We start from the raw sequence: 55,707 nt of genomic DNA, 5'->3' as shown, positions 1-55,707 counted from the left end.
CGAACCCGGAAGCTAAGCCTTACAGCGCCGATGGTACTGCAGGGGGGACCCTGTGGGAGAGTAGGACGCCGCCGAACAATCTTTGGAAAGGACCCTTGGTCCCCAGCGTTCAGCTGGGGACCAAGGGTCCTTTCGTTTTTCCAGAGCGCATCGGGTACCCGGTTGCGCGAGAATGACTTGCAGTACCGAAGACAGGAGTCACCGATGCCCACCAACTCTCCCGACGACCGACCGGAGCGCGACCAGCGGCGACGGGACAGTGGTGACCGCGGCGACCGAAGCGGTCAGCGCGGGGACCGTGGCGGGTTCCGTCGCGACAACGACCGTGGTGAGCGCGGTGGCTTCCGTCGTGACGACCGACGGGATGACCGTCGTGACGACCGTGACCGTGGACCGCGTCGTGACGATCGTGACCGCGGCGGGGATCGCGGGTTCCGCCGTGATGACCGTGGTGGCGACCGCCCCTCCTTCCGGCGTGACGACCGCGGTGACCGTGGTGGCGACCGCCCGCCGTTCCGGCGCGATGACCGCCGTGGCGATCGGCGCGATGACCGGGGTGGCGACCGCCCGCCGTTCCGGCGTGACGACCGTGGTGACCGTGGTGGCGACCGTCCCCCGTTCCGGCGTGACGACCGTGGCGACCGTCCCCCGTTCCGGCGTGACGACCGTGGCGACCGTGGTGGCGATCGCCCGCCGTTCCGGCGCGATGACCGCCGTGACGATCGGCGCGATGACCGTGGTGGCGACCGCCCTCCCTTCCGACGTGACGACAACCGCGGCGAGCGCGGCGGCTTCGGTCGGCGTGAGGACAGCCGCGGGGGCGACCGTGGCGGTTTCCGCGGCCGGGACGACCGCGGTGGACGTGGTGGGCCCCGGCGCGACGACCGAGGCGGGCGTCCCGGTGGGTTCCGTGGACGTGATGACCGGCACGGCGGCGGAGGCCGTTTCCGCGAGGAGCGGGACCGTGACCGCGAGCCGATCAAGCGCCTGCCGATCCCGGAGGAGGTCACGGGCGACGAGATCGACAAGGACGTACGGCAGGAGCTGCAGAGCCTGCCCAAGACGCTCGCGGAGGACGTCGCCAGGAACCTGGTGATGGTCGCCCGGCTCCTCGACGAGGACCCGGAGGCGGCGTACGCCTACTCCAAGATCGCTCTGCGTCTGGCGTCCCGTGTCGCCGCCGTACGGGAGGCGGGCGGGTTCGCCGCGTACGCCAACCAGAAGTACAGCGAGGCGCTGGCCGAGTTCCGGGCCGCGCGGCGGATGACCGGGTCCGTCGAGCTGTGGCCGGTCATGGCCGACTGCGAGCGCGGCCTCGGCAGGCCGGAGAAGGCGCTGGACATGGCCGGCGCCCCCGAGGTGCACAAGCTGGACAAGGCCGGCCAGGTCGAGATGCGGCTCGTGGCGGCCGGTGCCCGGCGTGACATGGGGCAGCTGGACGCGGCCATCGTGACGCTGCAGAGCCCCGAGCTGGCCTCCAGTTCCGTACAGCCGTGGACCGCACGTCTGCGGTACGCCTACGCGGACGCCCTGCTGGCCGCCGGCCGGGAAGCGGAAGCACGGGAGTGGTTCGCGAAGGCCGTGGAGTCCGACCGGGACGGCAGCACGGACGCCTCCGACCGGCTCGCCGAGCTGGACGGCGTGGAGTTCACGGACGCCCTCGACGAGCGCGAGGACGAGGGCGGCGCGGTGACTCCCGCCGTCGAGGACGAGCGCGGCGAGCAGGACTGACGCGTCCAGGGCAGGACGACGAAGGGGCGGGACCGGCGCACGGTCCCGCCCCTTCGTCGTGCCGTGTCACAGGTCCAGCGCGCGCAGCACCAGGCCCGAGGCCGGCTTCGGGCCGAAGGACGTCGACTTGCGGGGCATAGTGACGCCCTGCCGGGCCAGGTCGCGGACGACCTCCTCGCGGACCGGGTGCATCAGTACCGCTGTACCGCCGTCGCGTTCCGCCTTCTCGACGGTGGCCGCGGTGTCGTGGATGTAGGAGATGTGGGCCGCGGTGTCGTCGGGGATGTGCCAGACGTGGGCGAGGAGCGTGGCGTGCAGGACGGTGGCGTCCAGAGTGCGCCAGGCCTCGGGGCGGTCGGTGGGGACCGTACGGGCCAGCAGGCCGGGATCCGGTCGGTCGACGAGATGAAAGGCGCCGTCGCCGGCGAGCACGAAGGCGTTTCCCGACGCTGCCGCCTCGGCGAGGGCGTCCAGGGACTCCGCCAGCGGTACGTCGAGGCGGCGGACGCGGAAGTGGCCCTCCAGGGCGGCCACGGCGTCGCGCACCGGGAGGTCGTGCAGCAGGCGGTGGATGGCGCGGACCCGGAGCGGGTAGCGGGCCGTGTCGACCAGGAGGACGAGGCCGTGGTCCCACGGGCTGGGGGAGGGGTGTTCCGCGCGGAGCGTGCGGTAGGTCGCCCAGCGGTGGTGGCCGTCGGCGATGAGGGCCTGGTGCCGGGCCAGTTCGGACCGGACGCGGGTCAGGTCGTCGGGGTCGGTGACCGACCACAGGCGGTGGCGGAAGCCGTCCTCCGTGGTCGTCGCGAGAAGCGGGGGCTGTTCGGCGGTGCGTTCCACCACGGTGGTCGTGGCCGCCGTGGCGCCGTTGCCGCGGTAGGTGAGGAGCAGGGGCTCGAGGTTGGCCCAGGTGGCCCGCATGAGGGCCGCGCGGTCGGCGACGACGTGCGGCATGACGTCCTCGTGCGGCAGGACGACCTGTTCCGAGGGGTCCGACACGCGGAGGGCGCCGATGATGCCGCGTTGCAGCATGCCGTCGCCGTCGCTTTGTTCGTAGACGTACAGGCCAGGCTCGGAGTCGGCGGTCAGTACGCCCTCCGCCAGCCAACGCCGCAGGGTGTCGGCGGCCTGTTCGTTGCGGGCCTCGGGCGTGGCGGCCTGGGGGAGGATCAGGCGGACGATGTTGTGCGGGTCGGCCGACTCGAGGTGGAGCAGGCCGTCGGGGCGGACCACGACGTCGTAGGGCGGGGACGTCACGGCGGCCAGGCTGCCGACCCGGTCGGGGTCGTAGCGGAGGCCTCGGAACGGAGTGAGTTCCAGGCCCCGGCGCGCCGTTGCTTCCGGGGGACCTGCAGAGTTCATCCCGGCATCGTACGTGTGTCAGTGGTATGGGGGATGATCGGGGGAAAGCCGTCGAACGAGGAGCGATACCAGATGAGCCGGAGCGTCAGGACGAGGCCCGAGGGCAGTGGGCGGGGCCTGAGCGAGGCGTACGACACGGCGCTGCTCGACCTGGACGGCGTGGTGTACGCCGGGGGGAACGCGATCGACCACGCGGTCGACTCGCTCGCCACGGCCCGCGCGGGCGGCATGCGTCTGGCGTACGTCACGAACAACGCGCTCCGGACCCCCGACGCGGTGGCCGCGCACCTGACCGAGCTGGGCATACCGACGGGCGCCGACGACGTCATCACGTCGGCGCAGGCGGTGGCCCGGCTGATCGCCGAGCAGGTGCCGTCGGGCGCCAGAGTGCTGGTGATCGGCGGCGAGGGGCTGCGGGTGGCACTGCGTGAGCGCGGCCTGGAGCCGGTGGAGTCGGCGGAGGACGATCCGGCGGCGGTCGTGCAGGGATTCGGCGGGCCCGAGCTGCCGTGGGGGCGGTTCGCCGAGGCCTGCTACGCGATCGCGCGCGGCGTGCCGTGGTACGCCTCCAACACCGACCTGACGATCCCGGGCGCCCGGGGCATCGCACCGGGCAACGGCGCGGCGGTGGAGGTCGTACGGATCGCCACCGGAGCCGATCCGCAGGTCGCGGGGAAGCCGTTGCCTCCCATGCACCGCGAGACCATCCTGCGGACCGGCGCGCAGCGGCCGTTGGTGGTGGGCGACCGGCTGGACACGGACATCGAGGGCGCGTTCAACGGGGAGGTCGACTCGCTGCTCGTTCTCACCGGAGTGACCGACGGCGCCCAACTGCTGGCGGCGCCGCCCCAGCACCGGCCGACGTACGTCGACGCCGATCTGCGCGGGCTGCTCACCGGGCAGCCGGAGGTCACGGGCGACGGAGACGGGGGCGCCGGGTTCCGCTGCGGCGGCTGGACCGCCACGGCCGGCGAGGAGCGGCTGCGGCTGGAGGGCGAGGGCGCGGCACTGGACGGCTTGCGTGCGCTGTGCGCGGCGGCCTGGACCGCGGGCGGGGAAGCAGGGTGCGAGCTCGATCCGGGAAAGGCGTTGGCACGACTGGGGTTGTGAGCCGTCGTACGGGGAAGGAGCCGGGGCCGGGCCTCGGGGGTGCGGGGGATGATCCTCGGGATCGTGATCGGTTGGCAGGGTAGGCTAACCTAACTGCGTGTTGGTCGACAGTCCCCCCGAACAGCGCGCGGAGACCGCCCCCGCGCCGCCCCCGAAGCGCCGTGTCCTGCGTGCCGTCGGGCTGCCCGTCTCCGCAGCGGTCCTGGTGCTCGTCGCGTTGGCGAGCATCGCGATCGGCGCGAAGGACCTGTCGCTGGCACAGGTCTGGCACGGCCTGTTCCACGACTCGGGCACGTACGGCGACGTCGTGGTCGGCGAGCGGCTGTCGCGGACCGTGCTCGGTCTGCTCGCCGGCGCCGCGCTCGGCCTCGCGGGAGCCGTACTGCAGGCGCTCACCCGCAACCCGCTGGCCGATCCCGGCCTGCTCGGTATCAACGCGGGTGCCTCCGCGGCGGTCGTCACGGCCATCACCTTCTTCGGCGTCACCTCCCTGACCGGGTATGTGTGGTTCGCCTTCGCCGGTGCGGCGGGGGTCGGCGCGCTGGTCTGGTTCCTGGGCGGCAGCCGGGGGGCCACGCCGGTGCGGCTGGTGCTGGCCGGCACCGCGATCAGCGCCGCGCTCTTCGGCTACCTCCAAGCCGTGATGATCATGGACGACGCGGCGCTGGGCAGGATGCGCTTCTGGACGGTCGGTTCGCTCTCCTCGGCGACGAACGGCACCATCAAGGAGGTGCTGCCGTTCTTCGTGGCGGGCACGGTCCTCGCCCTCGCGCTCTCCCGGCCGCTCAACGCCATGGAGATGGGCGACGACACGGCCAGGGCCCTCGGCGCCAACCTCAACCGCACCCGGGCGCTGTCCATGCTCGCGGCGACCGTGCTGTGCGGGGCCGCGACCGCCGCCTGCGGACCGATCGTGTTCGTCGGACTGATGGTCCCGCACATCGTCCGCTCCTTCACCGGGCCCGACATGCGCTGGATCCTGCCGTACGCCGCGATCCTGTCGCCCGTGCTGCTGCTGGGCGCGGACGTCCTCGGCCGGATCGTCGCCCGGCCCTCGGAGCTCCAGGTCGGCATCGTCACCGCCGTCCTGGGCGGGCCGGTCTTCATCTATCTCGTACGACGGCGGAGGACGGCCCAGCTGTGAAGACCGTGAAGACCGCGAGGACCGTGAAGACCGCGAAGACCGCGAGGACCGTGAAGACCACCCGAGCCGTGCGAAGCCCGGGCGGGCTCTCGTTCCGCCTCGACGTCCGGACCGTGCTCGTCGTCGTCCTGCTGCTGGTCGTCGCGCTCGCCGCGAGCGTCGTGCTGATCGGCACCGGCGACTTCCCGATACCGGTCGGCGACGTGCTGAGGACCCTGGTCGGCGAGGGCGACGCCGGCCAGGAGTTCATCGTCAACGAACTGCGGCTGCCGCGGGTCCTGGTCGGACTGCTGGTCGGCGCCGCGCTCGGGCTGGGCGGCGCGCTGTTCCAGGCCATCTCGCGCAACCCGCTCGGCAGCCCGGACGTGCTCGGCCTCGGGCAGGGGGCGACGGCCGGCGCCCTCACCATGATCGTCCTGTTCTCCGGCGGCTCGACCCAGGTCACCGTCGGCGCGCTCGTGGGCGGCCTGGTGACCGGCCTCGCCATCTACCTGCTCGCCTGGAAGCGGGGCGTGCACGGTTACCGGCTCGTCCTGGTCGGTATCGGCATGTCCGCGATCGTCACGGCGGTCAACGGCTACCTGCTCACCCGGGCCGACATCGTCGACGCCTCCCGAGCCGTCGTCTGGATGACCGGATCCCTCGACGGCCGCGACTGGAGTCAGGTCTGGCCCCTGCTCGGGCTGTGCGCCGTGCTCGTCCCGCTCGTCCTCACCAACGGGCGGGCGCTGCGGATGATGGAGATGGGCGACGACATCTCGTACGCCCTCGGAGTGCGCGTCGAGCGTGTGCGGGCGCTGCTGATGGTGGCCGCCGTGCTGCTCACCGCCGCGGCCACCGCCGCCGCGGGCCCGGTCGGCTTCGTCGCGCTCACCGCGCCGCAGCTCGCCCGCCGCCTGACCCGTTCGCCGGGCCCCAACCTGCTGCCGTCCCTGTGCATGGGCGCCGCCCTGCTGGTCAGCGCCGACTTCGTCTCGCAGCGCGCCTTCGGCGCCGACCAGCTGCCCGTCGGCGTGGTTACCGGCGTGCTCGGTGGCGTCTACCTGCTGTGGCTGCTGGTCACCGAGCGCAAGGCGGGCCGGATATGAGCGCCGGCGCCGGCAAGCGCAGCGGGCTGAACAACCAAAGGAGCAACGTGAACCGCCTGACCGCCGAGAACGTCACCCTCGCCTACGACCAGCGGGTCATCGCGGAGAAACTGTCGGTGGAGATACCCGACAACTCCTTCACCGTGATCGTCGGCCCGAACGCCTGCGGCAAGTCCACCCTGCTGCGCGCCCTGTCACGGATGCTCAAGCCCACCCAGGGCCGCGTGCTCCTCGACGGGTCGGTGATCCAGTCGATGCCCGCCAAGCAGGTCGCGCGGACCCTCGGCCTGCTGCCGCAGTCGTCCATCGCGCCCGACGGCATCACCGTCGGCGACCTCGTCGGCCGCGGCCGCTACCCGCACCAGGGCATCCTGCGCCAGTGGTCGACGGAGGACGAACGGGTCGTCCAGGAGTCGATGGCCCAGACCGGCATCTCCGAACTCGCCGACCGCTACGTCGACGAGCTCTCCGGCGGCCAGCGCCAGCGTGTGTGGATCGCCATGGCGCTCGCCCAGCAGACCCCGCTGCTGCTGCTCGACGAGCCGACGACGTACCTGGACATCCAGCACCAGATCGACGTCCTCGACCTGTGCGCGGAACTCCACGAGGAGCAGGGCCGCACGCTCGTGGCCGTCCTGCACGACCTCAACCACGCCGCCCGGTACGCCACCCACCTCATCGCGCTGCGCGGCGGGGAGGTCATCGCGGAGGGCGCGCCGAAGGACATCGTCACGGCCGAGCTCGTCGAGCGCGTCTTCGGGCTGGGCTGCCAGGTCATCGACGACCCGGAGACGGGTACGCCACTGGTGGTGCCGGCCGCGCGCAAGGCGCGCGGCGGAGGCGGCGCCCAGCGCGAGAAGGTGGCGGTTACAGAAGCTTCCTGAGGCGGAACAGGTCCCGCAGGCCCGCCTCCAGCTTCACCCGGCCCGAGCCCCAGGCCTTGGCGAAGTTCAGCTCGCCGTCGACCAGGGCCACCAGGTCGTCGCCGGTCATCGCCAGCCTGATCTCGGCCTTCTCGCGCGGCGGCCCGTCCAGGGTCTCGCGCACGTCGATCCGGCCGTCCGCCATGCGTCCGGCGAAGGTGACGTCCAGGTCGGTGATGTGACAGCTCACCGAGCGGTCCAGCTCGGTGGCCGACCGCACGTCCCCTTCGGCGCCCCGCATGTTGTCCGAGAGCTTTTCGAGTGCGGCGCGGCACTCCTCTGTCGTCGCCATCGGGACCGACCGTACCTCAGCGGTACGCGGTAGCGTCGGGGCATGAGCGACGCAGTACCGGAGCCCCGGGAGCCGGAGGACGCACGCCCCGCGTACGAGCCCGCCGCGCCCGCCCCCCTGGACGTCCCCCGCGCCCCCACCGGGAACGCCGAGGTGGACGCCCGGCTGGCACGGCTGGCGGACGCCGACCACCTGGCCACGGACGGACACGTCGAGGTGTACGAGGATGTGCACCGGGGGTTGCGCGACGCGCTGACCGCGCTCGACGCCCGCCCGGGGCCTCCGGCTCCCGACCGTCACCCGACCACCACCCCCCGACGTGGCCCTTTCGGCCACGAGACCCATTCGTCGTACGAACACAGGAGCTGAACCGAACGTGGCAGGAGTCGCACGCCGCCGTCTCGACGCGGAGCTGGTCCGCCGCAAGCTGGCGCGCTCGCGCGAGCACGCGAGCCAGCTGATCGCCGCCGGGCGGGTCACCGTCGGCAAGATCGCCGCGACCAAGCCCGCCACGCAGGTGGAGACCGCTGCCGCGATCGTGGTGAGCGCCGACGACAGCGACCCGGACTACGTCTCGCGCGGCGGCCACAAGCTGGCCGGTGCCCTGTCGGTGTTCGTCCCGCAGGGGCTCGTCGTCGAGGGGCGGCGGGCGCTGGACGCCGGCGCGTCCACCGGAGGCTTCACCGACGTACTGCTGCGGGCGGGCGTCGCGCACGTCGTCGCCGTCGACGTCGGATACGGACAACTCGCCTGGACTCTTCAGCAGGATGAACGCGTCACCGTCAAGGACCGTACGAACGTGCGCGAGTTGACGCCGGACGCGATCGACGGGGAGCCCGTGGACCTCGTCGTGGGGGACCTGTCCTTCATCCCGCTCGGACTGGTGCTGCCCGCGCTGGTGCGCTGCACACGGCCGGGCGCCGACCTCGTGATGATGGTGAAGCCGCAGTTCGAGGTGGGCAAGGAGCGGCTGGGCAGCGGCGGAGTGGTACGCAGCGCGCAGCTGCGGGCCGAGGCCGTACGGGGAGTCGCCCGGACGGCCTGGGAGCTGGGACTCGGAGTGAAGGGGGTCACCGCCAGTCCGCTGCCCGGTCCCTCCGGGAACGTCGAGTATTTTCTGTGGCTGCGGGCCGGGGCCGACGAACTGGACCCGGCCGACGTTGACCGTGCAGTGGCGGAGGGGCCGAGTTGACACAGAACCGAGCGCGTACTGTTTTCCTGCTCGCCCACACCGGGCGTCCCGCCGCCATCCGCAGCGCGGAGCTCGTGGTCAAGGGGCTGCTGCACGCCGGGCTCGGCGTGCGCGTCCTGGAGGCCGAGGCGCGCGACCTGCCGCTGCCGGACGAGGTGGAGCTGGTCGGGGAGGCCACCCCGCAGTGCCTCGACGGGTGCGAGCTGCTCATCGTGCTGGGCGGTGACGGGACGCTGCTGCGCGGCGCCGAGTTCGCCCGCGCGTCCGGAGTGCCGATGCTCGGCGTCAACCTCGGCCGGGTCGGCTTCCTCGCGGAGGCCGAGCGCGACGACCTCGACAAGGTCGTCGACCGGGTGGTGAGCCGGGCGTACGAGGTCGAGGAGCGGATGACCGTCGACGTCGTCGTGCACCGCAACGGCGACATCGTGCACACCGACTGGGCGCTGAACGAGGCGGCCGTGCAGAAGGCCGGTGCCGAGAAGCTGCTGGAAGTCGTGCTGGAGATCGACGGCCGGCCGGTGACCGGGTTCGGCTGCGACGGCATCGTGCTGTCGACGCCGACCGGGTCGACCGCGTACGCCTTCTCGGCCGGGGGGCCGGTGGTGTGGCCCGAGGTCGAGGCGCTGCTGATGGTGCCGATCAGCGCGCACGCGCTGTTCGCGAAGCCGCTGGTGACCTCGCCGGACTCGGTGCTCGTGGTGGAGGTGCTGCCGCACATCCCGCCGGGGGTCCTGTGGTGCGACGGGCGGCGGACGGTGGAGTTGCCGCCGGGGGCGCGGGTGGAGGTGCGGCGGGGCGCGGTGCCGGTCCGGCTGGCCCGGTTGCACCACGCTTCGTTCACGGACCGGCTGGTGGCGAAGTTCGCGTTGCCGGTGTCCGGGTGGCGCGGGGCGCCGCACTAGGGGTGTCGTTTGGATCTTGCCGGGGTCGCGGGGTCCGGCACGCACATCTGCGGCGTTGTCGTCGGTTGCCAGGGCTCCGCCCTGTCGCCCTCCTCCGCCTTGCAGCCGCACGCACCAGACCCCGCTCGACTCCGATTGCAAGGCGCCGTTGCCTGGAGCCGACCTGATCCAGACGACACCCCCTAGCGGACTCGATGGAGTGGTTCTGCCGAGCCCCGGCCGCGGGCCGTCCGCGGCCGGGGCTCGGCGGCTCAGCCGCCGTCAGCACGGTTCCGCGCCCCTGAGCGGCACCCGGTCCCCGGGGTGACACGGGCGGCCTGTGTGCGCGCCCCGCCCTCGACCTCGTATGGTCGTGTCCGTGCTTGAGGAGATGCGGATACGGTCGCTCGGAGTCATCGACGACGCCGTTGTCGAGCTGTCGCCCGGGTTCACCGCTGTCACCGGTGAGACGGGTGCCGGCAAGACCATGGTGGTCACCAGCCTGGGGCTGCTGCTGGGCGGACGCGCGGACGCGGCGCTCGTGCGGATCGGGGCGAAGAACGCGGTCGTCGAGGGGCGGATCGCCGTGCCCGGGGACGCCGCGGTCGCCGTCCGGGCCGAGGAGGCCGGGGCCGAGCTGGACGACGGGGCGTTGCTGATCAGCCGTACCGTGTCCGCCGAGGGGCGGTCGCGCGCGCATCTCGGCGGGCGGTCCGTGCCCGTGGGGGTGCTCGCCGAGCTGGCCGACGAACTGGTGGCCGTGCACGGGCAGACCGACCAGCAGGGGCTGCTCAAACTGTCCCGGCAGCGGCAGGCGCTGGACCGGTACGCGGGCGACGCGGTCGCCGGACCGCTCGCCAAGTACGCCGGGGCCTACCGGCGGCTGCGGGCCGTCGTCACGGAGCTGGAGGAGATCACCACGCGCGCGCGGGAGCGCGCCCAGGAGGCCGATCTGCTGCGCTACGGCCTCGACGAGGTGTCGGCGGTCGAGCCGCGCGCCGGTGAGGACGTGGAGCTGGCCCAGGAGGCGGAGCGGCTGGGCCACGCCGAGGCGCTCGCGTCGGCGGCCACGGTCGCCCACGCCGCCCTGGCGGGCAATCCCGAGGACCCCGAGGGTGTGGACGCGGCGACGCTCGTCGCGGGCGCACAGCGGGCCCTGGACGCCGTACGGTCGCACGACCCGGCGCTGGCCTCGCTCGCCGAGCGGATCGGCGAGGTCGGGATCCTGCTGCGTGACGTGGCCGGGGAGCTCGCCGGGTACGCCGACGACCTGGACGCCGACCCGCTGCGGCTGGCGGCGGTCGAGGAACGGCGGGCCGCGCTCACCGCGCTGACGCGTAAGTACGGCGACGACGTCGCCGCCGTGCTGGCCTGGGCCGAGCAGAGCGCCGCCCGGCTGACCGAGCTGGACGGCGACGACGAGCGGATCGGCGAGCTGACCGCCGAGCGGGACGCGCTCCGGGCGGAGCTGGGCGGGCTGGCGCAGGCCCTGACCGACGCGCGGACGGAGGCGGCCGAGCGGTTCGCCGCCGCGGTGACGGCCGAGCTGGCCTCGCTCGCCATGCCGCACGCGCGCGTGTCGTTCGAGATCCGCCAGACCGAGGACCCCCAGGGCGTGGAGGTCGGCGGGCGCACGGTCGCGTACGGGCCGTCGGGCGCCGACGAGGTCGAGCTGCTGCTCGCCCCGCATCCGGGGGCGCCGCCGCGGCCGATCGCCAAGGGCGCGTCCGGCGGTGAGCTGTCGCGCGTGATGCTGGCCGTGGAGGTCGTGTTCGCGGGTACGGACCCGGTGCCGACGTACCTCTTCGACGAGGTCGACGCCGGGGTCGGAGGCAAGGCGGCGGTGGAGATCGGGCGGCGCCTGGCGCGGCTGGCGAAGAGCGCCCAGGTCGTGGTCGTCACGCATCTGCCGCAGGTGGCGGCGTTCGCCGACCGGCAGCTGCTGGTGGAGAAGACGAACGACGGGTCGGTGACCCGGTCCGGTGTGAAGGTGCTGGAGGGCGAGGAACGGATCCGGGAGCTGTCCCGGATGCTGGCCGGCCAGGAGGACTCGGAGACGGCCCGGGCACACGCGGAGGAACTGCTCGCGACGGCCAGGGCGGACGCGTAGAGGCACGGTCGCGGCGCCCGTAGGGTGGCCGGATGGCCAACCGCAGTCGCCCGATCGGCTCCTCCTTCGCCCTCGCCGCCGCCCTCGCGCGGACCGGCCTGACCGTGCTGCGCGCCACGGCCCCCGGCGGCCGGGAACGCTGGGAGCGCGGGAACCACGCCGGACGGGCCGTGGATCTCCACGCCGGACCCGCGTGCGCCGTGGCCGCGGCGGTGGGGACGGCGCGGGTGCGGCCCGCCGCGGGGTTCGCCGTGCTCGCCGCCGGGGCCCGCGGGGCCTACGACGACGCGGTGGGCGCCGGGGATCCCCGGCGCGGGTTCCGGGCGCGTCTGTCGGCCCTGCGGCACGGCGAGGTCACCAGCGGGGCGGTGAAGCTGTCCGGGCTCGCCGCGGGCGCGGTGCTGAAGGAACGGCCCCTGGACAAGGTGCTCGCGGGTGTCGTCGCCGGGGCCGCGCACTTCGTCAACCTGGTGGACGTACGCCCGGGGCCGGCCGGCGCGTCGGTCCTCGCGCTCGGGGCGCCGGGGCTGCCGCGCAAGGGCCCCGGAGCGGAGGCGGCCGCCGCCGTGGGGGCCGCCGCGGCCGTGCTGCCCGACGACCTAGCCGAGCGCACGATGCTCGGTGACACGGGAGCGCACGCACTGGGCGCGGCCCTGGGTGTCGCGGTGGTGGCCGGGAACGGACGGGCGGCGCACGCCGCGGCACTCGTCGCCGCGGCGTCGTGCGGGGAGAGGGCGAGCGAGGCAGCACACTCACTCGTGTGAGTGAACTGGCCCTGTCCCGTTGCCCCGACGGTCCCCTTTCGCGAGGGCCGTCGTTCCCGGAACACCCGTACGGCCTGGCATCCTTGACGGAGTGACGCGCAGGATCCGCGCGGCGCGTCCCCTCCGCACCGTCCTTCTGTACGTTCTTCGTGACCGTTCCCCGCCGAACCAGGAGTTCCCGGCCACGTGACCCCTGTGAGCAGCCACTCACCGCACGGCCGGTCGCCGCTGCGCACCGTGCAGGTGCTGGGCGGTGGCAACGCCGGCAGCAGCGCACACGTGCGCTCCCTGGCCGCGGGGCTCGTCGCACGGGGCGTGAAAGTGACGGTGTGCGCCCCCTCCGAGGCGGAACGCACCTACGACTTCACGGGCGCCGGAGCCGGCCACGTGCATGTGCCGCGCAGCAGCGATCCCGTCTCCGTGGCCGCCCTGCGGGCGGTGTGCTCGGACGCCGACCTGGTGCACGCGCACGGGCTGCACGCCTCGTTCCGTGCCGCGCTGGCCCTCGGCGGGCGGCGGATCCGTACCCCGCTCGTCGTCACCTGGCACGACCGGGTTCCTGCCGAGGGGGCGCGCGCCCAACTGCTGCGCGTGCTGGAACGACGGGTGATGAAGGCCGCCACCGTGGTGCTCGGCGCCACCTCGGAGCTGGTCGACCGGGCGCGGCGGACGGGCGCGCGGGACGCCCGGCTCGGCCCCGTCGCGCTCCCCGCGCGGCCCTGCCGGGCGGCCGAGTCCGACGACCCCGACCGACGGCCCCCGAAGGTCCGGGCGGAACTCGGCGCCGTCGGCCGCCCGTTGCTGATCGCGGTCGGTTCCCTGGAGCGGCACCGCGGGTACGACGTCCTGCTCGACGCGGCGCGCGCGTGGCGCCGCCTCGATCCGGTGCCGCTGGTCGTCGTCGCCGGGGAGGGCCCGCTGCGCGGGGAGTTGCAGCGGCGGATCGAGGACGAGGAGCTGCCGGTGGTGCTCATCGGCAGCCGCGACGACATCACCGACCTGCTGGGGGCGGCCGATCTCGCCCTGCTGCCGAGCCGTCGGGAGGCGCGCTCCGTCCTCGCCCAGGAGGCCCTCCACGCGCGCGTGCCGCTCGTCGCGAGCGACGTGGGCGGCATCCCCGAACTCGTCGGCGACGCCGCCGAACTCGTCCCGGCCGGGGACGCGGAGGCCCTCGCGGACGCCGTCGTCCGGCTGCTCGCCGAACCCGGGCGGTGCGAGGAGCTGAAGGACAGGGGCGTACGGCAGGCGGCCACCTGGCCGACCGAGGACGAGACCGTCGCCCAGGTCCTCAGTGTCTACGACGAGTTGACGCAGCCCGGGCCGCTGCTCTAGGCAGGCTCCGTCAGGGCAGGTGGCGGCGCGCCCGCAGGGCGAGGCTCAACGCCAGGACGGTCTGCGGGTCGTCGAGGTCCGTGCCGAGCAACTCCCCGATCCTCGCCAGCCGGTTGTACAGCGTCTGCCGGTTGAGGTGGAGTTCGCGCGCCGTCTCCGCCTTGCGTCCCGCGTGCGCCAGGTACGTCTGGAGGGTGGGCAGCAGGGGCGGCTTGGAACGGTTGTCGTGGTCGCGCAGGGGGCCGATCGCCCGGTCCACGAAGGCCGCGAGGTCCGGATGGTCGCGCAGCCGCCACAGCAGCAGGTCGATGTCGAGGCGCCGGGCGTCGTACCAGGGCCGTTCGGTGAGGCCCTGGGCCGCGGTCGCCGTCTCCGCCGCGTGCCGCAGGCCCGCCGACGCCGCCGCCCAGCCGCCGGCCACGCCGACGACCACGACGGGCGGCCGCGCCCCCGGCTGCCGCATCCCGGCCCGTTCCACGCCCGCCCGCAGCGCCGCCGCGACCCGGTCCGCGACCGCCGCCCGCTCCGGCTCCGCGCGCAGGCCCAGCAGGAGCGGCACCCGCCCCTCCACCGGCCGTACGCCCAGCAGGGCCGGCACCCCGACCGAGGCCAGCTCCTCGGCGACCGCGCGCGCCAGCACCGCCCAGCCGCCGCCGGCCGGGGACAGGGCGTCACCGAGCCGCATCACCACGGGGAGCAGCGGGCCGGCGCCCGGTTTGAAGCCCAGGACGCGGGCCTGCGCAGGGGCGTCCTCCGCGGTGATCCGGCCCTCGGCGAGGTCGGTGAGGAAGTCGCCGCGCCCGCGCGCCGCCAGTTCCTCCTCCTGCCGCGCCTGCATCAGCACCACGGCGAGGATGCCGGCCGCCCGCTCCGCCGCCATCCGGTGCACCGGCGCGAGCGGGGACCGTACGGGCAGCAGGACGAGCCGGGCGCGTACCGGTCCGGCGCCGGGGCCGCCGCCGGGCACGTCCACCAGGACCGAGCCCGCCGGGGGCGGGGCGTCCTTGTGGGGGCCGCGCAGTCCCTCCCAGACCTGGAGCGGGTCGGCGCCCTCGGGCCCGGAGCCGGCGGCGTACAGCAGACGGCCGTCGGTGGTCTCCAGGAAGACCGGATTGCCGCCGAAGCCGGCCAGGATGCCGAGCACCTGAGGAACTCCACCGCCGCCGAGGAGCGCCTCCGTGCAGCGGCGGTGCACCTCCTCGGCACGCTGGAGCAGCGCGTAGTGGCCGTTGACGATCTCGGTGTGGATCTCCTCGGTGACCGTCACGAACGGCACCTCGCGGTGCAGCTGGACGAGCGGGAGGCCGGCCGTGCGGGCGGTGTCCACGAGGGCCGCGGGGAGTTTCGCGAAGCGCGGGCCGAGCTCCACGACCAGGGCGGCGATGCCGCGCTCGGCGAGGGTGCGGACGAACGCGCGCTGCTCGGCGGGGCGGGTGCCGAGGCCGTAGCCCGTGGTCAGGAGGAGCTCGCCGCCCTTGAGGAGGGAGGCGATGTTGGGTACCTCGCCGGCGTGGACCCAGCGCACGGTGCGGTGCAGGCGGTCGGCACCGGCGAGGATCTCCGGCAGGCCGCTGCGGAGGCCGGGGAGCTCCAGGGCGCGCTGCACGGTGATCCCCGAGGGCGGGGGTGCGCTGGGGGTGTTCATGCAGCGGACGGTACCCGGGGGTGGGGGCGGTGGGTCGAGTCGCCCGGCGCTTGCCGGCTGCCCGGCGTGGGCGTGAGCCGGCGTGGGCGTGAGCCGGGGTGGGGCGTGCGCGGCCCGGCGCTACGGGGACGCCGCCGCACCCACCCTCCCCCCACTCTCGGCTTCGCTCGAGCGGGGGTACCCCCATCGCCCCAGAGGCACGGGTGCCCGCAGCGGCGGCCGTCTCAGCCCCCGTACGCCCCGCTCGCCGTGAGACGGAGTGCCGTGTCGATCAGGGGCACGTGGCTGAAGGCCTGCGGGAAGTTGCCGACCTGGCGCTGCAGGCGCGGGTCCCACTCCTCGGCGAGCAGGCCCAGGTCGTTGCGCAGGGCCAGGAGCTTCTCGAAGAGCTTCCTGGCCTCGTCCACCCGGCCGATCATCGCCAGGTCGTCGGCCATCCAGAACGAGCAGGCGAGGAAGGCGCCCTCGTCGCCGGGCAGGCCGTCAACGCCCTCGTCGCCGCCCTCCGTCGGGTAGCGCAGGATGAAGCCGTCCGACGTGGACAGCTCGCGCTGGATGGCCTCGATGGTGCCGATGACCCGCTTGTCGTCCGGCGGCAGGAAGCCCATCTGGGGGATCAGCAGCAGTGAGGCGTCCAGTTCCTGGGAGCCGTAGGACTGCGTGAAGGTGTTGCGTTCCTTGTCGTAGCCCTTCTCGCACACGTCGCGGTGGATGTCGTCGCGCAGCTGCTTCCAGCGCTCCAGCGGGCCGTCCGCGTCGCCGGACTCGATGAGCTTGATGGTGCGGTCGACGGCGACCCAGGCCATCACCTTGGAGTGCACGAAGTGGCGGCGCGGGCCGCGCACCTCCCAGATGCCCTCGTCCGGCTCCTGCCAGTGGTCCTCCAGGTAGCGGATCAGCTTGAGCTGGAGCACCGAGGCGTAGTCGTTGCGGGCCAGGCCCGTCATGTGGCCCAGGTGAAGTGCCTCGGTGACCTCGCCGTAGACGTCGAGCTGGAGCTGGTGCGCCGCGCCGTTGCCGACCCGGACCGGGGTGGAGCCCTCGTAGCCGGGCAGCCAGTCCAGCTCCGCCTCGCCCAGCTCGCGCTCGCCGGCGATGCCGTACATGATCTGCAGGTTCTCCGGGTCACCGGCGACCGCGCGCAGCAGCCACTCGCGCCAGGCGCGGGCCTCCTCGCGGTAGCCGGTGCGCAGCAGCGAGGAGAGGGTGATCGCCGCGTCGCGCAGCCAGGTGTAGCGGTAGTCCCAGTTGCGGACGCCGCCGATGTCCTCCGGCAGGGAAGTGGTGGGCGCGGCGACGATGCCGCCGGTGGGGGCGTACGTCAGGGCCTTCAGCGTGATCAGGGAGCGGACCACGGCCTCCCGGTAGGGACCGTGGTACGTACAGTGCTCGACCCAGTCGCGCCAGAAGTCCTCCGTCGCCTCCAGCGACTGCTCCGGCTCCGGCAGCGGCGGCGGCTCCTTGTGCGAGGGCTCCCACGAGATGGTGAACGCGATCCGGTCACCCGGAGCGACCGTGAAGTCCGCGTACGTGGTGAGCGCCTTGCCGTAGGTCTCGGCCTCCGTGTCGAACCACACGGAGTCGGGGCCCGCGACGGCCACCGTGCGGCCCTCGTGCTTGTGCACCCAGGGGACGACGCGGCCGTAGCTGAACCGCATCCGCAGCTCCGAGCGCATCGGCACCCGGCCGGAGACGCCCTCCACGATCCGGATCAGCTGCGGCGCGCCGTCGCGCGGCGGCATGAAATCGGTCACCCGGACGGTGCCGCGCGGGGTGTCCCACTCGGACTCCAGGATCAGCGAGTCGCCGCGATAGGTCCGCCGGGACGCGGTGGGCGGCTCGGCGCCGGGGGCGTAGGCGGGGCCCATCCGCCAGAAGCCGTGCTCCCCGGTGCCCAGCAGACCGGCGAAGATGGCATGCGAGTCGAAGCGGGGCAGACACAGCCAGTCGACTGTGCCGTCCCGGCAGACCAGGGCAGCGGTCTGCATGTCTCCGATGAGTGCGTAGTCTTCGATGCGCCCGGCCACGTGCAACTCCAGTCGAACGGCCACGTCACCCCGCATGGGGGCGGTCGCTGGTGCGGTCAAGGGGGTGTGTCTTGCGTCGTTGAGTCATGAAGCAAAGCAGCCGTCCGGCCGGGAAGCCAAACGCTGCGCCGCACACGACGATTGTCGCCAACGCGGTGCCGCGAGCGACAATTGTCGCTCAACGAACTGACGAGCTCTCGTTGTTCCGGTGCTGACGGGCGAGGGGTGGTGCCATGTCGCCGGGCGGGCTCGGCAGCGAACGTCCGAGCAGGATACGACGCACGTAGATGATCTGTGTGCCGCTCCGGACAACCCGGGTCCGCCGAAAGGGTGACCACCGGGTGAGGAAACGGTGAGCCGCGCGTCTGAGTGCCGGAGCGTGCGCGGAGGGTGGCCGGAAGCCGCCGCCCCGAGGCGCTGATACGCTGGTAGCCCGTGGACCGGTGGGAGAAAAACCCCGGAACCGCAGCGACGGCGCCGCCGACGGCAACCCGGTACGACCGGGCCGGACGACGAGCGCACAGCACCCCAGACCGCGACCACGGGAGCCCCCCTTTGGCCATGCCGCCCAAATCCTCGACGACCAAGCACATCTTCGTCACCGGGGGTGTCGCCTCCTCGCTCGGCAAGGGGCTGACCGCCTCCAGCCTCGGCATGCTGCTCAAGGCACGGGGTCTGCGCGTCGTGATGCAGAAGCTCGACCCGTACCTCAATGTCGACCCTGGCACGATGAACCCCTTCCAGCACGGTGAGGTGTTCGTCACCAACGACGGTGCCGAGACCGACCTGGACATCGGCCACTACGAGCGTTTCCTCGACCGCGACCTCGACGGCTCCGCCAACGTCACCACCGGCCAGGTCTACAACACGGTGATCGCCAAGGAGCGGCGCGGCGAGTACCTGGGCGACACGGTCCAGGTCATCCCGCACATCACCAACGAGATCAAGCACCGCATCCGCCGCATGGCGACGGACGAGGTGGACGTCGTGATCACCGAGGTCGGCGGCACGGTCGGCGACATCGAGTCGCTGCCGTTCCTGGAGACCGTCCGCCAGGTGCGGCACGAGGTCGGCCGCGACAACGTCTTCGTCGTCCACATCTCGCTCCTGCCGTACATCGGCCCCTCGGGTGAGCTGAAGACGAAGCCGACCCAGCACTCGGTCGCGGCGCTGCGCAACATCGGTATCCAGCCGGACGCGATCGTGCTGCGCTGCGACCGCGAGGTGCCGACCGCGATCAAGCGCAAGATCTCCCTGATGTGCGACGTCGACGAGGCCGCCGTGGTGGCCTGCCCCGACGCCCGCTCGATCTACGACATCCCCAAGGTCGTCCACACCGAGGGCCTGGACGCCTACGTGGTCCGCAAGCTGGACCTGCCGTTCCGCGACGTGGACTGGACGACCTGGGACGACCTGCTCGACCGCGTCCACAACCCCGACCACGAGATCACCATGGCCCTGGTCGGCAAGTACATCGACCTGCCCGACGCCTACCTGTCGGTCACCGAGGCGCTGCGCGCGGGCGGCTTCGCCAACAAGGCCCGCGTGAAGATCAAGTGGGTCACGTCCGACGACTGCAAGACCCCGGCCGGCGCCAAGGCGCAGCTCGGTGACGTCGACGCCATCTGCATCCCGGGCGGCTTCGGCGACCGCGGAGTGCTGGGCAAGGTCGGCGCGATCAAGTACGCCCGCGAGAACAGGATCCCGCTCCTCGGCCTCTGCCTGGGCCTGCAGTGCATCGTGGTCGAGGCCGCGCGCAACCTGGCCGGCATCACGGACGCCAACTCCACCGAGTTCGACCCGGCCACCGGTCACCCGGTCATCTCCACGATGGCCGAGCAGCTGGACATCGTGGCCGGTGAGGGCGACATGGGCGGCACGATGCGACTCGGCATGTACCCGGCCAAGCTGGCCGAGGGCTCCATCGTGCGCGAGGTGTACGACGGCAAGGAGTACGTCGAGGAGCGGCACCGCCACCGCTACGAGGTGAACAACACCTACCGCGCGGAGCTGGAGAAGAAGACGGGCATCGTCTTCTCGGGCACCTCCCCGGACGGCAAGCTCGTCGAGTACGTCGAGTACCCGCGCGACGTCCACCCCTACCTGGTCGCCACGCAGGCCCACCCGGAGCTGCGCTCCCGCCCGACCCGCCCGCACCCGCTCTTCGCCGGGCTGGTCAAGGCCGCGGTCGAGCGGAAGACGGCGAAGTCGAAGTAACACACCGGTTGTACGGTGGCCGGGGCGCGCGCATTCGACGGCGCGGGCCCCGGCTTTTCGCGTACGTCTGGAAGGGCAGGTCAGGTATGACGGGCAGCACGATCAAGGACATCCCCGAGGAGTGGGAGGTCCGGGGCACCGAGACGCCCTTCCGCGGCAAGAAGACCTCCGTCCGCACGGACGACGTGGTCATGCCCGACGGCTCCGTGGTGACCCGCGACTACCAGGTCCACCCCGGTTCGGTGGCCGTCCTCGCCCTGGACGACGAGGGGCGGGTGCTGGTCATCCGGCAGTACCGGCACCCCGTGCGCGAGAAGCTGTGGGAGATCCCGGCCGGTCTGCTCGACGTCCCGGGTGAGAACCCGCTGCACGCCGCGCAGCGCGAGCTGTACGAGGAGGCTCACGTCAAGGCCGAGGACTGGCGGGTGCTGACCGACGTCTACACCACCCCCGGCGGCTGCGACGAGGCCGTACGGATCTTCCTCGCCCGCAACCTGTCCGAGGCCGACGGCGAGCGCTTCGAGGTCGAGGACGAAGAAGCCGACATGGAGCTGACGCGGGTGCCCGTCGCGGAGCTGGTGCGGGGCGTGCTCGCGGGTGAGCTGCACAACAACTGCCTGGTCGTGGGCGTGCTGTCGCTGGTCGCGGCGGAGCAGGGCGACGGACTCGACACCCTCCGCCCGGCGCAGGCGCCGTGGCCGGCGCGTCCGTTCGAGGCCTGAGGAACACCCCGTCCGGCCTTGGTATGACCATCGGTTGATCCGATCGGGGGATGTGCCCGCCGCGCTCCGCCGGGAACGTAGCAGAGCGTGAACTAGGCTCTGGAAACGCCCGAACCGGGGTTCCGGCGGGCGCCGGCGTGCGGTGGGATCGGGAGTGTGGCCCGTGACGGATCAGGCGGTGGACACGGACGGCGTACGGCTGTCGGAGGACCCTGCTGAGGAGAATCGGTTCCTGGGCCGCATCCGGGAGTTGAAGGAGCTGCGCGCCGACATCGAGCGCGCGGGACTGGACACCCTCTCCGGCCGCAAGGCCCCCCGCGCGCGCGTGCTGCTCATCGCGGGCCGGCCCGGCTCCGGCCGCACCGCGCTCGCCGAGGAACTGGTCGCCCAGGTCGCCGACGCCTACCCCGACGGCGTGCTGCGCGCCCGGCTGAGCGAACCGGACGGCACCCGCGTGCCCGTCGGGCGGCTCGCCCGGGAACTCCTCACCGAGCTGGACCGTCCCGCCCCGCCCGGCGCCGGCGAGGACGACCTCACCGAGGCCCTCCGCACCGCCCTCGCCGACCGCAGGGTGCTGCTCCTGCTCGACGACGCGGCCGACGCCGAGCAGGTCGACGCCCTGTTGCCGGACACCCCCGACTGCCTGGCCGTCGCCGTCTCCGAGGGCCCGCTGACCGGCATCGCGGACGTCCGTCCGTGCACGCTGGGGGGCCTCGACACCAAGTCGGCCGTGGAACTGCTCTCCCGGCACACCGGCTCGGTCCGCATCACCGTCGACCCCCGCGCCGCCGAGCAGCTGGCCGAGGTCTGCCAGGCCCAGCCCGCCGCGCTGACCCTGGCCGGCGGCTGGCTCGCCGCCCGTCCCCAGGCGGCCGTCGCCGACCTCGCCAAGCACATGCACACGGAGGGTGACGAAGGCACCCCGCTCAGCCGCGTCTTCCGCCTCGCCTACGCGTCGCTGCCCGGCCCCGCCGCCCGGATACTGCGGTTGCTCTCCCTCGCTCCGGCCGGTCTGGTCGACCCGCACACCGCCTCCGCGCTCGCCGGCTGCTCGGTGAACGGCGCCCGCACCACCCTGGACGACTTCGTCGCCCTCGGCGTGCTGCGCGCGGTCGACTCCCCGCTGCCCGAGTACGAGGTCCCCGGGTGCCTGCACGGCCGGCTGAGGGCCCTCACCGAGACCCACGACCGCCCCGCCGAGATCCAGCTCGCCCGCGCCCGCATGCTGGAGCGGACGGTACGGCTGCTCCAGTCCTGCCGGGCGGTCACCGAGACCGACAGCCCGCAGGCCCGTGAGAAGCTCCTCGCCACACCACGAGACCTCCGTTTCCCCACCCCGAGGGCCGCCGCCGACTGGCTGCGCGTCCGCCGGCCCGCCCTGCTCGCCGCGGCCCGGCTCGCGGTCGCCGACGGGGAACTGGACACCCTCGCCCGGAGACTGCTGTCCCAGCTGGTGCGGGCCATGGTCGCCCACTTCGGCACCCGGGCGGCGGCAGCCGACCTGTACGGCGTCCACCGCCTCGTCCTCGACGTGGCCGAGCGCCGCGAGCTGCCCCGGGAGAAGGCCGCGGCCCTGCTGAACCTGGCCGACCTGGACGCCCGCACCGGCCGCACCGCCGAGGCCCTGGTGCGCTACCGCGCCGCGCTGGACGCCGGACGCGAGGCGAACGACCCGTACGCGACCGGCCGCGCGATGGAATCCGTAGGCGGCGCCCACCTGGAGCTCGGCGACTACGACCGGGCCGCCGACTGGTTCGGCCGGGCCCTCGCCCAGCGGCTCGCCCGGCACGAGCGCGCCGACGCCGCCCGGATCTACGGCCGCACCGCCACCGCCCACACCTACGCGGGCCGGTACGGCGAGGCGCTGCGGTGCTGGCGCGCCGCGGTCGCCGGGTACCGCAAGGTGGGCGATGTGGCCGCGCACGCGCGCGCGTTGAGCGAACTGGCCCGGGTCCAGGAGTACGCCGGACGTCCCGAGGAGTCGTTGCGTACCTGCCAGGAGGCCGTCGACTGGGCGCGCAGGGCCGAGGACGTCCGGCTCCAGGCCGCGCTGCACCTGCGGCTGGCCGACACGCTCGACCGTCTCGGCGATCCCACGGCGGCCGGCATGCAGCGGAGCGTGGCCGAGCGCATGCTGAGGGAAGACACCGCCGAAGCCTGCGAAATCCGCAGCTCAGGGTCTGAAGATTGATGCTTTGAAAGGCTGGACACACGGAACACCTTCATTAGACTGGCTCTGCCGCACGTTCTTGCGGTCTCTCCCGTTGTGCGTACGTGTGCGCGGGTATGTGTAGCAATAGCCCAACCCTCTGAGCCAAGGACCGTGATCGACGTGAAGGTCGGTATCCCCCGCGAGGTCAAGAACAACGAGTTCCGGGTGGCCATCACCCCCGCCGGCGTGCACGAGCTGGTGCGCCACGGTCACCAGGTCGTCGTCGAGCGCGAGGCCGGCGTCGGATCCTCGATCCCGGACGCCGAGTACGTCGCGGCCGGCGCGCGGATACTCGACACCGCCGACGAGGTCTGGGCCGCCGCCGACCTGGTGCTGAAGGTCAAGGAGCCCGTCGCGGAGGAGTACCACCGCCTCCGCAAGGACCAGACGCTCTTCACCTACCTGCACCTGGCCGCCTCCAAGGAGTGCACGGACGCGCTCGTCGAGGCCGGCACCACCGCCATCGCCTACGAGACGGTCGAGCTGCCGAACCGGGCGCTGCCGCTGCTGGCCCCCATGTCCGAGGTCGCGGGCCGGCTGGCCCCCCAGGTCGGCGCGTACCACCTGATGGCCGCGAACGGCGGCCGCGGTGTGCTGCCGGGCGGCGTCCCCGGCGTGCTGGCCGGCCGGGCCGTCGTCATCGGCGGCGGCGTCTCCGGCTGGAACGCGGCGCAGATCGCCATCGGCATGGGCTTCCACGTGACCCTGCTCGACAAGGACATCACCAAGCTCAAGGAAGCCGACAAGATCTTCGGTACGAAGATCCAGACCGTCGTCTCCAACGCCTTCGAGCTGGAGAAGGCCTGCCTGGAGGCCGACCTCGTGATCGGCGCCGTCCTGATCCCGGGCGCCAAGGCCCCGAAGCTGGTCAGCAACGAGCTGGTCTCCCGGATGAAGCCCGGAAGTGTCCTTGTCGACATCGCGATCGACCAGGGCGGCTGCTTCGAGGACTCCCACCCGACCACGCACGCCGAGCCGACCTTCCCGGTCCACAACTCGGTCTTCTACTGCGTCGCCAACATGCCCGGCGCGGTGCCGAACACCTCCACCTACGCGCTGACCAACGCCACGCTGCCGTACATCGTGGAGCTGGCGAACCGCGGCTGGGCCGAGGCGCTGCGCCGTGACCCCGCGTTGGCCAAGGGCCTCAACACGCATGACGGCAAGGTCGTTTACAAGGAGGTCGCCGAGGCGCACGGCCTGGAGCACGTGGACCCGGCCGCCCTGCTCGCCTGACGCCCGCACGAGCCGTCGGCCGCCGTCGGCCGCCGTCGGCGGCTGTCGTCGGCCGGTAAATCGGCTAAGTCATCAACCGGGAAAGGCGATACGTCAACAGTCGCCGTCAACCCCGCACACCCGGCCGGACCTTGCCCGACAAGGTCCGGCCGGGTGTGTGTATGGTCACTTTGCGATTCTCGGTCAACTCGCCTCGAACGTAACGCTTCAACCGATTCGCGCACCGGTGAAACCTGCTGTGCGACGGCCGTACGCCCTTGACAGAGGGTTGTTTCATTGCCGACACATCCGGCCGGGTCCGGCGGATTGTGTTGCTGCGGACGGCCGACACGCCATAGAGTCGCCGAACGTCGGCATGGTGCCACGCTGACCTGTCTAGAAGTTTCCTGGTCACCAAGGAGGTAAGACGACTTGTGAATGAGTCGACATTTACTCCCGGGGGTGGTCAACCAGGAATGCCTGCACGGGCCCACAGCCCCAGGCGTCTCGAGGCTGTCGGCTCCGTCGCTGTACACACCTTCGCAGCCCACCAGAGTCCGCAGGCAACTCAGACAGCACACATGAGTATGGATGGCCAACACGTGAACGCCATGGCCGGCAACGGAAGTGGCGCGTCCCGCAACCACTTCGCCGACTACGACGAACTGCCCGAGGGGCACTTCTACGACCCGGACGCGGAGTACGAGCCCGATCCCGAGTACGCCGCCACGCTCGCGCCCGACGCGGCCCGCCAGCGCCGTGAGCGCATCGGACCGACCGGACGCCCGCTGCCCTACTTCCCGATCCCGGGGCCGCTGACCGAGCACGGCCCCGCGAAGATCATCGCGATGTGCAACCAGAAGGGCGGCGTGGGCAAGACCACGTCGACCATCAACCTGGGCGCCGCGCTCGCCGAGTACGGGCGCCGGGTGCTGCTCGTCGACTTCGACCCGCAGGGCGCGCTGTCGGTCGGTCTCGGCGTCAACCCGATGGAGCTCGACCTCACCGTCTACAACCTGCTCATGGAGCGGGGCATGGCGGCCGACGAGGTGCTGCTGAAGACCGCGGTCCCCAACATGGACCTGCTGCCCAGCAACATCGACCTGTCGGCGGCCGAGGTGCAGCTGGTGAGCGAGGTCGCGCGCGAGTCCACGCTGCAGCGGGCGCTGAAGCCGCTGATGGACGACTACGACTACATCGTCATCGACTGCCAGCCCTCGCTCGGCCTGCTCACGGTCAACGCGCTGACCGCCGCGGACAAGGTGATCGTGCCGCTGGAGTGCGAGTTCTTCGCACTGCGCGGTGTGGCGCTGCTGACCGAGACGATCGAGAAGGTCCAGGAGCGCCTCAACCCCGACCTGGAGCTCGACGGCATCCTCGCCACGATGTACGACTCGCGCACGGTGCACAGCCGTGAGGTGCTCGCGCGTGTGGTCGAGGCGTTCGACGACCACGTCTACCACACGGTCATCGGGCGCACGGTCCGCTTCCCGGAGACCACGGTCGCCGGTGAGCCGATCACCACGTACGCCTCCAACTCCGTCGGTGCCGCCGCCTACCGCCAGCTCGCCAGGGAGGTGCTCGCCCGGTGTCACGCCGAGTGAGTCTGCCGGGGGCCGACGAACTCTTCCGCACGACAGGGGGAACGGCGCTCCAGGCGTCCTCCCCGCGGCGACCGGCCGGTGGCGACGCCCGGGTGCCGGCGCCGGCGGGGGAGAGCGACCAGGCCGCCGCCGAGGACGCGCCGCAGTCGGTGCCCGCGCAGGGCGGTGACGGCGAGGGCGCGGAGCACGCCGCGGCGGACGCGGAACCCGGCTCCGGGGGCGAGCCGCGCAGCCGCGGCGCGGAACGCTCCGCGCGGGGCTCGGGCCCGGGCGCGCAGGAAGGTTCTGCCACCGCCCAGCCGCGCAAGCGCGGGCGGTCACCCTCGCGCCGTCCCAGCGGTCGCGAGCGCCACGACGAGAAGATCACCGTGTACGTCTCCGCCGAGGAGCTCATGGACCTGGAGCACGCCCGGCTGGTGCTCCGCGGCGAGCACGGGCTGGCCGTCGACCGCGGCCGCATCGTCCGCGAGGCGGTCGCCGTGGTCCTCGCCGACCTGGAGACCCGGGGGGACGCCAGCATCCTCGTACGACGGCTGCGCGGGCGGTAGCGGTAGCCTGCGGGGGCCATGACCTCGAACGACGCCCCCCGCCCCGGTGCCCGCGCCGGCCGTCGGCGTGCGCTGGGGAGAGGACCGGGAGAGCCGCGGGTGGCTCCGCCGGCCCCGCCGGTCACCGAGACGCCCGAGGCGCCCGTGGAGGCGCCGTCCGGCACCGAGCCCCGCGAGGCCGCGGTCGCACGGCCGGCATCCGAGGCGCCACCGGCGAGCACGGCTCCGCAGGCCTCCTCGCCGAGTGACGCGACCTCTGCGCAGGCCTCTCCCCAGGTCCTTTCCCAGGCCTCTCCGCAGGCTTCCCTCGCGGTGACCGAGCCGGAGGCGGAGCGCCCCCGCCGGGAGGCCGGGTCACGGGGCGAGTCGGAGGCCCCGGCGCCCCCTCGGCCGGAGTCCGCGCCGCAGCCGCCCGCCGCCGCTCCGGACACGGCGGCGCGGGCTTCCACCGCGGGGCCGGGGTCCGGGGAGCGGACGTCCGCCGTGGCTTCGGAGTCCGCGCCGCAGGCGTCCGCCGTCGCCCCGGAGGGCTCCGGGACGGCCCACGGCCCCGCAGGCCGCGAGAGCGCGCCGCAGGGCGCTCCGGGGCCCGACGGGGCGGCGGCCGCCCCCGTGGCGTCGCAGGCCCCGACTCGGGACGGGTCAGAGGACCCGGCGGAGGGCGCGCCCGGCGACGGTGGCGACGGGGTCTTCAAGGTGCGGCTCGCCAACTTCGAGGGGCCGTTCGATCTGCTCCTCCAGTTGATCTCCAAGCACAAGTTGGATGTCACCGAGGTCGCGCTCTCCAGGGTGACCGACGAGTTCATGGCGCACATCCGGGCGCGGGGGCCGGACTGGGACCTCGACGAGACGACCGAGTTCCTGGTGGTCGCGGCCACACTGCTCGACCTGAAGGCGGCCCGGCTGCTGCCCGCCGCCGAGGTGGAGGACGAGGCCGACCTGGCGCTGCTGGAGGCCCGCGACCTGCTCTTCGCGCGGCTGCTCCAGTACCGCGCGTACAAACAGATCGCGGAGATCTTCAACGACCGGCTGGAGGCCGAGGCCCGCCGCCACCCCCGTACCGTCGGCCTGGAACCCCACCACGCCGAGCTGCTGCCCGAGGTCGTCATCAGCATCGGGCCGGAGGGCTTCGCCAGGCTCGCCGTCAAGGCGATGCAGCCCAGGCCCAAGCCGCAGGTCTACGTCGAGCACATCCACGCACCCCTGGTCAGCGTGCAGGAGCAGGCCGGGATCGTCGTCGCCCGGCTGAGGGAGCTGGGCGAGGCCAGCTTCCGGACCCTGGTCGAGGACACCGAGGACACACTGACCGTCGTCGCCCGCTTCCTCGCCCTGCTGGAGCTGTACCGGGAGAAGGCCGTCGAGCTGGACCAGGAGACCGCGCTCGGTGACCTGCTGGTGCGCTGGGCGGGAGGGGACGGCGACGCCGGGCCGGTGGTGACGGACGAGTTCGACCGGCCGCCCGAGAAGACCGAGGAGGAGCGGAAGGCGTGAGTGACGAGACCACGGAGGTCGTGGGCGGGCCGGGCACCGTCGCCGGCCTGGAACTCAAACCCGCCCTCGAAGCCGTCCTCATGGTCGTGGACGAGCCGGCGACCGAGGAGCACCTCGCCCGGATACTCCAGCGGCCGCGGCGGCAGATCGCGGACGCGCTGCGCGAGCTCGCCGACGAGTACACCGTCCAGCGCCGCGGCTTCGAGCTGCGCCTGATCGCGGGCGGCTGGCGCTTCTACAGCCGCCCCGAGTACGCGGCGGCCGTCGAGGGCTTCGTCCTGGACGGCCAGCACGCCCGCCTCACCCAGGCCGCGCTGGAGACACTCGCCGTGGTCGCCTACCGCCAGCCGGTCAGCCGCAGCCGCGTCTCCGCGGTACGCGGCGTGAACTGCGACGGCGTGATGCGCACCCTCCTGCAACGGGGTCTGGTCGAGGAGGCGGGCACGGAACCCGAAACAGGTGCGATCCTGTACGTGACGACGAACTACTTCCTGGAGCGGATGGGCCTGCGCGGCCTGGACGAGCTCCCGGAGCTCGCGCCCTTCCTCCCCGAGGCGGCGGCGATCGAGGCCGAGACACTGGAAGGGGTCCCGTCGTTCGATCCGGACGCCCCGGATTCCGAGGACGCAGACGACAAGACGGAACTTTGATGCGAAGCAGCAGCGGCAGGAACAGCAGCGGAAACAACGGCGGGAGCCGTGGTGGCAACAGCGGCGGCCGCGGCGGGAGCAGCGGTGGCCGCGGTAACCCCCGCGGCGGGAGCAGTGGTGGGCGCGGTAACCCCCGCGGCGCCGGTGGCAACCGCGACGACAGGCAGGGCGGCCGTCCCAAGAACCCGCGCCCGGAGGAGCGGCGCTACGACGTGGGCCCCGGCGCCACCCATGAGGGCCCGAAGTCGGGCCGCGGCCCCGCGGCCCGCGGCGGCGCCAAGGGCGGGCCGAAGAAGCCCCTGCAGCGGGGCCGCTCGGTCCCGGCCACGTCGCGTGAGTACGAGGCGCGGGCCGAGGAGCGCAACCGGGAGCGGTACGCCGGCAAGAAGGACGTCAAGCTGCCCAAGACCTTCCCGGGCGCCGAGCAGGAGGGCGAGCGGCTGCAGAAGGTCCTCGCGCGCGCGGGCTACGGCTCCCGGCGTGCCTGCGAGGAGCTGATCGAGCAGGCGCGCGTCGAGATCAACGGCGAGATCGTGCTGGAGCAGGGCAGGCGGGTCGACCCGGAGAAGGACGAGGTCAAGGTCGACGGCCTGACCGTCGCCACGCAGTCGTACCAGTTCTTCTCGCTCAACAAGCCCGCCGGCGTCGTCTCCACCATGGAGGACCCGGACGGCCGGCAGTGCCTCGGTGACTACGTCACCAACCGCGAGACCCGGCTCTTCCACGTCGGCCGGCTCGACACCGAGACCGAGGGTGTCATCCTGCTGACCAACCACGGTGAGCTGGCGCACCGCCTGACCCACCCCCGGTACGGCGTGAAGAAGACCTACCTCGCGCACATCGTGGGCCCCATCCCGCGCGACCTCGGCAAGCGCCTCAAGGACGGCATCCAGCTGGAGGACGGGTACGCGCGCGCCGACCACTTCCGGGTCGTCGAGCAGACCGGCAAGAACTACCTGGTCGAGGTCACCCTCCACGAGGGCCGCAAGCACATCGTCCGCCGGATGCTGGCCGAGGCGGGCTTCCCCGTCGACAAGCTGGTGCGCACCGCCTTCGGCCCGATCACCCTGGGCGACCAGAAGTCGGGCTGGCTGCGCCGGCTGTCCAACACGGAGGTCGGGATGCTGATGCAGGAGGTCGAACTCTAAGCACCGCGAAGGTTGTGACGGGCCACCCACCCCCTTTATAGTCTGAGTGACTATTAAGGGGGTGGCCGCCTGTGCACGGCTACGACAAGTACGCCTTCGAGCCCTTCGCCGTCACCGTCGATCTCGCCGTCCTCACGATCCGCGCGGGCGCGCTGCACGTGCTGCTCGTCGAGCGGGGGCAGGAGCCGTACGCCGGCCGCTGGGCGCTGCCCGGCGGCTTTCTGCTGCCGGACGAGTCGGCGGAGACGGCGGCCCGGCGCGAGCTGGCCGAGGAGACCGGCCTGTCCGACGTGAGCGGACTGCACCTGGAGCAGCTGCGCACCTACAGCGAGCCCGGCCGCGACCCCCGGATGCGGGTCGTGTCGGTCGCGTTCGCCGCCCTGCTGCCCGGCCCTCCCGAACCGCACGCGGGCACCGACGCGGCCGAGGCCCGCTGGGTGCCGTACGACGCGGCCCTGAACCTCGCCTTCGATCACGACCGGATCCTGGCCGACGCCCGGGAACGCGTCGGCGCCAAGCTGGAGTACACCTGCCTGGCCACCGCCTTCTGCCCGGCCGAGTTCACGCTCGGCGAGCTGCAGCAGGTCTACGAGACCGTGTGGGGGACGGCTCTGGACCGGCCGAACTTCCGCCGCAAGGTGCTCGCCACACCGGGTTTCGTCGAGGCGGTCCCCGGCGCCGCCCGCCTCACCGGCGGCCGCGGCAAACCGGCCGCGCTCTACCGCTCCGGCCCTGCCACCACCCTGCACCCGCCCCTGCTCCGCACCCCTCGGGAAGGACGCCCCGCATGACCACGACGCCCCGCACGACCACGACCACCGTCACCAAGCGCGCCGCCACCGGGGCGCTCACCGGACTCGCCCTCGGCGACGCGCTGGGCTTCCCCACCGAGTTCAACGACGTCCCGTCGATCCTCGCCAAGTGCGGCCCCTGGCGGGAGATGGAACTGCCCCGGCCCGCGATCGTCACCGACGACACCCAGATGACGCTGGCGCTCGGGAAGGGGCTGCGGACGGCCATGGGCCTCGCGGTCCTGACGCCCGAGGGCATGGCCGAGCCCGTGCGGCAGGAGTTCATCGCCTGGAACCGGTCGCCGGAGAACAACCGGGCCCCGGGCAACACCTGCCTCACGGCCTGCGGCCTCCTGGAGCGTCCGGACCGCCCCTGGCAGGACGCCTCCCAGCTCCACTCCAAGGGCTGCGGCGCCAACATGCGCGTCGCGCCCATCGGCCTCGTCCCCGGCCTCAGCGACGAACAGCGCGCGGGCGCCGCCCAGTTGCAGTCCGCGCTCACCCACGGCCACCCCACCGCGCTCGCCGCCTCCGACCTCACCGCCCACGCCGTACGGCTGCTCGCCGAGGGAGCCGAGCCGACCGGACTGGTCGGGCTGCTGCGGTCGTACGCCTACGACAACCGCACCCGCTACCACGAGCGCTGGCTCGGCGACCTGTGGACCCGCGCCCAGGACCCGACCCCCGAGCACTTCATCGCCCGCGGCTGGGACGAGTGCCTGGCGATACTCGACCGCCTCCAGCACGCCGTGCGCACCGTCTCGCCGGAGACCGACCCCTGCCTCGCGGTGGGCGAGGGCTGGATCGCCGAAGAGGCCATGGCGGCCGGGCTGCTCTGCTTCCTGCTCTTCGTCGACGAGCCGCTGACCGCCCTGCGCCGTGGCGCCTGCACCTCCGGCGACTCCGACTCCATCGCCTGCCTCGCGGGCGCCTTCGCCGGCGCGTACCTGGGCGCCGACGCCTGGCCCGCCGCATGGGCCGACCGCATCGAGTACCGGACCGACCTGCTGGCCCTCGGAGCGCTCTGGGACGCTTGAGCACATGACCGACCAGGTGGGGCGCGAGCACGGGGATGCCGGCGTCGGCCACACGCGCGTGCGCGCCGACGTGGAGCGGCTGCACGGCGTACTCGACGAGGCGCGGGCGGCGTCAGTCCTGCCCGACGCCCCCACCGCGTACGACGCCCCGCACGACTTCGTCGTACGGTTCCGTCTGGCCGGCCCGGAGGGCTGAGGCGCGGCGGACGCGGACGAGGAAGTCCTCGACGCGGCGCCGGTCCGGCTCGGCGGGCAGCGGGCTGCGGCGGGCCGCCTCCTCGCCCTCCTCCACCAGGAGGCCCATCCGGGACTCGACCTCGGGCCAGGGCACCTCGCCGCGCTTCACGGCGAGCAGCGACTCCCGCCGGTCGCCGACGTCGATCGTCAGGACGCCCGTGCGGAGCAGGTCGCGGGCGCTCGTCAGCAGCCGCAGCAGGTGCATCGCGTGCTTCCAGCGCGGGGCGCCGTGCGCGCGCACATCGGCGTCCAGCTTGCGGCGCTGGCCGTGCGCGTACCGGCTGAACGTCTCGTGGACCCGGCGCGAGAGGAACGCCTCGCGCAGGGCGAGCAGTTCGCGGCCCGTGTCGTCCACGGACTCGACGAGCGGGGAGTGCAGGCACTCCAGGACGTTCGGGTTCGCGCGCAGCGCCAGCTCGCAGAAGCGCTCCAACTCCCAGCTGAACTGCTCCTCGGCGGGCCCCTCCACATGCGTCGGCGGCTTCTCGAAGCGCCAGAACAGGGGCGTCGGCGCGAGGAACACACCCCGGCGGTCCGTGTCGCTGCCCTCCGTCGCCAGACCGAAGGCGCGCGAACCCATGACACAGGCGTAGATCGTGTGGTCGCGCACCAGGGTCCCGGGCTCCATGCCCGGAGCGTACGCGGGCGGCTCACGCTAGGCGGACCGAATTCCCGTCCACCGCGATCCGCTTCTCGGGCAGCGGCCTGGTCGCCGGACCCCGCTCCACCGCGCCGTCGGCGACGCTGAACCCGCTGCCGTGGCAGGCGCAGTCGATGGTGCCGTCCCGCACGTCCGACACCAGGCAGTTCTGGTGGGTGCAGACCGCCGAGAACGCCTTGAACTCGCCCCGCGTCGGCTGGGTCACCACGATCTTCTCGTCCGCGAAGACCTTGCCACCGCCGACCGGGATGTCGCTCGTCGGCGCCAGCTCCTGTCCCGGCGAGGCGGCCGAGGAACCGCCGTCTCCGCCTCCGCAGCCGGTGATGAGCGCCGCCGCCCCCGTGCAGAGGAGGACCGTACGGCGGGTCGGGATGTCGGTCATGTCGCAGCTCCGGGGGGAGGGGGGCGGGCCGGGGGCCAGCGTCTCAGGAGACGGGCGCCCCGGACCGGTACGCGGCGGGCTGACTACGCTGGACGGACCAAGAACCGATACGCACGTCAGCAAGGAGCATCGCCGTGGCGGTACGAGCGGTCCGGGGCGCCGTCCAACTGGAGCGGGACGAGGCCGGGCACATGGACGAGCAGGTCGCGGCACTGCTGACCGCCGTCCTGGAGCGCAACGGCCTGACCGGCGACAACCTGATCAGCATCTGGTTCACGGCCACGCCCGACCTGCACAGCGACTTCCCGGCGGCCGCCGCCCGCAAGCTCGGCATCACCGACGTCCCGCTGATCTGCGCCCAGGAACTGGACATCGAGGGCGCCATGCCCCGCGTCGTCCGGATCCTCGCCCACATCGAGTCCGACCGGCCCCGCGCCGAGATCTCCCACGTCTACCTCGGCGCCGCCGCGGCCCTGCGCAAGGACATCGCCCAGTGAGAACCGCACTCGTCATCGGCACCGGCCTCATCGGCACCTCCGCCGCCCTGGCCCTGACCCAGCGCGGGGTCACCGTCCACCTCGTCGACCACCACCCCGAGCAGGCCCGTACGGCCGCCGCGCTCGGCGCCGGCACCGACCAGGCCCCGGACGGGCCGGTCGACCTCGCGATCGTCGCCGCCCCGCCGGCCCTGGTGGCCGACGTGCTCGCCGACGCGATGGCGCGCGGCGCCGCCCGCGGCTACATCGACGTGGCCAGCGTCAAGGGCGGCCCCCGGCGCGACCTGGAGGCACGGGGGCTCGACCTCTCCGCCTACATCGGCACGCACCCCATGTCCGGCCGCGAGAAGTCCGGCCCGCTCGCCGCCACCGGCGACCTCTTCGAGGGCCGCCCCTGGGTGCTGACCCCGACCCGGGACACCGACACCGAGGTGCTGAACCTCGCCCTGGAGCTGGTCTCGCACTGCCGTGCGGTGCCGGTGGTGATGGACGCGGACGCCCACGACCGCGCCGTGGCCCTCGTCTCCCACATGCCCCACCTGGTCTCCAGCATGGTCGCCGCCCGCCTCGAACACGCCGAGGAGACCGCCGTACGGCTGTGCGGACAGGGCATCCGCGACGTGACCCGGATCGCAGCCTCCGACCCCCGGATGTGGATCGACATCCTCTCCGCCAACCCCGGGCCGGTCGCCGACCTGCTCACCGACGTCGCCGGCGACCTGGAGGAGACGGTACGGGCCCTGCGCGCCCTGCAGTCCTCCGACGAGGACAAGCGCCGCGAGGGCGGCACGGGCATCGCGGAGGTCCTGCGGCGCGGCAACGCCGGACAGGTGCGGGTCCCGGGCAAGCACGGCAGCGCACCGCGGGTCTACGAGACCGTGGCCGTCCTCATCGACGACCAGCCCGGCCAGCTGGCCCGGATCTTCGCGGACGCGGGACGGGCCGGGGTCAACATCGAGGACGTACGGATCGAGCACGCGACCGGGCAGCAGGCCGGTCTGGTGCAGCTGATGGTCGAGCCGAAGGCCGCGTCCGTGCTGACGGCGGCCCTCAAGGAGCGGGGCTGGGCGATCCGGCAGTGATCTTTCGGATCCCGGCGGTGGTCCCGGGGTGCCGGGCGACTGTCGGAGGGGTCCCGGAGAGCCAGTAACCTTGTGCGGGACGCCTTCGCGTCCCGCACACCACCCACCGCACCGCACCAGGAAGGTGTCCCCTCGTGGAAAACGGCGCCGCCCCGACCGTCCCGGCCGTGATTGTCGCCATCGACGGCCCCTCCGGCACGGGCAAGTCGAGCACGTCGAAGGCCGTCGCCGAGCAGCTCGGCCTCAGCTACCTGGACACCGGCGCCCAGTACCGGGCGATCACGTGGTGGATGGTCACCAACGGCATCGACACCGACGACCCGCACGCGATCGCCGCCGCGGCCGGCAAGCCCGAGATCGTCTCCGGCACCGACCCGGCGGGCCCCACCATCACGGTCGACGGCGTGGACGTGGCCGGCCCGATCCGCACCCAGGAGGTCACCTCCAAGGTCAGCGCGGTCAGCGCCGTCCCCGAGGTGCGGACCCGGATCACCGAGCTGCAGCGCACCATCGCCGCCGCCGCCCCGCTCGGCATCGTCGTCGAGGGCCGCGACATCGGGACGACGGTGCTGCCGGACGCCGACCTGAAGATCTTCCTCACCGCCTCGGCGGAGGCCCGCGCCGCCCGCCGCAGCAGCGAGCTCAAGGGCGCCGACGTCAACGTCACCCGCGAGGCCCTGATCAAGCGGGACGCGGCGGACTCCAGCCGCAAGACCTCGCCGCTGGCCAAGGCCGACGACGCCGTCGAGGTGGACACCACCGACCTCACCCTCCCGCAGGTCATCGAGTGCGTCGTCACCCTCGTCGAGGAGAAGCGGGCGGGGAAGTGACCGAGGTCCCATCGGCGCGGAGCGCCGAGGTCGGGCGGCGCATCGGCGTCGGCCTGATGTACGGGCTGTTCCGGCCGCGTGTGCTGGGCGCCTGGCGGGTGCCCGCGACCGGCCCGGTGATCTTCGCCGTCAACCACTCGCACAACGTGGACGGCCCGATGGTCATGGGCGTGGCGCCCCGGCCGACGCACTTCCTGATCAAGAAGGAAGCGTTCATCGGTCCGCTGGACCCCTTCCTGCTCGGCATCGGCCAGCTGAAGGTGGACCGCTCGACCGCCGACCGCACCGCCATCACCCAGGCGCTGGGCGTCCTGGACAACGGCGGCGTGCTGGGCATCTTCCCGGAGGGCACCCGGGGCGAGGGCGACTTCGCCGCGCTGCGGGCCGGCCTCGCCTACTTCGCGGTCCGCAGCGGCGCACCGATCGTCCCGGTCGCGGTGCTGGGAAGTTCCGACCGGCCCGGACGGTTGATAAAGGCGCTGCCTCCGCTGCGCTCGCGCGTCGACGTCGTCTTCGGCGACCCCTTCGACGCGGGCGACGGCAGCGGGCGGCGGACCCGCAAGGCGCTGGACGAGGCGACCGAACGCATCCAGAAGCAGCTCACCGCACACCTGGAGAACGCCAGGCGGCTCACCGGCCGCCGGGCCACACTTTGAGTAGTGGATCACCCGGTACAGGGGGTGCACCACCGATCACCACGATGAACGAGGTACGGACTTCATGAACGACCACATCCACTCCGAGGGCTCGGGCGAGGAGCACGACCACGGGGCGCTCGGTGACGCCGAGTACGCGCAGTTCATGGAGCTCGCCGCCGAAGAGGGCTTCGACATCGAGGAGGTCGAGGGCGCGATCGAGGAGGCCGGGCACGGCCCGCTGCCCGTCCTCGCCGTCGTCGGCCGTCCCAACGTCGGCAAGTCGACCCTGGTGAACCGGATCATCGGCCGCCGCGAGGCCGTCGTCGAGGACAAGCCCGGCGTCACCCGCGACCGCGTCAGCTACGAGGCCGAATGGGCCGGCCGCCGCTTCAAGGTCGTCGACACCGGCGGCTGGGAGCAGGACGTCCTCGGCATCGACGCCTCCGTGGCCGCGCAGGCCGAGTACGCGATCGAGGCCGCCGACGCGGTCGTCTTCGTCGTGGACGCCAAGGTCGGCGCGACCGACACCGACGAGGCCGTCGTACGGCTGCTGCGCAAGGCCGGCAAGCCCGTCGTGCTGTGCGCCAACAAGGTGGACGGCCAGAGCGGCGAGGCCGACGCCTCCTACCTGTGGTCGCTGGGACTGGGAGAGCCGCACCCGGTCTCCGCGCTGCACGGCCGAGGCACCGGCGACATGCTGGACAAGGTCCTGGAGGCCCTGCCCGAGGCCCCGGCCCAGACCTTCGGTACCGCCGTCGGCGGCCCGCGCCGCATCGCCCTGATCGGCCGGCCCAACGTCGGCAAGTCCTCGCTGCTGAACAAGGTGGCGGGCGAGGAGCGCGTCGTCGTCAACGAGCTGGCCGGCACCACCCGCGACCCGGTCGACGAGCTGATCGAGCTGGGCGGCGTGACCTGGAAGTTCGTCGACACGGCGGGCATCCGCAAGCGCGTCCACCTCCAGCAGGGCGCCGACTACTACGCCTCGCTGCGCACCGCCGCCGCCGTCGAGAAGGCGGAGGTCGCCGTCATCCTCGTCGACGCCTCCGAGCCGATCTCGGTCCAGGACCAGCGGATCGTCACCATGGCCGTCGAGGCGGGCCGCGCGATCGTCGTCGCCTACAACAAGTGGGACACCCTCGACGAGGAGCGCCGCTACTACCTGGAGCGGGAGATCGAGACCGAGCTCGGCCAGGTGGCGTGGGCGCCCCGGGTCAACGTCTCGGCGCAGACCGGCCGGCACATGGAGAAGCTGGTCCCCGCGATCGAGACGGCCCTGGCCGGCTGGGAGACCCGCGTCCCGACGGGCCGGCTGAACGCCTTCCTCGGTGAGCTGGCCGCCGCCCACCCGCACCCGGTGCGGGGCGGCAAGCAGCCGCGCATCCTGTTCGGCACGCAGGCCGGCACCAAGCCCCCGCGGTTCGTGCTCTTCGCCTCCGGATTCATCGAGGCCGGCTACCGGCGCTTCATCGAGCGCCGGCTGCGCGAGGAGTTCGGCTTCGACGGTACGCCGATCCACCTCTCGGTGCGGGTGCGCGAGAAGCGCGGCGCGAAGAAGAAGTAGCGGCAGCCGCGACGGCGAAGAGAACGACGAGAGAGGGCGACCCCGGCAAGGGGTCGCCCTCTCTCGTCACTCGGGTGGCTGTCAGGCGCCTCTGCGCGGGCCCGGTGGCAGCGCGGCCGGGACATGGTGCGTGCCGACGCGCTGCCACATCGGCTGCTGGTGGCCGACGCGGGCGCTGTGGGCCCCCGCACTGTAGGCGCTGTACGCGCCTCTGCTGCGCGGGATGCTCCGGAAGGCCGTGAATCCCAGCTCCTCCTCACCGCTGCGATCGCCCGGCAGTGATCGGAAGGACCGGACGTACTCGGCGTAGAGCGCGTCGTAGATCGGCGTGGCCGAGGGGCCGCCCTGGCGGTGAAAGGCGTCGTATGCGTACACGTATGTCCAAACGACACCGCGCTGGAAGAGATGCGGCCCAGGCGGTGGCCGTCCGCCGGCCGCACGGACCGCGCTCAGGTTCCGGCCAGCGGCAGCGCCGCCGCGACCAGCTGCCCGTTCGCCGCCGCCCTGTCCAGCGCTTCCCGCAGCAGGTCCTCGCGCGGCTGCCGTCCGATCGACCCGACGGGCGCCGCGAACATCAGCACCTGCTGGTGCTTGTTGGCCGCCGTGCGCCAGCCCTCGGTGACCTGGAGGGGCTGGTGCGCCTGCCACCAGGCCACCGGCCGGCCGCCGTTCGTCCCCGGCTGGAGCACCGCGTGCAACTGGCCCATCGCGAGCAGTACCGACCAGCCGTGCAGCACCGCCGGCGCGGTGGACAGCTCGGTGACCGGCATGAAGCCCTGTTCGATGAGCAGCGGCAGGAAGTCGTCGCCGGCACCGACGGTGCCGGGCCGGGCGATGGGGGCGGTCGGCTCCACCACGAGGGCCGGGTGGAGTTCGTCGGCGATCAGGATCAGTCCGCTGGTGACACCGAGCACGGCCTGCTCGGGTGCGGCCTGCTCGGGCACGGCCTGTTCCGGCCCGGGGCGGGCGTTGTCGGAGCTGATGGACTTCACGGCCCCCTGGAGCTGCTCCTCGGTGACCTTGACCACCTGCGAGGGCAGGCACCCGGCGTGGGCGAAGGCGAGTACGGCGGTCTCGTCCCCGATGAAGAGAACGGTGCTGGTGCGCTCCTGCGCGCAGTCGCCCGGGGTGCGGCAGGACGTGCAGTCGTAGCTGCCCGGGGCGGATTCCCCGGCGAGCAGGCGGTCGGCTTCTTCGTCGCCGATCTCGGCGCGTACGTCGTCGCTGACGTCGAGCATGCGCGGCACGGGTGGCTCCCTCGGGATGCGGTACGTGGCCGGACCGGGTGGCTCCCGGGCCGTGGTCCGGGCGGTCCCCGGCTCATGCAGAAGACAACGGGGGATCTGTGGCGGGAGTCACGCCCCACGCCCGACGGAATCGAACCATCCGGCGCACACGGTCATCTGTCGGCCGGAACCGCTCACTCACCGTCAACTGGTTTGAACCGCAAGGCCGTTGATGCGGTGAGGTGGGTCACAGATCACCATGCCGGTTGGTCGACAAATCAGGAAATCAGCGAATGAAGTGGGTGTCCGGAAATGGCTGATACCCGAGGTAATGGCGGACTGGCCTGGAATGACGGGCCATTGGTTGATCCCGGCCGGACGGGCTCCCTAGATTGCTCCGCCGTGTGCAACGAGCACCGCTCGGGAACGTCCGCCGACCGCATCACCGGCTCGCACCACGGCCATCGGCGGACGGGGCGGAGCGCGACGACCGCGTGCTGTGCGCGGCGAGCGTGCCCCGTCCTGGGGGAGCCCGGGTTGCGTGGAGAGGGAAACACATGTCCGGAAGTGCCGATACCACTCGCGGCAACGTTCGCAGGAACCGTACGGCGGCGGTCCTCGCCGGGGCGGCCCTGCTCGCGCCCCTCGGACTGCTGGTCACGACCGGCAGCGCCGCGGCGGCGGACCGCGGAGTGTGGGACCGCATCGCCCAGTGCGAGAGCGGCGGCAACTGGCACATCAACACCGGCAACGGCTACTACGGCGGACTGCAGTTCTCCGCCTCCACCTGGCGCGCGTACGGCGGCACCGCCTACGCGCCGACCGCCGACAGGGCGACGAAGTCCCAGCAGATCGCCGTGGCGACCAAGGTCCAGCGCGCCCAGGGCTGGGGCGCGTGGCCGACCTGCTCCTCCCGGGCCGGGGCCCGGGGCGGCGCACCGGCCGCCGCCACCCCGCCCGAGGCGGCCCCGGCCGCCCCCGCCGAACCCGCGAAGTCCACCGCCGGGCCGTCGAAGGCGCCGACCCGGAAGAGCGGCCACACCGGCCGCAGCGCGTCCCGTGGCGACTACACCGTCCGCCAGGGCGACACCCTCAGCGCCATCGCCGGCCGGTACGGCACCAGCTGGCAGCGCCTGCACGCCGCCAACAAGGCCGTCATCGGCGCCGACCCCGACGTGATCGTGCCCGGCCAGCGCCTCGAACTCTGAGCCGCCCGCCCCGCCGCGCGGCACAGCCTCCCTGGGCGAACCCGCGGCGGGGCCTCGGACCCGCCTTCGGCCGTGATCACATCGCAATCGGACACAGGCAACCAGAAGGCGGGGTTCTGGGTCTAACCGGACGACGAGAAGCCCAGGGAGGATCCGCACCGCATGACGCCGCCGACCCCATCGGCCGCTCCGCTGCGCGCCGACTGCATCGGCGACTCGGCGGGCGGTCTGACCTTCGACGTCGCCGCGCACGAGGGCACCGGGGCGGCCCTCCTCATCCTGCGCCGCCGCGCCGCCGACGGAGCCGACGACACCGTCAGCCTGCCGCTGGCCCCCGCGGCCGAGGGCAGGCTGCGCGCCGCGCTGCCCAGCAGCGTGGCCCTCCCCGAGGGCCGCTGGGACGCCTACGCGCGCGTGTCCGACGGCGAGCCGCGGCGCCTGGTGCCCGGCGTCACAGACCTGCGCTCCCTCGCCGACCGCACCCCCGGGGGCCTGCTCGGCCACGTCGCCGTCCGCATCCCGTACGCCACCCGGCAGGGCAACCTCACCGTCCGCAGCTGGCTGCGCGCCCCGCACGCGGAGACGGGAGAGCTGCGCGCCGCGGAGGGCGGGCTGACGGTACGCGGACGGGTGTACGGCACGCAGCTGGCCCCCGGCGCCCACGCCGAGCTGCGGGTCCGCTCCGGCACCGGCGAGGGCGGTGTGCGCCGGCTGGACGTCGCGGCCGACCGGGCGGAGTTCGGCTTCACCGTGCCCTACGGCACCCTGGCGCCGGGCGAGTGGGACCTGTGGCTGCGGCCCGCCGGGGAACCCGGCCCGGCCGTGCGCCTCGCGCGGCTGCTGGACGACATCGCCGACAAGCACCCCGTCCTCACGTATCCACGCGCGCGCGTGCGGACGCCGCACGGCCTCGTGCGGGCCGGGCCGTACTACACCCGGGACAACGACCTGTCGCTGTCGGTCACCCCGCTGGAGACCTGACGACGCGGACAGTACCTGTCCGCAACCGCTGGCAGACTCGGCGCCATGCTCGAGACCTCGGCACGACTACTGCGCCTGCTCTCCCTCCTCCAGGCCCACCGGGACTGGTCCGGCACCGACCTCGCCGACCGCCTCGGCGTCTCCCCCCGCACCGTGCGCCGGGACGTGGACCGGCTGCGCGAGCTGGGCTACCCGGTCAACGCCAGCCCCGGCACCGGCGGCGGATACCAGCTGGGCGCGGGCGCCGAGCTGCCGCCGCTGCTGCTGGACGACGACGAGGCGGTCGCCGTGGCCGTGGGGCTGCGCACGGCCGCGGGGCAGGGCATCGAGGGGATCGGCGAGACCTCCGTCCGTGCGCTCGCCAAGCTGGAGCAGGTGCTGCCCGACCGGCTGCGGCGCCGCGTGGGCGCCCTGAACGCCTTCACCGTGCCGATGCTGCGCGGCCCCGGGGCCTCCGCCGTGGACCCGGGCGTCCTGGCCGAGCTGGCCCACCTGTGCCGGGACGGCGAGCGGCTGCGCTTCGCGTACCGGGGCCACGACGGCACCGACAGCCGCCGCACCGTCGAGCCCCACCGGCTGGTGTGCTCCGAGCGCCGCTGGTACCTGGTCGCCTTCGACCTCGACCGCGCGGACTGGCGCACGTTCCGGGTGGACCGCGTCACGCCCAAGCCGCCGCACGGCCCCCGCTTCGTCCCGCGCGAGCCGCCCGCCGAGGACCTGGCCGCCTACGTCTCCGCGGGCGTCTCCACGCGCGCGTACGCCACGCACGCGGTCGTACGGCTGCTGGTGCCCCTGGAGGAGGCCGTCGAGCGGATCTCGCCCACCGCCGGGGTGCTGGAGGCGGAGGGCCCGGACAGCTGCCTCCTGCGCACCGGCGCCGGGAGCCTGGAGGTCATGGTGGTGCACCTGATGCTGCTGGGCTTCGACTTCGAGGTGCTGGAGCCGGACGGGCTGACGGAGACGATCCGGGCGGCACGCGACCGGCTCACCCGCGCCCTGTCCCGGTCCGGGCGGCCCGAGGGGAATCTGTGAGCAGCTGATGTGTTTCCTGTGTCGATGTCCGGTCCCCGCACGCCGTACGCGACGTCGTACGTGAGTTCGTTCGAGTGGGTTCGGATGTGTTCGGGCGCGGAATGCGGGGAAGCCTCCGCGGCCCTTCGAAGTCTTTTCCGTCCACTTATTCGAGAGGGTGACGCGACACGCGGAAATTCACCTCACGGGTCTGCCGTAAGGCGTACAAAACCGTCCGTCCGTGTGACGGATTCATGCCGAAACGCGGGCCGTGATCTTGTGACAGAAGTGTGACCCCAGGTGCGTCTGCACCCCGCGTTACGGGCCTGGACTTCCCCGGTTGTGGAGCAGGGCATAGCGTGGCGGCATGGCACCGATTCCGACACCCCCGGCCGAACCCCAGGACAGTCCGGACACGTACGTGGGCCTCGATTCCGGCGCGGCCGAACGGCTCGCCCGGGAGCGGGGCTGGTCGACGGTGCGCGCACTGGCGCCGGGGACGGTCATCACCATGGAGTACCGCGTGGGCCGCCTCAACTTCGAGGTGAAGGACGGCCGAGTGGCCCGGGCCTGGAAGGGCTGACCCGCGGGGGAGGGGCTGTGCGTACCGGTCCCCGCGGCGTGGTGTGAGCGGTCAGCCGCCCGACAGGGGGCGCCCGGCCGGGGCCGCGCCTCGCGGGTGGCGGTCGGCGTGCCCCGGCCGGCGGCTGCCCGCCGGGGGCGCCGGCGTGCGGTCCGAGCGGGCCGTGTGGGGGCCGGGGGCCAGGTACGCCGGGGCCCGGTTGCGCGGCGCGGCGACCGGCTCGCGGACCGGTGCCTCCTCCCGGTCGGGGGCGTGCGGCGTGAGGACCTCGGGTGTGCTGACCGGCTGCTTCGTCGCCGCCGCGCGGCGGCGACGGGCGAACCAGCCGTCGCGCAGGCCGAGGATCCGGGCTTCGGTCCGGGTGATCAGCGGCTCGAACCACGGCAGCGCCAGCAGGATCAGCAGTCCCGCCGCCCAGCCGAGGAGCACGTCGCTGAGCCAGTGCGTGCCGATGTAGACGGTGGACAGTCCCACGCCGAGCGAGGTGACCGCCGACAGTGCCGACAGCCAGCGCCGTGCCCTCGGCGTCGAGGCCAGATAGGCCAGGATGCCCCAGGTCACGACGGCGTTCGCGGTGTGACCGCTCGGAAATATATCGCCGCCGAGCCACATCTCGTTCGCGCCGATCGTGGTCGCGTAGTGCGGCCCGAGCCGGCCCATGCCGTACTTGGCGGCACCGACGGTGACGTTCAGCAGGAGCAGGGAGACGCCGAGCGCGAGCAGGGGGCGCAGGGTGTGCTGCCGCCAGGAGCGCCAGCCGAGCCAGGCCGCGACCATCACCGCGGTGGGGCCGCGCTGGCCGAGCACCACGTAGTAGTCGACGAACGCGTGGAGCTCCGGCCACTGCTGGTAGGGCCGGAAGAACATGACCTGCCAGTCGAGCCGGACCAGCCACGAGGTGATCAGCACGGCCCACACGATCGCGATGTAGAACGCGAGGGTCCCGGCGAACAGCGCAACCCTGTGCCGGCTCATCTCCGGCACATCTAGGTGGGCCGGTCGTTCCGGCTCCCGGTCCAGTCTCGCGAACACCCGGTCCAGACGGGTGAGGTTCCGTTCGGTACGCACCCAATCGACGTTACAGCGAGTGAGGAGTGATCCCGGCCGAATCAACGGCTTTGTGATGACGATGTGATGTGGGATTCCTCTCAGGCGGTGGTTTATTTCCGAGGAATCCGCAACCCCGTCCTATTGCGGACTTCAATTCCTTTGATCGGCCCGGTCGACGGCTTATCGTGCTTATGAATTCGTTCACCGAATGCTGGTGCGGAATTCTCCCGGCGGTCATCGGGGCGCCCCGGCCCGGTCAGGGCGGGCCGGAGCCGTTCAGCCAGAACGCCCCGTACACCGCCGACGCCACCGCGACACCGCCGACGACCAGCGCCGACCTGGAGGTTCGCAGCCGGGCCAGGGGCAGGGCGAGGGGCAGCAGCAGCGGGAACGCGGGCAGCAGCAGCCGCGGCTTCGAGCCGAAGTAGCTCGACGTGCACAGGGCGAGGACGGTGACGATCCCCGCGTACACCAGCAGCGGGAGCGGCTGGCGCTGCCGTACGCAGACGACGTACAGCCGGACGAGCAGGGCGATCCCCACGACCAGGGCGACGCCCGCCAGTGCCGACGGGAACGACGTGAACTTGCCGGCGACGAAACGGGCGAAGGCCACGCCTCCGTCGAAGCCGTTGCGCCAGCCTGCCTGGACGTCGAGATAGCCGAGCGGGCCCCGGCCGGTGCGGTGCCCGACCCAGAGCACGTACCCGGCGGCGCCCAGGGGCGCGAGGAGCATGCCGAGCGCACGCCGCGCGCCGTCACCGGGGGCGCGCGCCGGGTCGCGGGCGCCGTCCGTGCCGGCGTCGCTCCGGCTTCGCACGAATGCCGTAATCGCGGCGACCCACACGGCCGCCGCCACCGCGAGCCCCACCGGGCGGGTCAGCCCGGCCAGCGCGGCCAGCGCCCCCGCCGTCACCCAGCGCCCGGTCAGCACCGCGTACAGAGACCAGGCCGCGAGCGCCGTGAACAGGGACTCGCTGTACGCCATGGACTGCACGATCCCGACCGGCAGCACGGCCCACAGCAGCACCGCGCACACCCCGGCCCGGCGGCCGTACACATGCTCCGCGACCGCGAAGATCCCCCAGGCCGCGGCGAGCGAGGCGAGCAGCGACACGACGAACCCGGCGTCCGCGGGCGACCAAGGCCCCGCCGCCGCGCCCAGCCGCTCCAGCCAGGGCAGCAGCGGGAAGAAGGCCAGGTTGGAGTGCACGTCGCCGTTCGGCAGGCGCACCTCGTAGCCGTAGCCCAGTTCGGCGACCCTCGTGTACCAGAGGGAGTCCCAGCGGGCCGTCAGCAGCGTGTACGCGCTCTTGTCGCGCGCGGCGCTCCACAGGGCCAGGGCGAGCAGGCCCAGGGCGCGTACGGCCGCGTAGCCGAGGAGCGCCGGGGCGGCCCGGCGCAGGGCGCCCGGGCGGCCCGTCGTGCGCGTTTCAAGATCGGTCACGGGCTCGATTATCTGCCGTGGGCGGGAGCGGCCGGCCGGCCGGGGCGGGCGGGGCCGTGGCCGCGGTGGCGCATGCCACACAGGTGACGCGGGTTGTGTGAGGTCCGCCACGTGTGCCGTGCGAGGTCTCGCGTACTCTGGCGAGCCACTCGCGTTCCGTTGCACGGCCCGGAGCCCCCGCTCCTCTCCGGCCGAGCCGCCGGGGAGTCCCCACCCCGCGGCCCGCCGGACGCGAGGGAACATCTTGGAGGTACGTACATGTCCGGGACGACCACGGCTGCCGCCGCGCCGCGCCGTCGGGCGACCGGGGGCGGTGCCAACCGCTGGGTGGTTCTGATCGTCCTCTGCGTCAGCCTGCTGCTCGTCGCCGTCGACGCGACCGTGCTGCACGTGGCGGTCCCCGCCGTCACCGAGGACCTGCGGCCCGGCGCGATCGAGCTGCTCTGGATCGTCGACGTCTACCCGCTCGTCTGCGCCTCGCTGCTGATCCTGTTCGGCACGCTGGGCGACCGGGTGGGCCGCAGACGCGTCCTGCTGCTCGGCTACGCGCTCTTCGGCGTCGCCTCCGCGCTGGCGGCCCTCGCCGACAGCGCCCAGGTCCTGATCATGGCGCGCGCGCTGCTCGGCGTCGGCGGCGCGATGATCATGCCGGCGACGCTGTCGATCCTCCGGCAGGTCTTCCCCGACCGCCGGGAGAGGGCGCTGGCCATCGGCGTCTGGAGCGCCGTGGCCGCGGTCGGCGCGGCGGTCGGGCCACTGCTCGGCGGCTTCCTGCTGGAGCACTTCTGGTGGGGCTCGGTCTTCCTCGTCAACATCCCGCTGATGCTGGTCAGCCTGCCGCTGGGGCGGCTGCTGCTGCCCGAGTCGAAGGGTGACGGCCGAGGACCCTGGGACGTGGTCGGCGCGTTGATGGCGGCCGGCGGCCTGTTCGGGGTGGTCCTGGGCGTGAAGCGGCTGGGCGGCGGGGAGCCGGTGGCGAGCGTGCTCACCGTGGTGCCGCTGGTGGTGGGCGCGGCCCTGCTGGCCGCGTTCGTACGGCGGCAGCGGCGGCGTACGCATCCGCTGGTGGACCTGGAGATGTTCCGGCGGCCGGCGTTCAGTACGTCGGTGGGGTGCATCGTGCTGGCGATGCTGGCGCTGGTGGGTCTGGAGCTGATCGCGGCGCAGTATCTGCAGCTGGTGCTCGGGCTGTCCCCGCTCCAGACCGGGCTGCGACTGCTGCCGCTGACCTTCGCGGCGATGGCCGCCGGGCTGGCGGGCGCGCGGATGCTGCGGCGGTTCGGGCCGCGCCGGATGGTGTGCGCCGGGTTCTGCCTGACGGCCTTCGCGGTGCTGCTGCTGACGGCGATGGGCCGGGCCGACAACTGCGCGCTGCTGCTGTCCGGGTTCGTGCTGCTCGGCTTCGGTCTGGAGACGACGCTCTTCGGCGCGTACGAGTCGATGCTGAGCGAGGCGCCGCAGGAGCAGGCCGGCGGGGCGGCGGCGATCGGGGAGACGTCGTACCAGCTGGGTGCCGGGATCGGGATCGCCCTGCTGGGCAGCGTGATGAACGCGGCGTACACGCCCGGAGTGGCGGGCGGTGTGCCCGGGGTGCCGGCTTCGGCGTCGGTGGCGGCGGGGCATTCGCTGGGGGAGGCGTACGAGGTCGCCGCGCAGCTCGGGGGGCCCGCGGGGGCCGCTCTGCGGCGGGCGGCCGCCGACGCGTTCGTGCATGGGCTGCACGTGACGCTGGTGGTGAGCGCGGGGTTGTTGCTGCTGGGGGCGGTGATGGCGCTGCGGTTGCCGCGGGGGATGCAGTGCGAGGGGGTCTCCGTGCCCGCGCCTCGGGACGCGGTGGAGTCACGCGTCTCGGTGTGAGCGATTCCGGCCTCCGCGTCCGCGCACCACCCGTTCGCCGTCCGTCACCCGGTGGACGTCGTCCGCGGGGGTGTGCCGCCGTCGGCGCGGTGGGGCACGGGCGAGCGGGGCTGCGTGAGGGGGAGGCGCATGGTGGACGCGCGAAGCGCCGCGTCGTAACGTCGGCACGAGAACCGTAACTAGCAGCGCTAGTTTCACGTCCCGGAGGGTGTCCCATGGCCTCGTCCCCCAAGTTGCCCGCGTTCGATCCCGCCGACCCGCTCGGCATCGACGACCTCCTGGAGCCGGAGGACCTGGCGGTCCGGGACACCGTGCGGAACTGGGCGGCGGACCGCGTGCTGCCGTACGTCGCGGACTGGTACGAGAAGGGCGAGCTGCCCGGCATCCGGGAGCTGGCCCGCGAGCTCGGCGGCATCGGCGCGCTGGGCATGTCGCTCCAGGGCCACGGCTGCGCCGGCGCGAGTGCCGTGCAGTACGGACTGGCCTGCCTGGAGCTGGAGGCGGCCGACTCCGGGATCCGGTCCCTGGTCTCCGTGCAGGGCTCCCTCGCCATGTACGCCATCCACCGCTTCGGCAGTGAGGACCAGAAGCAGGCCTGGCTGCCGCGCATGGCCGCCGGTGAGGTCATCGGCTGCTTCGGGCTGACCGAGCCCGACCACGGCTCCGACCCCGCCCACATGCGCACCCGTGCCAAGCGCGACGGCGGGGACTGGGTGCTCGACGGGCGCAAGATGTGGATCACCAACGGGTCGGTGGCCGGTGTCGCCGTCGTCTGGGCGCAGACCGAGGACGGGATCCGCGGCTTCGTCGTGCCCACCGACAGTCCCGGTTTCTCCGCGCCCGAGATCAGGCACAAGTGGTCGCTGCGGGCCAGCGTCACCAGCGAGCTCGTCCTCGACGGCGTACGGCTGCCCGCCGACGCCGTACTGCCGGAGGCCGCCGGCCTGCGCGGACCGCTCAGCTGCCTCTCCCACGCCCGCTACGGCATCGTCTGGGGCGCGATGGGCGCGGCCCGCAGCTCCTTCGAGGCGGCCGTGGAGTACGCGAAGACGCGGGAGCAGTTCGGGCGGCCCATCGGCGGGTTCCAGCTGACCCAGGCCAAGCTCGCCGACATGGCGGTCGAACTGCACAAGGGGATCCTGCTCGCCCACCACCTCGGGCGGCGCATGGACGCCGGCCGCCTGCGTCCCGAGCAGGTCAGCTTCGGCAAGCTCAACAACGTACGCGAGGCCATCGGCATCTGCCGTACGGCCCGCACGATCCTCGGCGCCAACGGGATCTCCCTCGAGTACCCCGTGATGCGGCACGCGACGAACCTGGAATCGGTGCTCACCTACGAGGGCACCGTCGAGATGCACCAGCTGGTGCTGGGCAAGGCCCTCACCGGACTCGACGCCTTCCGGTAGGACTCCGGCGGCGGACCCGGGGGGCCGGCGGGGGGCGGGGCCGTGGTGTGCGGCCCCGCCTCAGCTCTGGTTGAAGAAACCGTCGGAACGGTGCGCGGCCGACTCGCCGCTGATGACCTGGGTGTCGGCCGGGCTCAGCAGGAACACCCGGGTGGACACCCGCTCGATGGAACCGCGCAGGCCGAAGATCAGCCCGGCCGCGAAGTCGACCACGCGCTTGGCGTCGGTGCCCTCCATGGCCGTCAGGTTCACGATGACCGGGACGCCGTCCCGGAACAGCTCGCCGATGGCACGGGCGTCCCGGAAGCTGTCCGGGGTGACCGTGGCGATGCGGCGGCCCTTCTCCTCGGCCACGTCCGTGGCCACCTTCACCCGCGGGTCCGTGACCCAGGCGTCCCCGGATTCGGTGCCCTCGGAGTAGTCGTCGTCGTAGTAGCGCTCGTCATCGTTGTCGTCGACGAGGCCGAGCCACGCACTCGCCTTGCGTACCGATCCCATGGACGCCTCCTCTCTCAGCGGTCTTTCGTGTTTCCGCATCCCTATGGTCATCCATGATGCGGACGTCGCGCCAAGTGGATAGACGCCGCCCGGGGGGTTTGTGACGGTACTGGTGCACAGCGAATCCGTCGAGAGTCCTTGTGTCCCAAGGGTCGTTCCCCAAACGGATGCTGACTGTGAGTGAAATATGATTCTTCCCGGCGGACGGGTGAGGGAGGGTGCGTACGGGTGAACGCGCCCGTCGGTACGATGCCGCAGCTCAGCATCGTACGAGGCACGGGGGAATGTCGTGTTCGGAATCGTCAGGCCTTGCAGGCATCGGCTCGGGGAGAGCCTCACGAGTCAGTGGATGGCGCATCTGTGCGGATTGTGCCTCGCACTGCGCAAGGACCACGGGCAGTTCGCGCGGATCGTGACGAACTATGACGGGCTGCTCATCTCGGTCCTGACGGAGGCTCAGGCGGGCCGCGGCGGCACCGGCGCCGGGCGGCGCAAGGCCGGGCCGTGTCCGCTGCGCGGAATGCGCACCGCGTCCGTCGCCCACGGTGAGGGCGCCCGGCTCGCGGCGGCCGTCTCCCTGGTGCTGGCCTCGGCCAAGGTGCGCGACCACGTCGCCGACGGGGACGGGGTGCTGGCCCGCCGGCCGGTGGCCCTCGCCGCCCGCCGGGTCGCCAGCGGCTGGGACGCCGCCGGCGCCCGCAGCGGTGGCGCGGTCGGGTTCGACACCGCCGTACTGGTCGACGCCGTGGACCGGCAGGGCGGCATCGAGGCGCTCGCCGGGCCCGGCACCCCCCTGCTCACCGTCACCGAGCCGACCGAGACCGCCACCGCCGCCGCGTTCGCGCACACCGCGCGCCTCGCCGGGCGGCCGCACAACGCCGAGCCGCTCGCCGAGGCCGGGCGCCTCTTCGGCAGGCTCGCCCACCTCCTCGACGCCGTGGAGGACAAGGAGGCTGACGCCGCGTCGGGCGCCTGGAACCCGCTGACCGCCACGGGGACCTCGCTCACGGAGGCCCGGCGGCTGGCCGACGACGCCGTGCGCGGGGTGCGCCTCGCGCTGCGGGACGCCGAGTTCGGCGACGGCCGGCTGGTGCACCGACTGCTCGTGCACGAGCTGGGGAACTCCGTCGACCGCGCCTTCGGCACCGTCTCCTGCGCCCACGGCAGCCACCCGTACGCCCCTCCCGGCACCCCGGCGGGACCCGGCGCGCCGGTGCCCCCGGAGCCGCCGCGCCGGGACCGGCGCGGGCTGCTCGCGGGGTGCGCCGTGTGGCTGGGACTGGCCTGTACGTGCCAGATGTGCTGCGGCACGTACCACGACCCCTGGAGCGGGGAGCGCAAGCAGTCGCCGTGCACCAACGGCGACTGCAGCGGGTGCGGCGACTGCTGTGGCTGCGGCTGCGACTGCTGCGGCAACTGCTGCGGCGACGACGGGTGCGGCTGCGACGGGTGCGACTGCGGCTGCAGTTGTTGAGGCGGTCCGGTGTGCGAGGGTTTCCCTCATGACGACGGACGCATCCGGCGAGTGGCAGCGGTGGCACGAGGAGCGCGTCGCGACGGTGTCGGCGCCCTACGGACCGCTGGCCCTGACCGGCACGTACTGGCTGGAGGACTATCCGGACGGGCAGCTTCCGGACATCCCGGGGAGCTGGACGGCCGGCGACGGCGCGGTGCTGCTGACGGCAGCCGAGGCGGACGGGCTCACCGTGGACGGGCGGCCGCTCGACGGTGAGGTCCGGCTCGCCCCCGACCCGGGGCCCGCGAGCGCGGCCCGGGTCGGGTACGGCGCGCGGCGGATCGTCGTCCTGCTGCGCGAGGGCGCCTGGGGCGTGCGCGACTTCGACCCGGCCGCCGAGGCGCGGCGCGCGTTCCGGGGCATCGCGGCCACGCCGTACGACCCGCGGTGGTCGGTGCCGGGCCGCTTCACGCCGTACGACGCCGGGCAGCGCAGCGTGCGGGTGCCGAACGCGGACGGGCGGGAGCGCGGGCTCGCCCTGGGCGGAGAACTCGCCTTCCACTTGGGCGAGCGGGAACTCACGCTCCAGGCGAGCGTCGAGGGGGACGGCTCGCTGTGGGCCGTCTTCGCCGACGCCACCAGCGGGAGCACCAGTTACCGCTTCCGGTTCCTGCGTCCGGCCGCGCCGGACGCCGAGGGTCGTACGACGGTCGACTTCAACCGCGCGCTGCTGCCGCCGTGCGCGTTCGCCGACCACTTCGTCTGCCCCTTCCCGCCGCCGGGGAACACCCTGGAGGTCCCCGTCGAGGCGGGGGAGCGCGAACTGCGCTGAGGTCCGGCGGGGTTGGCGGGGCGACGCGGGTCGGCCAAAGGTTGAAGGCCGAAAGGCACTCTTGCGCCGACCGGTCGTTCGGCCGAATACTCCAACCTCAGCGCTTGTCAGGAGCACGACGCATTCGGAACCCGGACGTCCGCCCCTGGCTGCGCCTCACGGGCCCACCCCACCCAGAGGGCCCCCGACTTCCCCAGTGGAGGAACGAAAAGTGAGGATCAAGCGCACCACCCCCCGCAGCGGCATCACGAGACGGACCCGGCTGATCGCCGTATCCACCGGCGTCGTGGCCGCGGCAGCGATCGCGATCCCCAGCGCGAACGCGGCACCCACCCCGGCCACCTTCAGTGACGCCGAGCTCAACAGCGCCAGCAGCGCGGTGCTCGAGGCCGACGTCCCGGGCACCGCCTGGGCCATCGACGGCAAGAGCGACCGGCTGGTCGTCACCATCGACAGCACGGTCTCCCAGGCCGAGATCGCGAAGATCAAGGAGCAGGCCGGCGACAAGGCCGGCGCGCTCACGATCAAGCGGACCCCCGGCACGTTCAGCAAGCTCATCCAGGGCGGCGACGCCATCTACTCGAACAGCGGGCGCTGCTCCCTCGGCTTCAACGTCCGCAGCGGCAGTGGCGTCGACTACTTCCTGACCGCCGGGCACTGCACCGCCGGGGCCGGGACCTGGTACGCCAACTCCGGGCGCACCACCGTCCTCGGCTCGACCGCCGGGTCCAGCTTCCCGGGCAACGACTACGGCATCGTCCGGTACACCAACAGCTCCATCAGCAAGCCCGGTACCGCGAACGGCGTGGACATCACCCGCGCGGCCACCCCGAGCGTGGGCACCACGGTCATCCGCGACGGTTCCACCACCGGCACCCACAGCGGCCGGGTCACCGCCCTGAACGCCACCGTCAACTACGGCGGCGGCGACATCGTCCGCGGGCTGATCCAGACCACGGTCTGCGCCGAGCCCGGCGACTCGGGCGGTCCGCTCTACGGCAGCAACGGCACCGCGTACGGCCTGACCTCCGGCGGCAGCGGCAACTGCCGTTCCGGCGGTACCACGTTCTTCCAGCCGGTCACGGAGGCCCTGAGCGCCTACGGCGTCAACGTCACCTGAGCCGCCCGTCGGAGCGCAGCCGGCAGCACGACGAGCCCCCGCACACCGATCGGTGTGCGGGGGCTCCCCGTTGCCCCGGGCCCGAGTTGCCCCGGGCCCGAAGGCCCCGCGGAAGCCGGCACCGCGTGTAGAAGCACACTCGGAGGTCTGAGCGCAAGGGGTGGATTCCGGACAGGGGTGGAGCGGGTCGGCCGGTCCTCGGTTACTCGCTCGTAGCGTTTGCTGGAGCGTTCGCCGTACGAATCCTGCTGGAAGGGACATGAATGGTGAAGGTCGTGTGCGCGCACTGGAGTTGTCGTGCGCACGTCCTGAAGCCGACCTTGTGTGCCCCCTGCGGGGTTGGAAGAGTTGGTGCTCGTCAACCAGCCTTCCGGTCCGCGAGGTCCCCACAACCTCCCGGGCCGACCCCCCACAGGAGGACGTGAGTTGAAGCACCGACGTATACCCAGGCGGCGGGTCGCCGTGATCGGCGCGGGAGTCACCGCGCTGGTCGCCGCGGGAGTCACCTTCCAGAGTGCGAACGCCAGCGAGGCCCCGGAGGCCTCCGCCCCCGAAACCCTGTCGGTCACGGCGGCCGGAAAGCTCGCCTCCACGCTGCTCGGCGACCTCGGCACCGACGCGGCGGGCACGTACTACGACGCACAGGCGAAGAGCCTCGTCGTCAACGTGCTCGACGAGAACGCCGCGCAGACCGTCGAGGCGGCCGGCGCCAAGGCGAGAATCGTCGAGAACTCGCTCGCCGAGCTGAAGAGCGCGCGCACCACCCTCGCCGAGGACGCCACCATCCCGGGCACCTCCTGGGCGACCGACCCGACCACCAACAAGGTCGTCGTCACCGCCGACCGCACGGTCTCGAAGGCCGAGTGGGCCAAGCTGACCAAGGTGGTCGACGGGCTGGGCGCCAAGGCCGAGCTCAAGCGGACCAACGGTGAGTACCGTCCCTTCGTCGCGGGCGGTGACGCCATCACCGGCAACGGCGGGCGCTGCTCCCTCGGCTTCAACGTGACCAAGGGCGGGGAGCCGTACTTCCTCACCGCCGGCCACTGCACCGAGGGCATCACCACCTGGTCGGACTCCTCCGGGAACGTGATCGGCGAGAACGAGGCGTCCAGCTTCCCGGGCGACGACTACGGCCTGGTCAAGTACACCGCCGAGGTGGACCACCCGAGCGAGGTGAACCTCTACGACGGCTCCTCGCAGGCCATCTCGGGTGCCGCCGACGCCACCGTCGGCATGGAGGTGACCCGCAGCGGCTCCACCACCCAGGTGCACTCCGGTACGGTCACCGGCCTGGACGCCACCGTGAACTACGGCAACGGCGACATCGTCAACGGCCTGATACAGACCGACGTCTGCGCCGAGCCCGGTGACAGCGGCGGCTCGCTCTTCTCGGGCGACCAGGCGGTCGGCCTCACCTCCGGCGGCAGCGGTGACTGCACCTCGGGCGGCGAGACCTTCTTCCAGCCGGTGACGGAGGCCCTGTCGGCCACCGGTACGCAGATCGGCTGAGCTCACACACATCGCAGGCAGAAGTCCCGTCCCGCGCGCGAGGGGCGGGGCTTCCGTGTGTGTGGGGCGGGGGTTTCTGTCTTGCGTGTGGCGGGGCTTCCGTGTGTGTGGGGCGGGGGTTTCTGTCTTGCGTGCGGCGGGGCTTCCGTGTGTGTGGGGCGGGCTTCCGCCCTGCGCGCGGCGGGATTTCCGCGTGTGTGCGGCGGAGCTTCCGCGTGCGACGGCGGGGTCAGCCGACCTGCGTGGGCAGTTCCGGCTCCCGGCGCCTGAGGCGCAGCACGGACGCCAGCACCGTGATCAGCGTCCCCGCGACCGCCCACGCCCACAGCACCAGCAGGGAGACGGTCGTGTCGTTGCCCTGGAAGTAGGCGATCGAGCGGGCCGCCCACGTCCCCGCGCCCGGCGGCAGCGCCGGTCCGATCGCCTGCCAGAACGGCGGCAGCATCGGCAGCGGGAAGGCGCCGCCCGCGCTCGGGTTGCCCGCGACCACCACCAGCAGGATCGCCAGCCCGATGCCGACGATCCCGAAGACGCCCTGGAGGGCGAGCGTGGCGGCGCCCACGGCGAAGGTGATCAGTGCGCCGAGCCCCCACAGATCCACCACGCTGCCGGGCAGGGCGCCGAGGATCGGCCCGACGATCACCGCGCCGCCGAGCCCGCCGACGATCGACACCAGGGCCATCACGATCAGCCGGATCGCCGCGCGGTGCGGGTTGGCCGGCCGGGCGCCGGTGCTGATCGCCAGGATCGAGGCGCACAGGTAGCCGCCGACGCACCAGCCCACGACCAGGTAGAAGGACGACAGCCCGTCGAAGTCGTGGGGGGAGGCCGGGGCCACGTCGACGGTCCGCACCGTGCGGCCCTCGGCCCGCTCCACTTCGGCGACGAGGCTCTCCAGGGTGGTGGCGAGGACGGTGCCGCCGCCGGAGGCGACCAGCAGGGTGTCGGTGCCGGCGGAGGGGTCGACGACCAGGGCGCCGTCGATCTCCCGGTCCTTGATCTGCTGCCGGGCACTCGCCGCGTCGGCCACCGTGCGCGGGTCCAGGGGTGACCCGGGCAGCCGCTCCAGCCTGCTCACCGTCTGCCCGGCCGCCGCCGGGGGCGCGACCACCCCGAAGGGCACGTCCTTCGGTTTCGGGTCGTGCAGCGCCCCCACGTAGGAGGCGATGAACAGCAGCTGGAGCGCGATCACCCCGAGCACGAGCAGGGTGGCCCGCGGGGTGACGGCGTCCTTCACCTCGTCGCGGAAGGAGCCGCTCCGGGTGCCGGTGGCCGGTGTGTGCGACATGTCCCCACGGTCCGGGGCCGCGGGCGTTTGCGCAGGTGGGGCGGGGCCGAACGGATGTCGCACACGCATTCGAAAATTGGTCTATGGTGGGGGTGAGGTAGTTGGGAACAGACGTTCGATAAGGCGTCGGTTCATGAGAGCGGGAGGTGCGTGTGCCGGGTTTCACGCATCTGCACACCGTCTCCGGGTTCTCCGCCCGCTACGGCGCCTCCCACCCGGAGCGGCTGGCCGAGCGTGCCGTCGAGCGGGGCATGGACGCCCTCGCCCTCACCGACCGCGACACCCTCGCGGGCACGGTCCGCTTCGCCAAGGCCTGTGCGAAGGCGGGCGTCCGTCCGCTGTTCGGCGCGGAGCTGGCGGTGGCCGCCCCCGAGCCGGAAGTGGACCGCTCGGAGACCTCCGTACGCCGTGACCGGCGCCGCGCCCCCGTGCGCGGCGGCGCCTTCGTCGACGAGTCGGCCCCCCGGGTGACCTTCCTCGCCCGGGACGGCGCCCGCGGCTGGGCCGACCTGTGCGGGCTGGTGTCCGCGGCCCACACCGCGGAGGGCACACCCCTGCTGCCCTGGGCCGACAACCACGCCGACGGCCTGACCGTCCTGCTCGGCCCCGATTCCGACGTCGGCCGCGCCCTCACCGCCGGCCGCCCCGACCGCGCGGCCCGGCTCCTCGCCCCCTGGCGGGAGGGCTACGGCGACGCCCTGCGCCTGGAAGCCGTCTGGCACGGCCGCGAAGGGACCGGCCCCGGCTCCCTGCGCCTGGCCGCCCGTACCGTCGGCTTCGCCGCCGAACAGGGCATCCGGCCGGTGCTCTCCAATGCCGTCCGCTACGCCGACCCCGGCCAGGGCCAGGTCGCCGACGTGCTGGACGCCGCCCGCCGCCTCGTCCCGATCGACGCCACCAAGGAGCTGGACTCCGGCGAGGCCTGGCTCAAGGACGCCGGCGCCATGCGGCACGCCGCCGAGCGGATCGTCGAGGCCGCCGGCTTCCGGCGCGACACCGCCCACCGCCTGCTGGAGCAGACGCGGGCGACGGCCGCCGAGTGCCTGGTCGATCCCGAGGACGACCTCGGCATGGGCGCCGTCCACTTCCCCGAGCCGCACCTCGTCGGCGCCGGCCG

General features: G+C 73.0%; 50 protein-coding genes, 1 rRNA gene and 2 pseudogenes (1 of these 53 cut by a window edge). 40 read left to right on the top strand and 13 right to left on the bottom strand.

From position 1 onward, the window contains the following. Positions 1 to 77, top strand: a 5S ribosomal RNA gene (rrf, locus tag ACP4J0_RS23575); the annotation flags it as partial. Positions 78 to 198: 121 nt separating this feature from the next. On the opposite strand, the gene ACP4J0_RS23570 is transcribed toward rrf, so the two are convergent. Beyond that, entirely contained in the window at positions 199 to 930 is a 732-nt protein-coding gene (locus tag ACP4J0_RS23570; RefSeq protein WP_426600655.1) for a hypothetical protein, read from the bottom strand. Between the two features lie 57 nt (positions 931 to 987). Between ACP4J0_RS23570 and ACP4J0_RS23565 the strand changes: the two genes are divergently transcribed. Beyond that, the gene (locus ACP4J0_RS23565) at positions 988 to 1,731 is read left to right on the top strand and encodes a hypothetical protein (RefSeq protein WP_426554867.1); all 744 of its coding nucleotides are present in this window, start codon (positions 988 to 990) and stop codon (positions 1,729 to 1,731) included. Between the two features lie 66 nt (positions 1,732 to 1,797). On the opposite strand, the gene ACP4J0_RS23560 is transcribed toward ACP4J0_RS23565, so the two are convergent. Then, positions 1,798 to 3,090 carry a DUF1015 domain-containing protein gene (locus ACP4J0_RS23560; RefSeq protein WP_426600652.1) on the bottom strand — a complete coding sequence of 431 codons (1,293 nt, stop codon included), beginning with the start codon at positions 3,088 to 3,090 and terminating at the stop codon, positions 1,798 to 1,800. Positions 3,091 to 3,162: 72 nt separating this feature from the next. Between ACP4J0_RS23560 and ACP4J0_RS23555 the strand changes: the two genes are divergently transcribed. The 4 genes from ACP4J0_RS23555 to ACP4J0_RS23540 all read left to right on the top strand — a co-directional run bounded on the left by ACP4J0_RS23555 (position 3,163) and on the right by ACP4J0_RS23540 (position 7,316). Further along, positions 3,163 to 4,200: an HAD hydrolase-like protein gene (locus ACP4J0_RS23555; RefSeq protein ID WP_426600651.1), complete on the top strand. Its 1,038-nt coding sequence runs from the start codon at positions 3,163 to 3,165 to the stop codon at positions 4,198 to 4,200. Positions 4,201 to 4,297: 97 nt separating this feature from the next. Then, complete coding sequence (locus ACP4J0_RS23550; RefSeq protein ID WP_426518365.1) at positions 4,298 to 5,344, top strand: FecCD family ABC transporter permease; 1,047 nt, start codon at positions 4,298 to 4,300, stop codon at positions 5,342 to 5,344. Between the two features lie 50 nt (positions 5,345 to 5,394). After that, the gene (locus tag ACP4J0_RS23545; RefSeq protein WP_426600654.1) at positions 5,395 to 6,432 is read left to right on the top strand and encodes a FecCD family ABC transporter permease; all 1,038 of its coding nucleotides are present in this window, start codon (positions 5,395 to 5,397) and stop codon (positions 6,430 to 6,432) included. Continuing rightward, positions 6,429 to 7,316 carry an ABC transporter ATP-binding protein gene (locus tag ACP4J0_RS23540; RefSeq protein WP_426600650.1) on the top strand — a complete coding sequence of 296 codons (888 nt, stop codon included), beginning with the start codon at positions 6,429 to 6,431 and terminating at the stop codon, positions 7,314 to 7,316. Before ACP4J0_RS23545 ends, ACP4J0_RS23540 begins: the two co-directional genes overlap by 4 nt. Here the strand turns inward: ACP4J0_RS23540 and ACP4J0_RS23535 are convergent. Next, on the bottom strand, positions 7,300 to 7,647 hold the full coding sequence (locus ACP4J0_RS23535; RefSeq protein ID WP_426600649.1) for an SCP2 sterol-binding domain-containing protein: 348 nt from the start codon (positions 7,645 to 7,647) through the stop codon (positions 7,300 to 7,302). The genes ACP4J0_RS23540 and ACP4J0_RS23535 overlap by 17 nt on opposite strands. A 42-nt stretch (positions 7,648 to 7,689) precedes the next feature. Here ACP4J0_RS23535 and ACP4J0_RS23530 point away from each other — a divergent pair, with 42 nt between their 5' ends. The 6 genes from ACP4J0_RS23530 to ACP4J0_RS23505 all read left to right on the top strand — a co-directional run bounded on the left by ACP4J0_RS23530 (position 7,690) and on the right by ACP4J0_RS23505 (position 13,926). Beyond that, positions 7,690 to 8,016, top strand: coding sequence for a hypothetical protein (locus tag ACP4J0_RS23530; protein ID WP_426600648.1), 327 nt, complete (start codon positions 7,690 to 7,692; stop codon positions 8,014 to 8,016). Positions 8,017 to 8,023: 7 nt separating this feature from the next. Further along, positions 8,024 to 8,839 carry a hemolysin gene (locus ACP4J0_RS23525; RefSeq protein WP_426600647.1) on the top strand — a complete coding sequence of 272 codons (816 nt, stop codon included), beginning with the start codon at positions 8,024 to 8,026 and terminating at the stop codon, positions 8,837 to 8,839. After that, positions 8,836 to 9,741, top strand: coding sequence for an NAD kinase (locus ACP4J0_RS23520; RefSeq protein WP_426600646.1), 906 nt, complete (start codon positions 8,836 to 8,838; stop codon positions 9,739 to 9,741). The genes ACP4J0_RS23525 and ACP4J0_RS23520 overlap by 4 nt, the downstream gene beginning before the upstream one ends. Before the next feature lie 346 nt (positions 9,742 to 10,087). Further along, a complete protein-coding gene (recN, locus tag ACP4J0_RS23515; RefSeq protein ID WP_426600645.1) occupies positions 10,088 to 11,830 on the top strand; it encodes a DNA repair protein RecN in 1,743 nt (580 codons plus the stop codon). 32 nt (positions 11,831 to 11,862) lie between these two features. Next, positions 11,863 to 12,594 carry a hypothetical protein gene (locus ACP4J0_RS23510; protein ID WP_426600644.1) on the top strand — a complete coding sequence of 244 codons (732 nt, stop codon included), beginning with the start codon at positions 11,863 to 11,865 and terminating at the stop codon, positions 12,592 to 12,594. A gap of 186 nt (positions 12,595 to 12,780) precedes the next feature. Next, positions 12,781 to 13,926 carry a glycosyltransferase family 4 protein gene (locus ACP4J0_RS23505; RefSeq protein WP_426600643.1) on the top strand — a complete coding sequence of 382 codons (1,146 nt, stop codon included), beginning with the start codon at positions 12,781 to 12,783 and terminating at the stop codon, positions 13,924 to 13,926. A 10-nt stretch (positions 13,927 to 13,936) separates the two neighbouring features. On the opposite strand, the gene ACP4J0_RS23500 is transcribed toward ACP4J0_RS23505, so the two are convergent. Continuing rightward, on the bottom strand, positions 13,937 to 15,571 hold the full coding sequence (locus ACP4J0_RS23500) for a PucR family transcriptional regulator (RefSeq protein ID WP_426600642.1): 1,635 nt from the start codon (positions 15,569 to 15,571) through the stop codon (positions 13,937 to 13,939). A 224-nt stretch (positions 15,572 to 15,795) separates the two neighbouring features. Further along, positions 15,796 to 17,598, bottom strand: a complete 1,803-nt coding sequence (locus ACP4J0_RS23495) for a glycoside hydrolase family 15 protein (protein ID WP_426600653.1) — start codon at positions 17,596 to 17,598, stop codon at positions 15,796 to 15,798. A 561-nt stretch (positions 17,599 to 18,159) separates the two neighbouring features. Here ACP4J0_RS23495 and ACP4J0_RS23490 point away from each other — a divergent pair. The 12 genes and pseudogenes from ACP4J0_RS23490 to ACP4J0_RS23435 form a co-directional block, all read left to right on the top strand. Continuing rightward, on the top strand, positions 18,160 to 19,815 hold the full coding sequence (locus tag ACP4J0_RS23490; RefSeq protein WP_426600641.1) for a CTP synthase: 1,656 nt from the start codon (positions 18,160 to 18,162) through the stop codon (positions 19,813 to 19,815). 86 nt (positions 19,816 to 19,901) lie between these two features. Next, positions 19,902 to 20,537 (top strand): NUDIX domain-containing protein, encoded by a 636-nt coding sequence (locus ACP4J0_RS23485; protein ID WP_426600640.1) that lies wholly within the window; start codon positions 19,902 to 19,904, stop codon positions 20,535 to 20,537. Between the two features lie 163 nt (positions 20,538 to 20,700). Continuing rightward, entirely contained in the window at positions 20,701 to 22,728 is a 2,028-nt protein-coding gene (locus ACP4J0_RS23480; protein ID WP_426600639.1) for a tetratricopeptide repeat protein, read from the top strand. 132 nt (positions 22,729 to 22,860) lie between these two features. Continuing rightward, positions 22,861 to 23,985, top strand: coding sequence for an alanine dehydrogenase (ald, locus tag ACP4J0_RS23475; protein ID WP_426600638.1), 1,125 nt, complete (start codon positions 22,861 to 22,863; stop codon positions 23,983 to 23,985). Between the two features lie 455 nt (positions 23,986 to 24,440). Beyond that, positions 24,441 to 25,568 carry a ParA family protein gene (locus ACP4J0_RS23470; RefSeq protein ID WP_426600637.1) on the top strand — a complete coding sequence of 376 codons (1,128 nt, stop codon included), beginning with the start codon at positions 24,441 to 24,443 and terminating at the stop codon, positions 25,566 to 25,568. Then, on the top strand, positions 25,553 to 26,116 hold the full coding sequence (locus ACP4J0_RS23465) for a hypothetical protein (RefSeq protein WP_426600636.1): 564 nt from the start codon (positions 25,553 to 25,555) through the stop codon (positions 26,114 to 26,116). Before ACP4J0_RS23470 ends, ACP4J0_RS23465 begins: the two co-directional genes overlap by 16 nt. A gap of 483 nt (positions 26,117 to 26,599) precedes the next feature. Beyond that, positions 26,600 to 27,607 (top strand): segregation and condensation protein A, encoded by a 1,008-nt coding sequence (locus ACP4J0_RS23460; protein ID WP_426600635.1) that lies wholly within the window; start codon positions 26,600 to 26,602, stop codon positions 27,605 to 27,607. After that, positions 27,604 to 28,257, top strand: a complete 654-nt coding sequence (gene scpB, locus ACP4J0_RS23455) for an SMC-Scp complex subunit ScpB (RefSeq protein WP_426600634.1) — start codon at positions 27,604 to 27,606, stop codon at positions 28,255 to 28,257. Before ACP4J0_RS23460 ends, scpB begins: the two co-directional genes overlap by 4 nt. Beyond that, on the top strand, positions 28,257 to 29,405 hold the full coding sequence (locus tag ACP4J0_RS23450) for a pseudouridine synthase (protein ID WP_426600633.1): 1,149 nt from the start codon (positions 28,257 to 28,259) through the stop codon (positions 29,403 to 29,405). Before scpB ends, ACP4J0_RS23450 begins: the two co-directional genes overlap by 1 nt. Before the next feature lie 71 nt (positions 29,406 to 29,476). Then, positions 29,477 to 30,196, top strand: coding sequence for an NUDIX hydrolase (locus ACP4J0_RS23445; RefSeq protein ID WP_426600632.1), 720 nt, complete (start codon positions 29,477 to 29,479; stop codon positions 30,194 to 30,196). Further along, on the top strand, positions 30,193 to 31,233 hold the full coding sequence (locus ACP4J0_RS23440; RefSeq protein ID WP_426600631.1) for an ADP-ribosylglycohydrolase family protein: 1,041 nt from the start codon (positions 30,193 to 30,195) through the stop codon (positions 31,231 to 31,233). Before ACP4J0_RS23445 ends, ACP4J0_RS23440 begins: the two co-directional genes overlap by 4 nt. A 19-nt stretch (positions 31,234 to 31,252) precedes the next feature. Beyond that, positions 31,253 to 31,429 (top strand): annotated as a pseudogene (locus tag ACP4J0_RS23435) (nucleotidyltransferase domain-containing protein); the annotation flags it as partial. On the opposite strand, the gene ACP4J0_RS23430 reads toward ACP4J0_RS23435, so the two are convergent. Both ACP4J0_RS23430 and ACP4J0_RS23425 read right to left on the bottom strand, forming a co-directional pair. Then, positions 31,346 to 32,098, bottom strand: a complete 753-nt coding sequence (locus ACP4J0_RS23430) for a nucleotidyltransferase domain-containing protein (protein WP_426600630.1) — start codon at positions 32,096 to 32,098, stop codon at positions 31,346 to 31,348. The pseudogene ACP4J0_RS23435 and the gene ACP4J0_RS23430 overlap by 84 nt on opposite strands. A gap of 22 nt (positions 32,099 to 32,120) precedes the next feature. Next, positions 32,121 to 32,513, bottom strand: coding sequence for a Rieske (2Fe-2S) protein (locus ACP4J0_RS23425; protein WP_426600629.1), 393 nt, complete (start codon positions 32,511 to 32,513; stop codon positions 32,121 to 32,123). A 134-nt stretch (positions 32,514 to 32,647) separates the two neighbouring features. Here ACP4J0_RS23425 and aroH point away from each other — a divergent pair, with 134 nt between their 5' ends. The 5 genes from aroH (at position 32,648) to der (ending at position 37,121) form a co-directional block, all read left to right on the top strand. Then, the gene (gene aroH / locus ACP4J0_RS23420; RefSeq protein WP_426600628.1) at positions 32,648 to 33,010 is read left to right on the top strand and encodes a chorismate mutase; all 363 of its coding nucleotides are present in this window, start codon (positions 32,648 to 32,650) and stop codon (positions 33,008 to 33,010) included. Next, on the top strand, positions 33,007 to 34,092 hold the full coding sequence (locus ACP4J0_RS23415) for a prephenate dehydrogenase (RefSeq protein ID WP_426600627.1): 1,086 nt from the start codon (positions 33,007 to 33,009) through the stop codon (positions 34,090 to 34,092). The genes aroH and ACP4J0_RS23415 overlap by 4 nt, the downstream gene beginning before the upstream one ends. 134 nt (positions 34,093 to 34,226) lie before the next feature. Then, entirely contained in the window at positions 34,227 to 34,922 is a 696-nt protein-coding gene (cmk, locus tag ACP4J0_RS23410; RefSeq protein WP_426600626.1) for a (d)CMP kinase, read from the top strand. Further along, positions 34,919 to 35,578, top strand: coding sequence for a lysophospholipid acyltransferase family protein (locus ACP4J0_RS23405; protein WP_426518409.1), 660 nt, complete (start codon positions 34,919 to 34,921; stop codon positions 35,576 to 35,578). Before cmk ends, ACP4J0_RS23405 begins: the two co-directional genes overlap by 4 nt. Positions 35,579 to 35,642: 64 nt before the next feature. After that, positions 35,643 to 37,121: a ribosome biogenesis GTPase Der gene (der, locus tag ACP4J0_RS23400; RefSeq protein WP_426600625.1), complete on the top strand. Its 1,479-nt coding sequence runs from the start codon at positions 35,643 to 35,645 to the stop codon at positions 37,119 to 37,121. An 81-nt stretch (positions 37,122 to 37,202) separates the two neighbouring features. On the opposite strand, the gene ACP4J0_RS23395 is transcribed toward der, so the two are convergent. Further along, positions 37,203 to 37,496, bottom strand: coding sequence for a hypothetical protein (locus ACP4J0_RS23395; protein WP_398135195.1), 294 nt, complete (start codon positions 37,494 to 37,496; stop codon positions 37,203 to 37,205). 74 nt (positions 37,497 to 37,570) lie between these two features. Continuing rightward, on the bottom strand, positions 37,571 to 38,368 hold the full coding sequence (locus tag ACP4J0_RS23390; RefSeq protein ID WP_426600624.1) for a hypothetical protein: 798 nt from the start codon (positions 38,366 to 38,368) through the stop codon (positions 37,571 to 37,573). A 536-nt stretch (positions 38,369 to 38,904) separates the two neighbouring features. On the opposite strand from ACP4J0_RS23390, the gene ACP4J0_RS23385 reads away from it, so the two are divergent. The 4 genes and pseudogenes from ACP4J0_RS23385 (at position 38,905) to ACP4J0_RS23370 (ending at position 42,130) form a co-directional block, all read left to right on the top strand. Continuing rightward, entirely contained in the window at positions 38,905 to 39,555 is a 651-nt protein-coding gene (locus ACP4J0_RS23385) for a transglycosylase family protein (RefSeq protein WP_426600623.1), read from the top strand. 162 nt (positions 39,556 to 39,717) lie between these two features. Then, a complete protein-coding gene (locus ACP4J0_RS23380; RefSeq protein ID WP_426600622.1) occupies positions 39,718 to 40,536 on the top strand; it encodes a hypothetical protein in 819 nt (272 codons plus the stop codon). Between the two features lie 45 nt (positions 40,537 to 40,581). After that, positions 40,582 to 41,544 (top strand): annotated as a pseudogene (locus ACP4J0_RS23375) (helix-turn-helix transcriptional regulator); the annotation flags it as partial. A 370-nt stretch (positions 41,545 to 41,914) separates the two neighbouring features. Then, entirely contained in the window at positions 41,915 to 42,130 is a 216-nt protein-coding gene (locus tag ACP4J0_RS23370; RefSeq protein ID WP_426600621.1) for an I78 family peptidase inhibitor, read from the top strand. Between the two features lie 51 nt (positions 42,131 to 42,181). On the opposite strand, the gene ACP4J0_RS23365 is transcribed toward ACP4J0_RS23370, so the two are convergent. Beyond that, complete coding sequence (locus ACP4J0_RS23365) at positions 42,182 to 43,198, bottom strand: phosphatase PAP2 family protein (protein WP_426600620.1); 1,017 nt, start codon at positions 43,196 to 43,198, stop codon at positions 42,182 to 42,184. A gap of 238 nt (positions 43,199 to 43,436) precedes the next feature. Beyond that, positions 43,437 to 44,624 carry a glycosyltransferase family 39 protein gene (locus ACP4J0_RS23360; protein ID WP_426600619.1) on the bottom strand — a complete coding sequence of 396 codons (1,188 nt, stop codon included), beginning with the start codon at positions 44,622 to 44,624 and terminating at the stop codon, positions 43,437 to 43,439. Positions 44,625 to 44,882: 258 nt separating this feature from the next. On the opposite strand from ACP4J0_RS23360, the gene ACP4J0_RS23355 reads away from it, so the two are divergent. Further along, positions 44,883 to 46,481 (top strand): MFS transporter, encoded by a 1,599-nt coding sequence (locus ACP4J0_RS23355; protein WP_426600618.1) that lies wholly within the window; start codon positions 44,883 to 44,885, stop codon positions 46,479 to 46,481. Between the two features lie 215 nt (positions 46,482 to 46,696). Beyond that, a complete protein-coding gene (locus ACP4J0_RS23350; RefSeq protein ID WP_426600617.1) occupies positions 46,697 to 47,887 on the top strand; it encodes an acyl-CoA dehydrogenase family protein in 1,191 nt (396 codons plus the stop codon). 60 nt (positions 47,888 to 47,947) lie between these two features. Here the strand turns inward: ACP4J0_RS23350 and ACP4J0_RS23345 are convergent, their stop codons facing one another. After that, positions 47,948 to 48,385 carry a cell division protein SepF gene (locus tag ACP4J0_RS23345; protein WP_426518430.1) on the bottom strand — a complete coding sequence of 146 codons (438 nt, stop codon included), beginning with the start codon at positions 48,383 to 48,385 and terminating at the stop codon, positions 47,948 to 47,950. A 289-nt stretch (positions 48,386 to 48,674) separates the two neighbouring features. Between ACP4J0_RS23345 and ACP4J0_RS23340 the strand changes: the two genes are divergently transcribed. The 4 genes from ACP4J0_RS23340 (at position 48,675) to ACP4J0_RS23325 (ending at position 53,302) form a co-directional block, all read left to right on the top strand. Beyond that, positions 48,675 to 49,859, top strand: a complete 1,185-nt coding sequence (locus ACP4J0_RS23340; protein WP_426600616.1) for a DUF5685 family protein — start codon at positions 48,675 to 48,677, stop codon at positions 49,857 to 49,859. Positions 49,860 to 49,887: 28 nt separating this feature from the next. Beyond that, the gene (locus ACP4J0_RS23335) at positions 49,888 to 50,673 is read left to right on the top strand and encodes a DUF1684 domain-containing protein (RefSeq protein ID WP_426600615.1); all 786 of its coding nucleotides are present in this window, start codon (positions 49,888 to 49,890) and stop codon (positions 50,671 to 50,673) included. Positions 50,674 to 50,884: 211 nt separating this feature from the next. Beyond that, positions 50,885 to 51,793: a S1 family peptidase gene (locus tag ACP4J0_RS23330; protein WP_426600614.1), complete on the top strand. Its 909-nt coding sequence runs from the start codon at positions 50,885 to 50,887 to the stop codon at positions 51,791 to 51,793. A gap of 426 nt (positions 51,794 to 52,219) precedes the next feature. After that, the gene (locus tag ACP4J0_RS23325) at positions 52,220 to 53,302 is read left to right on the top strand and encodes a S1 family peptidase (RefSeq protein ID WP_426600613.1); all 1,083 of its coding nucleotides are present in this window, start codon (positions 52,220 to 52,222) and stop codon (positions 53,300 to 53,302) included. A 229-nt stretch (positions 53,303 to 53,531) separates the two neighbouring features. On the opposite strand, the gene ACP4J0_RS23320 is transcribed toward ACP4J0_RS23325, so the two are convergent. Continuing rightward, the gene (locus tag ACP4J0_RS23320) at positions 53,532 to 54,590 is read right to left on the bottom strand and encodes a DUF3533 domain-containing protein (RefSeq protein ID WP_426600612.1); all 1,059 of its coding nucleotides are present in this window, start codon (positions 54,588 to 54,590) and stop codon (positions 53,532 to 53,534) included. Between the two features lie 152 nt (positions 54,591 to 54,742). Between ACP4J0_RS23320 and ACP4J0_RS23315 the strand changes: the two genes are divergently transcribed. Further along, positions 54,743 to 55,707: the 5' portion of a DNA polymerase III subunit alpha gene (locus ACP4J0_RS23315; RefSeq protein WP_426600611.1), read on the top strand. The gene runs 2,563 nt beyond the window's last position; 965 of the gene's 3,528 nt are visible here — the first part of the coding sequence; it begins with the start codon at positions 54,743 to 54,745; its stop codon lies beyond the right edge, outside the window.

Origin of the sequence: Streptomyces sp. WG7 (genome assembly GCF_049975785.1) — a bacterium.
Classification (GTDB): domain Bacteria; phylum Actinomycetota; class Actinomycetes; order Streptomycetales; family Streptomycetaceae; genus Streptomyces.
This window is presented reverse-complemented; position numbering and strand designations above follow the sequence as displayed.

Bases quoted from the DNA above. Each gene is read 5' to 3' on its own strand.
- ACP4J0_RS23560 (WP_426600652.1), bottom strand. From the start codon at position 3,090: ATGAACTCTGCAGGTCCCCCGGAAGCAACGGCGCGCCGGGGCCTGGAA.
- ACP4J0_RS23555 (WP_426600651.1), top strand. From the start codon at position 3,163: ATGAGCCGGAGCGTCAGGACGAGGCCCGAGGGCAGTGGGCGGGGCCTG.
- ACP4J0_RS23540 (WP_426600650.1), top strand. From the start codon at position 6,429: ATGAGCGCCGGCGCCGGCAAGCGCAGCGGGCTGAACAACCAAAGGAGC.
- ACP4J0_RS23535 (WP_426600649.1), bottom strand. From the start codon at position 7,647: ATGGCGACGACAGAGGAGTGCCGCGCCGCACTCGAAAAGCTCTCGGAC.
- ACP4J0_RS23530 (WP_426600648.1), top strand. From the start codon at position 7,690: ATGAGCGACGCAGTACCGGAGCCCCGGGAGCCGGAGGACGCACGCCCC.
- recN (WP_426600645.1), top strand. From the start codon at position 10,088: ATGGTCGTGTCCGTGCTTGAGGAGATGCGGATACGGTCGCTCGGAGTC.
- ACP4J0_RS23510 (WP_426600644.1), top strand. From the start codon at position 11,863: ATGGCCAACCGCAGTCGCCCGATCGGCTCCTCCTTCGCCCTCGCCGCC.
- ACP4J0_RS23500 (WP_426600642.1), bottom strand. From the start codon at position 15,571: ATGAACACCCCCAGCGCACCCCCGCCCTCGGGGATCACCGTGCAGCGC.
- ACP4J0_RS23490 (WP_426600641.1), top strand. From the start codon at position 18,160: ATGCCGCCCAAATCCTCGACGACCAAGCACATCTTCGTCACCGGGGGT.
- ACP4J0_RS23485 (WP_426600640.1), top strand. From the start codon at position 19,902: ATGACGGGCAGCACGATCAAGGACATCCCCGAGGAGTGGGAGGTCCGG.
- ACP4J0_RS23470 (WP_426600637.1), top strand. From the start codon at position 24,441: ATGCCTGCACGGGCCCACAGCCCCAGGCGTCTCGAGGCTGTCGGCTCC.
- ACP4J0_RS23450 (WP_426600633.1), top strand. From the start codon at position 28,257: ATGCGAAGCAGCAGCGGCAGGAACAGCAGCGGAAACAACGGCGGGAGC.
- ACP4J0_RS23440 (WP_426600631.1), top strand. From the start codon at position 30,193: ATGACCACGACGCCCCGCACGACCACGACCACCGTCACCAAGCGCGCC.
- ACP4J0_RS23430 (WP_426600630.1), bottom strand. From the start codon at position 32,098: ATGGAGCCCGGGACCCTGGTGCGCGACCACACGATCTACGCCTGTGTC.
- ACP4J0_RS23425 (WP_426600629.1), bottom strand. From the start codon at position 32,513: ATGACCGACATCCCGACCCGCCGTACGGTCCTCCTCTGCACGGGGGCG.
- der (WP_426600625.1), top strand. From the start codon at position 35,643: ATGAACGACCACATCCACTCCGAGGGCTCGGGCGAGGAGCACGACCAC.
- ACP4J0_RS23385 (WP_426600623.1), top strand. From the start codon at position 38,905: ATGTCCGGAAGTGCCGATACCACTCGCGGCAACGTTCGCAGGAACCGT.
- ACP4J0_RS23380 (WP_426600622.1), top strand. From the start codon at position 39,718: ATGACGCCGCCGACCCCATCGGCCGCTCCGCTGCGCGCCGACTGCATC.
- ACP4J0_RS23370 (WP_426600621.1), top strand. From the start codon at position 41,915: ATGGCACCGATTCCGACACCCCCGGCCGAACCCCAGGACAGTCCGGAC.
- ACP4J0_RS23355 (WP_426600618.1), top strand. From the start codon at position 44,883: ATGTCCGGGACGACCACGGCTGCCGCCGCGCCGCGCCGTCGGGCGACC.
- ACP4J0_RS23350 (WP_426600617.1), top strand. From the start codon at position 46,697: ATGGCCTCGTCCCCCAAGTTGCCCGCGTTCGATCCCGCCGACCCGCTC.
- ACP4J0_RS23345 (WP_426518430.1), bottom strand. From the start codon at position 48,385: ATGGGATCGGTACGCAAGGCGAGTGCGTGGCTCGGCCTCGTCGACGAC.
- ACP4J0_RS23335 (WP_426600615.1), top strand. From the start codon at position 49,888: ATGACGACGGACGCATCCGGCGAGTGGCAGCGGTGGCACGAGGAGCGC.
- ACP4J0_RS23320 (WP_426600612.1), bottom strand. From the start codon at position 54,590: ATGTCGCACACACCGGCCACCGGCACCCGGAGCGGCTCCTTCCGCGAC.